Source organism: Paenibacillus sp. FSL R10-2796, from assembly GCF_037965315.1.
Taxonomy (GTDB): Bacteria; Bacillota; Bacilli; order Paenibacillales; family Paenibacillaceae; genus Paenibacillus_AQ; species Paenibacillus_AQ odorifer.
Genome location: NZ_CP150178.1, coordinates 6,857,047 through 6,914,717, shown reverse-complemented (window position 1 = coordinate 6,914,717; position 57,671 = coordinate 6,857,047). Strand labels below are relative to the sequence as shown.

Sequence of the window (57,671 nt, the reverse complement as noted above, 5' to 3'; positions counted from 1 at the left end):
TGCTTCAAAGTCAAGGCATTGTTAAGCCTACGCCAGTGCAACAGGAAGCAATTCCGCCATTGGTGCAGGGCTTGGACGTAATAGCTAGAGCGAAGACAGGTACAGGGAAGACTTTGGCCTTTTTGCTGCCAATTATGGACAAGATCCATACGGAGCGGGCTTACCCTCAGGCGCTGATTATGGCTCCAACACGTGAGCTGGCTTTGCAGATTACAGAAGAGGCACGCAAGCTGGCGCGTCATACGGATATCAAAATATTGGCGGTTTACGGTGGTCAAGATGTAGAGAAGCAACTGCGCAAGTTGGAAGGCGGCAGACATCTTATCATCGGTACACCGGGCAGACTTTTGGATCATATGCGCCGGGAGACGCTGGATCTTAGCGGCGTAAAAATGCTCGTTCTGGATGAAGCCGATCAAATGCTGCACATGGGCTTCTTGGAGGATGTTGAGACCATCATTACGGCTGTGCCTTATCGTCGTCAGACTATGTTGTTCTCCGCGACAATGCCTGATCCGATTAAACGTCTCGCTGCTAATTACATGAAAGAGCCACTGGATATCATCATTAAGAGTGGTTCGCCGATTCCGCTGGATAATATCAAACAGCAAGTAGTGGAATGCTCGGACCGTAATAAAGAAGAAGCGCTCAAATCCCTCATTGAACGGGATCGTCCTTACTTGGCTATTATTTTCTGCCGGACGAAACGACGGGTATTCAATTTGAACGAAGCGCTGCAAGCAGCCGGTTATGAATGTGACGAGCTGCACGGTGATTTGTCCCAAGGTAAACGTGAAGGCGTGATGAAAAGATTCCGTGATGCGAAGCTGCAGCTGCTTGTAGCGACAGACGTAGCAGCTCGGGGTCTGGATGTTGAAGGTATTACTCACATCTTTAACTATGATATGCCGCTTGATGTGGATAGCTATATTCACCGGATCGGCCGGACTGGCCGTGCTGGAGGCAAAGGGCTTGCAATAACTTTCGTATCTCCACGTGATCAAGAGGGTCTGGATTTGATCGAGCATGGCATCTCGCAGCGGCTGGATCGCCGCCGTTACGAGAAGGATGAATTCGGCGTTGGCGAATTCATCCCTGTGCAAGGCGGCGGACGCCACGGCGGTCGCCAAAGCGGCGGCGCTGAAGCAGCGCGCACGGGCCGCGGGCCGAAGACCGGCGGCTCTGGCCGCGGCGGAGCTCCGCGCGGCGAAGGCGGAGCGCGGCAAGGTGGCCGTGGCCGCGGTAAAGAAGCAGGCGGCTGGGGCGCGCCTGCAGAAGGTCGCCGCGGTCGTTCCGATGCGGCGGCGGGCAAGCGTGGCGGCAGCGGCTATGACGCTGCTGCTCCTAAGGGCGGCGGCAAGGCTGCCGGCGTAGTGCGAGTAGGCGGCGGCTATGGCGCCTTCGCCTCCCGAGGCGAAGCGTCTGCCAGCGGTAACGCGGCAACGCCTAGCGCCGGTTCGCGCGGTGCGAACCGGAAGGGTGGACCAAGCACTGGCTACAGTGAGAACGTAGCTAGAGGTGCGGACGGCGGTGCCTACACTGGAGGCACTCCACGTGGCGGCTTAGGCAGCGGCTACGGTGCAGGCCCGTCTAGAGGCGGCAAAGGTGGTAAAGGCAGCAAAGGTGGATACGCCGGTGCCAAGGGTGGCGCTGCTGGCAAAGGCGGCCGCAACAGCGGCGGCGGATCTTCACGCGGTGGCCGTAGCAATGGATCCGGTGGCTTTAAAAGCGGCGGTCGCGGCACTTCCAGATAAAGTTAGTAGAGTTTTATAGATGAAACTTGTTACCATAGGGTAGTTAGCGCTGAAGCTAATGACCTATGGTAACCTTTATTTTATAGCGTGGAACATATTGATTTTTATATTAAAAATAGGTTCTTAGTGAAACATTTATGAAGGAAAGCCTGTCTAATAGATAAATAGAATGTTCGGCTTCGAGGAGGAAGAACTTACAGATGTCAAAAAAATTTAAAATTATAATCTTGTTAATTGTCGTTATTGCTGTCGGTTGGGGAATAGGAAAGTACACGTCTCCTTCTGCTTCGGAGAGTAACGGTTCAAATATAAATGTGGGGGATAATCTTCAAGGTGAGCCTGGGGAGACGGGGGAAAGTGATGGAGGGGGGATTACAGACCCGGCAGTAGCTGATCCATCGGATACACCAGATCCATCAGAACCCTCTAGTCCGCCTGAATCAGGCGGTGATAATGCAGGTAGTGTTCCAGATCCTATATCTGCAGAGCCTGATAGTATTACAGTGATGGTAAATAAGCAGTATGGTTTGCCTGATAATTATAAACCAACGGATCTTGTCTATCCTGATGTCCGGTTTACCTTCAAAGAGAAAATCGAAAAGCGTATGATGCGCAGCGAAGCCGCTAAAGCCTTGGAGAAGATGTTCGCAGGTGCAGAGGAAGACGGAATTTATTTAGCAGGCGTTTCTGCCTACCGCTCACAGGCAACCCAGACGACTTTGTATAACCGTTATGTGGAGAGAGACGGGGAAGAAAAAGCCCGTACTTACAGTGCAGTCCCTGGCTATAGCGAGCATCAGACCGGGCTGGCTATTGATGTCTCGGGAAGTGATGGCAAGTGTGCCGCTGAGAGCTGTTTTGGTGGGACGAAGGAAGCCGAGTGGTTGGCCAAGCATGTAGGGGAATATGGTTTTATCATCAGATATCCTGAAGGTAAGCAAGACATTACCGGATATAAGTACGAGCCTTGGCATATCCGTTATGTAGGTAAGGACATTGCTGCCTATATCAATGAGAAGGATATTACGTTGGAAGAATATTATGACGCAATTCCGGTATCGAAATAACACAGACGCAGAGAGCAGTCCTATGAAATTTGTAGGGCTGCTTTTTCTATGGCTATAAAAAGAGTTCAGAAGTTGCATTCCCTTACAGTTCGGGTAAGATACGTAGTGTAGTCTAAGTAAAAGGAAAGAAGGGGAATAAAGATGTCGATCTACAATTTTGCCGGCGTTACACCTTCGGGTAAAGAAGTGCCGTTTGCGGAGTATGAAGGTAAGGTGCTGCTGATTGCTAATACGGCTAGTAAGTGCGGACTTACGCCACAGTATGGAGATCTTCAGAAACTATACGAACAGTATAGCGATCAAGGACTTGTAGTATTAGGATTCCCCTGCAACCAGTTTGCGGGCCAAGAGCCAGGTACGAGTGAAGAGGCTGAGGAATTCTGTCAGATTAATTATGGAGTTACCTTTCCGGTATTCGCCAAAGTTGATGTTAATGGACCGGATGCCAGCCCGCTTTTCAATTATTTGAAGGAGCAGCAGCCTGGTGCTGGGGACAGCAGCGACATTAGCTGGAATTTCACGAAATTTCTAATTGATCGCAGCGGCAATGTAGTGGCTCGTGTGGAGCCCAAAGAATCGCCGGAAACGATGAAACAACATATTGAGTCACTACTGTAGATCCATTATGGGGTCAGTTGCAGAGTGATCCTCCAAGTATCCCCTCGACTCGGTTTCGACCGATGCTCGCGGGGATTTTCTTTTTTTAAAGGATTAATGGAGATTGTCTTGAATTTTTATTGTGATAAATTATACTTGACGCTTTAAAAAGACGATGTATCCTTTGAAGAGAATATAGCAACTGTGCGAACATGCATAAAAAAGCGGAGTACAGCAGGATAATAACGGCAGGAGGGTTTTATACAAGCATGAAGTTAATTACAGAGGTAGCAGCACAAGCAGGAATCGACGAGCAGCATCTGGAACTATACGGCAAATATAAAAGCAAACTCTCACCTTCCTTATGGGAGGATATGAAAAACAAGCCAGATGGCAAGCTGGTTCTGGTCACTGCGGTGAATCCGACCCCTGCTGGCGAGGGTAAGACCTTAACAACCATCGGGTTGGCGCAGGCAATGAATGCAGCAGGAGTGAAGACCGTGGCTGCTTTACGTGAGCCCTCGCTTGGACCTTGCTTAGGGATGAAGGGCGGTGCAACAGGCGGCGGGAAGTCGCAGATTGTTCCGGCTGATGAGATTAATTTGCACTTTACCGGTGACATTCATGCGGTAACTTCTGCGCATAATTTATTGTCCGCAATGATTGACAATCATATCTTCCAAGGCAATGAGCTGAGACTGGATCCGCAGCGTATCGTTTGGAAACGTGTCATGGATATGAACGACCGCAGCCTGCGCAGTATTGTGACTGGGCTCGGGGACGGAAATGGAGCGGTACGGGAAAGTGGCTTTCAGATTACAACGGCTTCTGAGATTATGGCTGTGTTATGCTTATGCGATAACCTTATTGATCTCAAGAAGCGTTTAAACCGTATTCTGATTGGATATGACCAAGAGGGACAACCGGTAACAGCCGAGCAAATCGGGGCCGTTGAAGCGATGACAGCGCTGCTTAAGGAAGCAGTTAAGCCAAACTTGGTACAGACTCTGGAAGGTACGCCTGTTATTGTACACGGGGGGCCGTTTGCGAATATCGCTCATGGCTGCAGCAGTGTTATTGGCACTCGTTATGCCCTTAAGCTGGGAGATGTTGTGGTCACCGAAGCAGGCTTCGGAGCGGATCTTGGTGCAGAGAAATTCATGGATATCAAATGCCAACAGGCCGGGTTAAACCCTTCTGCTGCTGTTCTTGTCGTAACTGTTAAGTCCTTAAAATATAACGGTGGTGTGCCTAAAGGTGAGCTTCTAACCGAGAATCGGACGGCGCTTCGCGCGGGATTGGTGAACTTAGAACGTCATGTAGAGAATCTCGGTAAATTTGGAGTCCCTGTTTTAGTTGCCATAAATCATTTTGAAGGGGACAGTGAGGGCGAGATTAATGATGTATTGGAGGCCTGCCGCAATTTAAACGTGCCAGCTGCGATCTCAAAAGTATGGGCGGAAGGTAGTGCAGGTGGACAGGAATTGGCTTCTGAACTGAACAAGCTCTTGGACAATAGTGGCCCGAGCCAGTTTGCTCCTCTGTATGAGAAGGATCTCGACATTTCATCCAAAATCAACAAAATTGTCCGTGAGATCTACCGCGGGGCAGAAGTGAACTTTTCTCCGGCGGCTAAGCGGAGTCTGGCGGTTATCGAGCGGCTTGGGCTAAATGATCTTCAAGTATGTTTGGCGAAGACGCCTTATTCCTTCTCCGACCAGCCTAGACTCCTCGGAGCACCGGAAGGCTTTACGATTGGTGTCCGAGATATTACCCTTTCGCTTGGTGCAGGTTTTGCGGTAGTTATTACAGGCAACATCGTTACGATGCCAGGTCTGCCAGCTAAGCCAGCCGCTGAGGGACTATGGATGGATGAGGACGGAGAGATTCACGGTTTGGTGTAAAAGTGTTTTAATAAAAGGCTTCTCCTTGTTGGTATTAGAGGGGAGGCCTTTTTTTATGCTTCCTTTGGATTCCTGCAAATACGGATCATAATGTACCTCCCACGTGGCAAAGCTAACGGAGTCGCATTCGGCAGCAGTGGCGGAAAAAAACTTAAAATTGTGAACAATATGAGGATATAGGTAAAAAAGACTTGTAATGTGATAAATATCACAATATAATCAGTTTATAAAGTGAAATAAATCACAACTAACCCATTGTTGATCAGATTCCATCATTGATCGGTCATGCAAGTCAAATATATAACCCGATTGTCCATTTGAAGGAGGAAGAAATAATGAAAGTAGCTGTCATTGGATGTACCCATGCCGGAACCGCCGCAATTGTGAATACTGCTCAGCTTTACCCGGATGCCGAGATTACTGTATATGAGCGTAATGATAATATTTCCTTCTTATCCTGTGGGATTGCCTTGTATGTAGGTGGAGTGGTTAAAGACCCAGAGGGGCTATTCTATTCTTCACCAGAAAAGCTTGCAGAGCTTGGCGTAAAGACCAATATGCGTCATGAAGTAACTGCAGTGGATACGAAGTCCAAAACATTGCGTGTACGCAATCTGGAGACAGGTCACGAGTTCGCTGACACCTACGATAAGCTGATTATGACTACAGGTTCATGGCCGATTGTGCCGAAGCTTGAAGGATTTGAACTCGAGGGGATTTTACTTTCCAAGAACTATGATCATTCCAACACTATTATAGAAAAAGCTAAACAAGCGAATAAAATCACCGTCGTCGGTGCTGGATATATCGGCGTTGAACTGGTGGAAGCTTTTCAAATGAATGGCAAGCAAGTTACGCTAATTGATGGTGAAGATCGCATTCTGAGTAAATATCTGGACCAGGAATTTACTGCACCGATCGAACAATCTTTTCAGGATCATGGGATTAAATTGGCACTGAATGAGAAGGTTAGCTCTTTTGCAGGCAAAGACGGTAAGGTAACAAAGGTTATTACAAGCAAAGGTGAGCATGAGACAGATCTGGTCATTCTCTGCATTGGTTTCCGTCCTAATACTGAACTCTTAAAAGGTCAAGTCGATATGCTGCCTAATGGTGCCATTGTAGTCAATAACTATATGCAGACTAGCTGCCCGGATGTATATGCCGCTGGCGACAGCTGTGCGATTCATTACAACCCTACAGGCAAACACGCCTATATCCCACTGGCAACCAATGCCGTACGGATGGGAACCTTAGTTGCGCGCAACTTGGTAACAGAGACCATTCCTTATATGGGTACACAAGGAACTTCGGGCATTAAGATTTATGAAGACAATATCGCTGCAACAGGGCTTACTGAAGAAGGAGCTAAGGCTGAAGGAATGGACGTAGAAACCGCCATGATTATTGATAACTACCGTCCAGAATTTATGCCCACCTTTGAGCAGGTTCAGTTAAAAGTAGTGTTTGATCGCGCCACACGCCGTATTCTCGGGGCTCAAATTATGTCCAAGATGGATCTGACGCAATCGATTAACACAGTGTCTGTATGTATTCAAAATCATATGACAATCAACCAACTAGCCTTTATCGATTTCTTCTTCCAACCGCATTACAACAAACCTTGGAACTTCCTGAATACAGTAGGTCTTCAAGCGCTGCCGACAACAGTACCAAGCAAAGAGGCTGTAACGGTTTAAAAAGGGACGTTGTTCCTGAGTGATTTATCGAAGAATAAGACAGCCTTGTAAAGCTAGAGAAGCAGTGATCCTCCTGTTACGGGAGGATCACTGCTTTTTTTTGTTAGGTGCAGAATGATTAGCTGCATGGGTAGGTGCAATCCAATGGCTTCGGTGATGGTAGCAAGCCAAATGTGCTCGAAAGTTACGACTAGGGTCAACTGTGTCCGATCGTGCTGAGTCATCGCCTTCTGCAGAAGCTTCCGGACTCAGGAGCTCTGTATAAGGTCAACTGAGTCCGATCGTGCTGAGTCATCGCCCTCCGCAGAAGCTTTCGGACTCAGAAGCCGCTAATTAGCAAATAATCGCCGTTTGAGCGTGGTTTCGGACTCCAATGCAGCTATTACATAGAATGAGTTACAACTAGTGTGTTTTTCGTGCTAATAGCGACCATGGGGTCCGATAGCGAGCCAAATTTGCTCAAAAGCTCTGTATAAGGTCATCTGAGTCCGATCGTGCTGAGTCATCGCCCTCCGCAGAAGCTTTCGGACTCAGAAGGCGCTATTTAGCAATTAATCACCTTTTGAGCGTGGTTTCGGACTCCAATGCAGCTATTGCATAGAATGGGGGACAACTAGTGTGTTTTTCGTGCCAATAGCGACTATAGGGTCCGATAGCGAGCCAAATGTGCTCAAAAGCTACGTATAAGGTCAACTGAGTCCGATCGTGCTGAGTTATCGCCCTCCGCAGAAGCTTTCGGACTCAGAAGGCGCTAATTAGCAAATAATCGCCGTTTGAGCGTGGTTTCGGACTCCAATGCAGCTATTACATAGAACGAGGTACAACTAGTGTGTTTTTGGTGCCAATAGCGACTATGGGGTCCGATGGCAAGCCAAATGTACTCAAAAGTTACGAATAGGGTCAACTGAGTCCGATCGTGCTGAGTCACCGCCCTCCGCAGAATTTATCGGACTCAGAAGCCGCTATATAGCAAATAATCGCCGTTTGAGCGTGATTTCGGACTCCAGTGCAGCTATTACATAGAATGAGGTACAACTAGTGTGTTTTTCGTGCTAATAGCGACCATGGGGTCCGATGACAAGCCAAATGTGCTCGAAAGTTGCGATTAGGGTCAACTGAGTCCGATCATGCTGAGAAACCGCCCACCTCAGAATTTTCCGGACTCAGAAGCCGCTATTTAGCAAATAATCGCCGTTTGAGCGTGATTTCGGACTCCAGTGCAGCTATTACATAGAACGAGTTAAAACTAGTGTGTTTTTGGTGCCAATAGCGACTATGGGGTCCGATAGCAAGCCAAATGTGCTCGAAAGCTACGAATAGGGTCAACTGAGTCCGATCATGCTGAGAAACCGCCCACCTCAGAATTTTCCGGACTCAGAAGCCGCTATTTAGCAATTAATCGCCGTTTGAGCGTGATTTCGGACTCCAGTGCAGCTATTACATAGAACGAGGTACAACTAGTGTGTTTTTGGTGCTAATAGCGACTATGGGGTCCGATAGCGAGCCAATTGTGCTCGAAAGTTACGATTAGGGTCAACTGGGTCCGATCGTGCTGAGACATCGCCCCCCGCAGAAGCTTTCGGACTCAGAAGCCGCTAATTAGCAAATAATCGCCGTTTGAGCGTGGTTTCGGACTCCAGTGCAGCTATTACATAGAACGAGTTAAAACTAGTGTGTTTTTGGTGCCAATAGCGACTATGGGGTCCGATAGCAAGCCAAATGTGCTCGAAAGCTACAAATAGGGTCAACTGAGTCCGATCATGCTGAGAAACCGCCCACCTCAGAATTATCCGGACTCAGAAGCCGCTATTTAGCAATTAATCGCCGTTTGAGCGTGATTTCGGACTCCAGTGCAGCTATTACATAGAACGAGGTACAACTAGTGTGTTTTTGGTGCTAATAGCGACTATGGGGTCCGATAGCGAGTCAAATGTGCTCGAAAGTTACAAATAAGGTTATCTGAGTCCGATGTCCGGGTGTGGGCCAAATATGCTCAAAAGCTAAGATTAGAGTCATCCGAGTCCGATAGAATGCCGATAGTGAAGTATGACGATAGTGAGGTATGACTCCAGTTAGGTATAGCTCCAGTGAGATATAGCTGCATATAGGGTCAACGGTGTCCGATAGCTGCTGCGTACGCTCAAATGTAATCCAACGAAACAAGATATGCTGGCTTAGTAGGCCAGTCGCAAACTTCTATTTGTGCACAGGTCGCAGTAAATTTGACATGTCAGTGAAAACTTTCACTTAGTTTTCTCAAAGTGATAATTATCACGTTAATGTGTTTTACGACACGCTACAATGGTCATAAAGGAACAAATTTGAAGTAAATAGATGAAGGGGATAGGAACCATGGCTTATAGCAAACCGCAGCAAATTGCCGAAGTAACTGTAGAGAACGGCATAAAAAAAGCTCATAATCCGCTAAGTACCGTACTTATTCTGGGCTTTTTGGGAGGAGCGTTTATTGCGCTCGGGTTTTTATTAGATATTCGCGTCATTGCTGGCGCACCACAGGAATGGGGTTCCATTGCTAACTTTATCGGAGCCGCAGTCTTCCCCGTTGGGCTGATCATGGTACTCCTTGCAGGTGGAGAACTGCTGACAGGGAATATGATGGCCGTGCCGCTCGCTTTTATGGCTAAGAAGATTTCTTTCTGGGAAGTTGTGAAGAATCTTTTGCTCATTACGATTAGTAATCTGGCAGGGGCATTATTTGTAGCTTATTTCTTCGGTCATGTGGTGGGTTTAACTTCAGAGGGTGTGTATTTAGAAAAATTGGTGGATATGGCTGGTCATAAAATCGATGCAGAATTCTTTCCGGCATTTGTTTCGGGTATCGGCTGTAACTGGCTCGTTGCGCTGGCCGTATGGCTCTCCTATGGAGCAGATAACTTCAGCGGCAAAATCCTTGGTATTTGGTTCCCGACGATGGCCTTTGTTGCGATAGGATTCCAGCACGTTGTAGCTAACATGTTCCTAATTCCAGCAGCTATTTTTGAAGGTTATTATTCATGGGGGCAATACTTCACTAACTTTGTTCCCGTCTGGCTCGGCAATCTAACGGGTGGAGCAATATTTGTCGCAGCTGCCTATTGGATGGCATACTTGCGTAAAGCACCTACGGCTATTCAATCCGTAGATAGCATGTCCGGCAGCAGTGTCAAAAAACACGCTTAAGCTCGTCTTATAGAGCACTCCATAGAACATTCAAGGTCTGCCTTATTGGTGGCGTTAATGTTTTAGGGGTGCTTTTTGTTATGTAGACACAAAAAAATCCGCCGTGATATATCCGCGCTCGGGGGAACGAAATCGGATCACGGCGAATTTTGAAGGGGGAGTGTTTCTAGGCTCTATTACCCCGTCTTTCTAAAAGCGAATCAGTTTCTTCTTGTTTAGTTTGCTTTACGGACGACAGCCACGGCTTTAAAATAAGAATAGATATTAGAACTAGGGAGGACTGCGGACGTGAACCCCAAGGGAGACGGGATATTTCATGCGATATGTGCGTCTTATCCTCTAGATTTCATGTATACTTTATCACGATAAAACGTCAATGTGTATGCTTGCTCATAGCCCTGTTTTGGGATGATACTGGATGAATTAATGACACATATATAACAGGGGATGTACACTACTTATGAAGTTTTTACAGGCATATCCAAAAGAAGTGAAAATATTTCTAATTGCCAGCCTAATTAACGCAACAGGTAGTGCGCTGATGTGGCCGCTCGTTACGATGTATGTATTTGATGAGCTTGGACGCAGCATGTCAGATGCTGGACTGGTGATTCTTATTCAATCGGTTGGTGGGATCGTGGGTCAACTACTCGGGGGCTCACTCTATCATAAGGTAGGCGTTAACCGGCTGATTGTCGGAGCGCTCGCCATGAATGCTTTGGCACTGTTCACCTTGCCGGCAGCTAGTAACAACTGGACGTTATTTATGGTAGCAATGGGACTGGTAGGATTATTTAATTCCTTATCATTACCTGCCATTCAGGCATTTATCGGCTTTCGTTTCACGAAGCAACGTGGTGAGCTGTTTAATGTTATTTATGTCGCCAATAATATTGGTGTAGCACTGGGGACGGCATTAAGTGGTTTTTTGGCCGATATTTCCTATATGCTAAGCTTTGTAATGAATGGTGTAACTTCGGCGGTATTTGCGGGTTTCTTTTTTATATATCTGAAGAAAATCGGTGGAGAACCTGCGCATGAGGTAATGGGGCATCAGAAGAATGAACCAGAGAAACAATCCACGTGGAAGCTAATGGGGCATACTCGTATTTATCTTTATATGGGGATCGGTTCTTTGTTCCTGCTTCTCGGTAACTCTATCTGGAATACAGGGGTATCTCCGTTCATTATTTCAGAGGGCTGGCCTAAGAAAACTTATGGTTTTCTCTGGACACTGAACGGTATTTTGATTTTTGCAGCTCAGCCATTGGTAACAATGATTAAGCGCTGGTTCGCGTCTACCTCAACGGCGCAAATGACTGCAAGTGCCCTGTTTTATTTGGGTGGCTATGCGTTTCTTTTGTGGATGCCTAATTATCCTGGCTTAGTGCTCGGAATGGTGCTTGCTACACTGGGAGAAATGCTGATTTCTCCAGCGATGCCATCCTTTATCTCGGATCATGCGGGGCGCAGCGCACCATTTTATTTGGGACTAAGCGGAGGGATAGGTGCAGTCGGGAGAGTCATTGGCCCTTACTTCATGGGCAGACTGTATGATAGCGGTGGTTTGGCACCGACAGCCTGGCTGGCCTGTGCGATGGCGCTGCTGTCTGTAGGATTTTTCGTCATCCATGCTTTAGTCAATCGTAAAGGCCATTCGTTAGAGCGGTCCGTAAGATAACTATACACAGTGGATTCCAACATCTGCTGTGAATTCTATAGAGGTGCAAGGCAAGGGGTGTACATCTTATGAAACAAATCAACAAGGCAAGGTTAACTATTAGACCCTCAGAGATTAAAGACGTGCGAGAACTGATTGATCTGGACCATCTAATTTGGACAGAGGACACTAGCCCGGGACCTATGTTGTGGCGCTCACAAGAAGATTTCTTACTGAATGCTCCCCCGGGCTCTCAGCTCGTAGCGCTGCAAGATGACAAGCTATGTGGATATGTCGGGTTTGGCTGCCCTAGTAGAATGGAGAGCAACCGGCATGTGTGCGAGGTTAATATTGCTGTTCATCCGAACTATCAACGTTTAGGCATTGGCCGGCAGCTCATGGAAGCCATTAAGGAACATGCTGCGGCGCATGCTATTCGTAAGCTTCGCCTGCGTGTATTATCCTGTAATGAATCAGCGATTTCTTTTTATCGGAAATGCGGTTTTGTGGAAGAGGGACGTCTGCGGGAGGAGTTTTATCTTGGCGGCCGTTATGTGGATGAGATATTTATGAGCTGCATGCTGACAGGAGGAAATGGATATGGAGATCGTCTCGCTTAATGTCGGTCGGCCGGTGACGGTGGATTATCGGGGAAAACCTTTGGAGACCGGAATTTATAAAACGCCTGTAGAAGGATCAGTTCAGCTTCATATCAATGGATTTGTTGGAGATGGTCAGGCAGATCTTAAACATCATGGAGGTCCTGACAAGGCGGTGTGCGCCTATCCCATTGAGCACTATCCTTATTGGGAACAGCAGCTGGGAAAGAAACTGGAGTACTCGGCTTTCGGAGAAAATATCACCACAACGGGTCTGCTGGAGATAGAGGTGTGTATTGGCGATGTATATGAAATAGGCACCACTCTGCTTCAGGTTAGCCAGCCAAGATATCCTTGCTTCAAAATCTCACAAAAGCATGGACCCGCAGATCTTCCGGCTCAAGTTCTGGATACAAGGTATAGCGGATTTTACTTGCGTGTACTTCGTGAAGGAATGATTTCAACCGGCGATGCAATTGTCAAAAAAGAAAACGGAGACAGCCATGCTTCCGTGGCGCATGTACTGCATTTAATGCAGGTTGGGCTGCAAGAGGAGGCTGCTCTGGCAGAGCTTGTGGAGCTGGAAGCCCTCTCAGCCGTAGTACGGAACAAGTTTCGAAAACAGCTGGGTATGCCAGAGATCTAATCTTGGTCTGCTCAATAAAATAAACCTGGGGGCGTATGCCAGCCAGGTTTATTTCTGCTTGCGTGTTTGTTTAACTTTGCTTTGCTTAAGTAACTTAGCCGAGCAGCTGCCACTCACTACGTAATAAACCATATACGGCGTGATTCACGTAGCCATCGGGCAGCTTTTCTGCCTGTCTGATCACACCTTCGAGCACAAAACCAAGCCGTTCAGGAATTGCCCGGCTAGTTACGTTGGCGGTTGCGCAGCGAATTTCTACCCGCTGCAGCTCCATTTCCAGCAGGGCGTAGTCTACTAGAACTCGGCAGGCACTGGTCATATAACCTTTGCCTTCATATCCATCACCAAGCCAATAACCAATCCCTACGGAACGGTTATGCCAGTCAATCTGGTGATACCCAATGACGCCAGCGAGCTCGCCGCGGACCCAAAGTCCAGCAGTGAAGGCGCCATTGTCGGTGCCTTGTTTTATAGCATTTTTAATGAAATTAAGGGTGTGATCCTGTTCCGTAACGGCATCAACCCAAGGAAGCCATTGCCTAAGTCGTTCCCGCGAGCGCTCCACTAACGCGAATATGTGCCTAGCATGCTCAGGCATGAGTGGCTTTAAGATAAGCTCTTCGTCGATGACATAATTAAACAAGCAGTTGCCTCCTTTTCGGCACAAGGCCTTATGTATGATTATGGATTTTTTCTTATGATTATCATGCTACTCTATCGCCCGCAGAGAAGTCAAAAGGTCTAAAGATGCTAAAAATTGATCCAGGCCATGTGCCCCCTTTTATTGAACAATCTACAGTTAACGGGTATATTAGTAGGAAACATGTTTATACAAGAAGTAGTGTAACACTACAGAACGAAAGGTTGATAGCTGTGGAGAACCGTACTACCCCCTCCAATTTTATTAAAAATGTTATTACCGAAGACCTCCGTACGGGTAAAGTAAAAGAAGTTGTCACACGCTTTCCGCCGGAGCCGAACGGTTACTTACATATCGGACATGCCAAGGCGATTTGGATTAACTTTACACTGGCGGACGAGTTCGGTGGCAAGACTAACCTAAGATTTGACGACACGAATCCTGCCAAAGAAGATACGGAATATGTGAACTCCATTCAGGAAGATGTAAAGTGGCTGGGCTATGAATGGGAAGAGCTGCGTTTTGCATCGGATTATTTTGAAGAAATGTACAAACGTGCCGAATTATTAATTACTAAAGGCAAAGCTTATGTAGATGACCTCAGCGCGGATGAAATTCGCCAATTGCGGGGAACGCTGACAGAGCCAGGACAGAACAGTCCACATCGTGAGCGCAGTATCGAAGAGAATTTGGATCTGTTCCGCCGTATGCGGGCAGGGGAATTCAAAGATGGTGAGAAGGTTCTTCGTGCCAAGATCGATATGGCATCACCAAATATTAATCTGCGTGATCCTGTCATCTATCGGATTACTCATGCGCATCACCATAATACAGGGGATAAATGGTGCATCTACCCGATGTACACGTTCGCTCATCCACTTGAGGACGCTATTGAAGGAGTAACTCACTCCCTTTGTTCGCTTGAGTTTGAAGATCAACGCCCATTTTATGATTGGGTCGTAGCGGAATGTGAGATGCCTTCTGTTCCGCATCAATATGAATTCGGCCGTCTGAATCTCGCTCAAACCATGACTAGTAAACGTAAGCTGAAGCTGCTGGTAGACGAAAAACATGTGGATGGCTGGGACGATCCGCGGATGCCAACGATCTCCGGCCTGCGCCGCAGAGGATATACGCCGGAAGCGATTCGTAAATTCGTGTACGAAGCAGGGATCTCCAAGAGTCAGGGTCTAGTGGACCTGCAAATGCTGGAGCACTTTATCCGGGAAGACCTTAAGTTAACTGTGCCTCGCACCATGGCTATACTTCGTCCGCTTAAGGTTGTTATCACCAATTATCCGGAAGGCCAAACAGAATGGCTTGAAGCGGAGAATAATACAGAGAATGAAGAAATGGGTGTACGCCAAATTCCGTTCTCTCGTGAGATTTATGTTGAGCGCGACGACTTTATGGAGAATCCGCCCAATAAATATTTCCGCTTGTTCCCCGGCAATGAAGTACGCCTGAAGCATGCTTATTTCATCAAATGTAATGAAGTCATTAAAGATGAGAATGGCGAGGTTGTTGAACTGCATTGTACGTATGATCCGGAAACAAAGAGTGGCAGTGGATTTACAGGCCGTAAGGTAAAAGGTACTCTGCACTGGGTAGAAGCTAGTCAAGCTGTGCCTGCAGAATTCCGTTTATACGAGCCACTGATTTCTGCTGAAGAAGTAGATGAAGCTGCAGAAGTTGAAGGTCTGGATTCCACGGTAGAGAAAGCGGAGCCTAGCTTCTTGGATCAGCTTAATCCTAAATCCATTGAAATCTTACAAGGTTTTGTGGAACCCGCGCTTAAGGACAGTGTGGCTCAGGATAAATTCCAGTTCTTCCGTCATGGCTATTTTAATGTAGATAGCAAATATTCGGCGCCTGGGCATCTCGTATTCAATCTTATCGTTTCACTGAAGAGTTCATTTCAGCCTCCAAAACAAGGCTAACACTTGATTCGTTCAGGTTCTTTATAATAAAACAGGCTCAAACGTCCCGTTTAGGTACGTTTGAGCCTGTTTTTTATATTTTCGCTTATAATATTTCGATGTGAGAGAGTTCTTCCTCATCCTCTGTAGGGGGCCGGTAGCCTCCACGGTTTACAAAGAGCCACATGAAAGTAAAGCCTAGCGTTCCAAACAGTGTCAAGAAGACACCCGCTTGATACATGCTCTGTGCCCCTAGATTTTGATACATCCACCCTCCGAGAACTCCTCCAACAATACCGGCTATACCGCTCCAAGTCAGTGTGTAGAGCGCTTGTCCTGAAGCACGGTAAGGTCTTGGAATAAGAAGCATGGTCAGTTGAGTGCCTACATAGAAGAAACCACCAAATGTTATGCAGTGTAAAATTTGAATGAGCACTACTTGGAGGGCTGTAGTCGCGTCCGCCATGAACCACCATCGTAGTACGAATAAAGCGCTAACCAGCGCAAGCCAGCCGAGCAGAACAGATATTTTACGTTTAAGGAATCGGTCGCAGAGAACAAATACACCCACTTCCAAAATAGAGGAGAGGAATACTGCGAGACCAATCATTCCCTTGGAGCCGCCTAGGTCCGTAATATACAAAGACATGAATGTAGTGTTCATGGTGTTCGGTATGGAAACTAGGATACCAAACAATATGAAACACAAGAAAAAGGGATTATAAATTAGTTTGCTGAAGCCTCTATACGGCATAGGAGCCATGCCAATGGTATGGTTAAGTTTCGGTAATGCAAGAATGGATAACATTGATGCACATAGTAAGCCTGCAAACAGATAGGACAAGATAGATACACCAGCCCAATCAAGGACCAATCCGGCGGCAATTGCAATTAGTGCCCACCCCAATGAACCCCAAAGCCGAAAAGAACGGAAGCGATAGTTAGTTCCGTCAATATAGCTGAGAATCATCGTATTGCTCTGAGCAAATAACGGTCCTTGGAAGAAATAGAACAAAAGAATGGAGATGTAGATCATCTCATATGTATTTGCCCGAAACATAAGCTGGGATAACACTAACGTTCCGATTAACATAAGCAAAACGATTCTCCGGATATTCTGGTATCGGTCAGTCCAGATTGCCCAGAATGGATTTGCAAAGATGGATACTAGCGCACCCATAGAAAATACGGCACCGATCTCTAATTTGTTCATCCCTACATCCAGCAGGTATAGTTGAAAGAAGCTGGAGAAGAGGACCATGGTTCCGTATACAAAAAAATTGAACCATTTTAAAGACGTGAAAGAAGATGGATAGTTAACGCCTTTCCGCAAATGCGTCACTCCTTTCCCACTAGATGTCTTGCATGGATATACTGACCAATATTAGGCCCTTCTATCACTGTAACACGTGTTGAAAAGGGATACAAACTTCCTTTTTTACTTTTTTACATTTTTTTAACGTTTATTTAAATTTGATCCGCTAAGTGACAAAAAACGCATATAACAAGTTTACGGGTGGCAGAAATGTTAGGAGTTTGCTCTTCCTTACTAGGAATATGCCTGAGGATTACCCTATCTACGTTTGTATAAAAGAGAATCAATGGGTTTAACTTCAGTTTACAATTCAGGGCTAGGATGGGGTTAAGCGAAACAGAGAAGATACATTCTTCTCGCAGATTCACCAAGAAAAGGGGAGTTTTTGCATGAAAAAATCCGAAGCTAAGGGGAAAACGGCGCTGAAGCCATTCCTCACATTATTAAAAGAAACCAAGCCTTCATACGGCTTATTGGCAATAGCCATTGCACTAAGCATGATCTCGACATTGGTTAGTCTGGTGATCCCAATGTTTACCAAAAATCTGGTGGATGGCTTTTCTTTGGCTTCTGTCAGCAAGCTGCAAATTGCAGGCATAGCGGGTGCTTTTATCGCGCAGACGATCGCCGGGGGAATCTCTATCTATCTCCTGAATTATGTAGGCCAGAAGATGGTTGCAGGTCTTCGTGACCGGTTATGGCGTAAATTTTTAGTGTTGCCAGTAGCTTATTACAATGATAATCGGACAGGAGAAAGCGTCAGCCGGATGACGAATGATACAGGGATCATCAAAACGCTGATCTCTGAACATCTGGCCAGCTTATTTACCGGAGTGATTTCCATTGTGGGCTCCATTGCTGTGCTGTTATTTTTAAACTGGAAGATGACCCTTGTTCTGTTCACCGTTCTTCCACTATCTGCGTTGATTTTGGTGCCACTTGGACGGCAGATGTACAAAATCTCCAAAGGCATGCAGGACGAAACAGCTTCTTTTACCGCCACACTTAGTGGTGTATTGTCAGAGATCCGTCTGGTGAAATCCTCGGGTGCAGAGAAAAAAGAGTACGAAGCAGGCAAAACCGGAATTATGAACCTGCTCTCCTTTGGTATTCGTGAAGGCAAAATCAGCGCTATGATCAGCCCACTGGTCTCTTTTGTCTTTATGATGTTACTTGTGGTCATTATCGGTTATGGCGGAATGCAGGTATCTTCCGGGGCTTTGACAGCTGGAGAGCTGGTAGCCTTTATCCTGTATCTTATTCAGATTATTATGCCGCTTACTCAATTGACCACGTTCTTTACACAGATTCAGAAAGCTAAAGGGGCATCAGAGCGCATTATTGAAACCCTGGCAGCAGAAGAGGAGGTATATGAGGGCCAGGAAGAGGCGAACGGTGCAGAGGGTCCTATCTCGGTAGAAGATCTAAGCTTTGGATATAAAAATGGTGAGAATGTGCTAACCGATGTAAGCTTCCGGATGCTTCCGGGTCAGGTGACGGCTATTGTTGGACCGAGCGGGGGAGGCAAGACTACATTATTTTCACTGCTCGAACGATTCTATGAGCCTCAGAAAGGTATGGTTAAGCTAGGCGATAAACCAGTGTCAACCTTCTCATTACGCTCATGGCGGAAACTGATCGGGTACGTCTCACAGGAAAGCCCATTGTTGGCAGGTACGATTGCTGAGAATTTAACCTATGGATTGGATCGAGACGTTAGCATGGAGGAGATGCGCGCAGCAGCAGCAATGGCTTATGCAGATGGCTTTATCGATGAGCTTCCTGAAGGATATAATACGGATGTCGGTGAGAGAGGTGTGAAGCTCTCGGGTGGACAGCGGCAACGGATTGCTATTGCTAGAGCGCTGCTGCGGAATCCAAAGATTCTTATGCTTGATGAGGCGACCTCCAGTCTGGATAGCCAATCAGAGGCCGTAGTGCAGAAGGCACTGTCCAATTTGATGAAGGGCCGGACTACGATTGTAATTGCGCACCGTTTGGCTACTGTTGTAAATGCTGAGCAGATTATTTTTATGGAAAAGGGCCAGATTACCGGGATGGGAAGACATGAAGAACTGCTGGAAAACCATGAGCTATATCGTGAATTTGCCACCCAGCAGCTGCAGATGAATAACCTTGAGATTCAAGACAATGAAGAGGAGGCTCCAGTGATACATGACAAAAATACTAGTAGCGGACGACGATCCGCACATCCGCGAATTGGTAGAAGTATTTCTGAGAGCTGAGGGGATGGATGACATCTATGGAGCTTCTGATGGATTGGAGGCTCTTCAGATTCTGGAGAGCCATAACATAGACTTAGCCATTATTGATGTGATGATGCCCAATTTGGATGGCTGGGAGCTGTGCCGGAAGATGCGCCAAACCTATGATTTTCCGATATTGATGCTGACGGCTAAGGGAGAGACCTCACAAATTGTGAAGGGCTTTGAGCTGGGAAGTGATGACTATCTCGTCAAACCCTTTGAGCCAGTGGTGCTTATTGCGCGAGTAAAGGCGCTGCTCAAACGCTACCAAATCTCTGCTGCACAAAGTGTGGGGATTGGCCGGCTGCGAATGAATCGTAAAACCTACGAGGTATCCTCAGAGTATGGAGAAGTCACCTTGCCGCTTAAGGAATTTGAACTGTTATTTAAGCTGGGCAGCTATCCGGGGCAGACATTGACTAGAGACAGGCTAATCGAAGAGATATGGGGTTATGATTTTGAAGGGAATGAGCGGACGCTCGATGTGCATATCAACCGTTTACGCGAACGGTTCGCTCCTGATAAATACGGGTTTGTTATTCGTACCATCCGCGGATTAGGCTATCGGCTGGAGGCAGAGGCATGAACCGGTTTAAGGAGCTTCTTAAGCGGATTGGGATGACTTTTATTTACTTCGGTGGTGTTGGGATTAGCTGGAGTGCAGCTTATTTCTTGATGAACTGGATATATGGCAGGGTTGGACGCCCCTCTTCGGAGTATTTGACCCAGTTAATCGGCGTGATGGTCGGAATTGTGATTTTGTTTTTGATGGCATTGGTAACCTCCAAGTTATTCCGGGGCTGGGAACGTGTTTTTTATAAATCGATTATCGAAGGTTTAGGGCGGATTGCTAAGGGCGATTTCAATGTGGTACTGGATAATACTAAGGACTACGGTGATTTCGGTGAGATTGTAGAGAGTATCAACGTAATGGCCAGCGAACTGAGCCAGATGGAGACCATGCGTCAGGATTTTATCTCTAATGTATCGCATGAAATTCAATCTCCGCTAACCTCTATTCGGGGGTTTGCTCTTGCACTGCAGGATGAAACTCTGAGTGTGAAGAGCAGGAGGCACTACCTTAATATTATAGTGGCTGAGAGTACCCGTGTATCTGGGCTTAGTGATAATTTATTGAAGCTGTCCGCGCTTGAATCGGGCAATTTTCCGTTTGAAAATCAGATTTACCGCCTGGATAAGCAGCTTAGAGATACGATTCTGGCTTCTGAACCACAGTGGTTGGAGAAAAAAATAGAGGTAGAGGCTGAACTGGAAGAAGTGAATGTATCTGCTGTAAAAGATTTAATGAGTCAGGTTTGGACTAATCTGCTGCATAACAGTATCAAGTTTACTCCGCAGAACGGTTGCATCCATATTAGCCTTCGCATGGTCGATGAGCAGGTAGAGGTGGAGATTCAAGATAGCGGGATTGGCATCTCGGAGGAAGATCTGCCTCGGATCTTCGAGCGTTTCTATAAGGCAGATAAAGCTAGAACCGCAAGTGGTGGCGGTAGTGGACTAGGTCTGTCATTGGTTAAAAAAATCGTTGAGCTGCATGAAGGTAAGGTAACTGCAAATAGTCGCCCGGGGGATGGGACAGCGTTCAAGGTGAGCTTGCCAGTACGAATGAAATAAACTTGCTGTATGTGAAAAACAGCTGAAGCCGGTATTCTGGGTGGATTCGAAGACAATACCTTCCGTCCTGAGAAAAAGGCTACAAGAGCCGAGGCGGCGGCGACTATTTCTAAGCTGCTCGAAGCTCTATCTCTCTAATAGTGATTGAATAGCTCATCGCTAAGCTTTAAGCACAACGCCGCTTTCCCAGATTGTTCAGTGGGAAAGCGGCGTTTTTGTATTTATGCAATCAAAAGAGGAACTATAATACCGGGATGAACGTTTATCCACCAATTTGAGACATGCGCCGAGCTGTCGGCGTGTGGCTCTGTGCTTTTTTCTCCAGAGCTAAGGCCATTTCATGATTATGGGGTTTGTTGCCCAGCGCTTTCCGGAATAAGGCCTGCACAGCAGCAGGATCGCTTATTAAAGGACGGACATTGTATTCATCTGCCCAATACAGGCAAGCTTTGATGTGCCCATCTGCGGTAAGTCTCAGGCGGTTGCAATTATCGCAGAAGTGCTCGCTCACCGGATGAATCAGGCCGAATGTACCAAGGGCTCCGACAACCCGCCGATTCTGGGAAGGGCCATTCCCGGAGGGCATTTCTGCCGCTTCCGTTTCCCAACCAGCCTCAGTACAAGCTTCTACAACCCTTTCCAGAGGCAGATAAGTTTGGCGCCAAGCATCAGTAGCACTGCCAATCGGCATGTATTCTATAAAGCGTACATTTAGAGGACTCTCCAGCGTAAGGGAGATGAAGTCTTTGATTTCGTCGTCATTAATTCCTTTCATCAATACAACGTTAAGCTTTATCGGTTGAAGTCCGGCGGCTTGTGCGGCCTCGATCCCCTTTAATACCTTGGCGACTTCGCCGCCACGAGTAATCATAGAAAATCGATCCTGCCGTAAGGAGTCTAGGCTGATGTTTACCCGTGACAGACCGGCTTCTTTTAGCTGTGCTGCTTTGGCTGGAAGCATTAAACCATTTGTAGTCAGCGAAATATCTTCTATACCTGGGATCGCAGATATCATAGCAACAAGCTTTTCCAGATCTTTGCGGACAAGAGGTTCTCCACCAGTTAGTCGTACTTTACGTAATCCAAGAGGGGCTAGCGACTTAACGACTGCGGTAATTTCCTCGTAACTCAGAATCTCGTCCTGCGGTTGGAATTGCATCCCTTCCGCTGGCATACAATAGATGCAACGCAGGTTGCAGCGGTCGGTAACCGAAATGCGGATGTAATCGTGTAAACGTCCAAAAGGGTCCGTCAGCGGCTCCATGGCGTTGCTCCCTTCCTTTAAATCTGGCTGATAAATTGCTCTTATACTTTCTCGTATACACGCATAACGTCCCTAATAGGACAGAACGCAAAGTTGTTTATACTTGTTTAGAATTTTAAAGATCGCTTGGATTCACGTCAATGAGCAAAGTTCTGGACGACAGGGTTTCATTACATAAAACTGGACAAACTAGATAAGAAGATAACGCATATTGAACAACGGAAAGTGTGACAAAAGTACGACAAATAAAGTTTTTAGACATAGAATGCTCACGGAAAGCGCTTTTAATATCCGATATAATCTAGGTGCGGATTAGTTTTAACGTTCACTTTTGCGAAAACAGATAGGATACCGGAAACCGCACGTCGGTAATGTGACGGAGAGTGACCGGGAAACCATTGAGGAGGATTTGCAAAATGAGTACACATACTGTTCCATCGCTCACCGTTCCGGAGGCTTTTAGCCGTTGGTTGGAAAGTCGGGGATTAATATATCAGCTTTTAGTGGATTTTTTGGGTAGAAAACCATCACTCTCTCTAGTGGCTCAATGGAGCCGCAATCGCCAGATGAGTGTAGCGGCTGAGATGACGGAAGGCGGTCGGGAGCTGAAGCGCTATTTGAGTCAGGAACCGAACAAGCTGCCAATGATATGCGAGAAAGAGAGCAAAGAATATAAACGGCTTATGCAAGAACAGTCCGTTAGTTCTTTTAAATTGCGCGAAGCAGCGATTTTAGGACGCTCGGAGGATTTCTGTAACGTGCTTGCGGATGTGTACACCTCCGCTGGAATTGTATTCAATAAGTGTAATGGTGAAGCCGATGATCATATTGCTATTGAGCTCGAATTTATGGCAGTCATGCATGAGCGTATGCTTTACAATAGCTTTTCAATAAGAAGTGCTATGGAGCTGCTTGATATTCAGGAGTCCTTTTTGGAAAAGCATCTACTGCAATGGACACCGCAGTTCTGTCAGAAACTGAATGCAGCAACGGATAGTCCGCTATATCTAGGCCTCTCACATATGCTTGAGGAATTTCTGCCACTTGATCTGCAAATGCTTCGTTCCTGGAGAGCTTCATTGGAGAGCAGTGCAGCTACAAGCATTTAATATTAGAAAGCCCGGCCTAATTGATAGGTCGGGCTTTTGCGTGCTGGTCAAGTAGATATGAAGCTTTAATAGAAGCTCTGTAGAAGCACAAATAGAAGTACCGTGGGAAGCATCCTAGTGATGATCTAATTAAACTCCGATAGAAGTAGAGGCTGAAGCACCAACTGAAGTAGTAATTGAAGTACCAACCGAAGCGCCTTATTGTTGCCTAACTCAAGCGCCGATAGAATAATTGGGCAATTTCTCCCTGAAATTCTAGAGTTTCTGGTCATTAGACTAATAATTAGGGAAAACCTCCCTAAAATATAGCTGATTCGGCGGTAATTAAAGAAATCCCCCTTATTATCAGGGAGGAATTCCCTAATTTCGTTCATTTAGAGCGAATATTGGCTTTTTTCAGGGATTTTTTCCCTAATTAGTTTGATATCCACTCCGCACATCGCCCAAACACAGAACGCAGTAAACACAAATGTACGCCGTCCAAACGACCCACGCAGATCACCCGCTGTATACCGCACATCGCAAACGTTCACGGTACTTCGTCCACCGTTCATAGCCCACTGCATTTCGCATATCATACAGCACCCACAGTACATCGCCCTCCACCACCCACAGTACATCAGCTATCACTCATCACGTATTTTTCACCGCTCAACTCTCCCTACTCACCACCCAACCTAATGGCGTTGAACAATTGGCACAGCACACAGTCTATTGGCTAAGGCAAGAATCCGCTGTGCAGCCTTTTACTAAAAAAAAGAAGCTGCCTCATAAGTAGAATTCACTACTTTGGAGACAGCCTCTCGTTTGAGCCTATTTACTTGTTCACATCATAGTTCTAATCAATTACCTTTTTGCTGCGGAATTTCATCAGGAATTCATACACGACTGGCACTACTACAAGTGTCAGCAGCGTGGAACTGACCAAACCACCGATTACGGTCACGCCGAGGCCCTTGGAGATAATTCCAGCACTGTTTTCAAGTCCAGTAACCAATGGCAGCAATGCACCAATCGTTGCAAGTGCAGTCATCAGGATTGGACGTAAACGTGTGCCACCTGCTTCAAGCAAGGCTTGACGCGTAGTGAGGCCTTCTTTTTCCTTATGAATAACGCGGTCGATAAGGACAATCGCATTCGTTACTACGATACCAATCAACATCAGCGCACCCATGAGCGAGGACACGTTTAAGGTTTCCCCAGCGATCAGAAGGGCAACGAGTACCCCGATCACTGTGAAAGGAAGTGAGAACAGGATAGCGAATGGTGCTAATCCACCGCCAAATGTAACCACAAGCACGAAGTATACGATGGCAATAGCAGCCGCCATAGCAATTCCTAATTGACCAAACGTATCATTAATCTGCTCGGTTACACCGCCGAAGGTAACAGTTACACCATCAGGCAATTCCATAGCGTCTATTTTTTCTTTCACGCTGTTCGAAGCGCTATTCACGTCACTCGAAATAATTTCGGCAGTAACATCTACCTTCATTTTACCGTCCATACGAGTAATCGAGTCAGGGGAGGAGCCATTTTCAATTTTAGCGACTTGCCCGATTGGCACGGAGATGCCTAGTGGGGAAGTCAAAGTAGCCTCTTCCATTTCTTTAATGCTCTTATACGTTTCTTTATCTGTTTCGATATAGACTTTGTAGTTCTTGCCGTCCAATTCTACTTCTGTGAGCACTGGACGTGTGCCTGCTGGACTCAGCTTCATCGCAATTTGTCCGGCTGTAAGTCCAAGGGAGCTAAGCTTCTGTTGATCCGCTACAATCGTATATTGATCGTAAGCTTCCTTGAGACTTGTTTCTGCGTCTTTGAAATTAGTGGTGTCAGCCTGTACGATTGAGGCAATCTCATCCGCGACCGGCTTCAGCTGATCCAGTTCATCTCCGAATACATTCACGGTCAGAGTGCTTCCACCCATGCCTCCACTCATCAGAGCGGACATGTCACCCCATACACCATCTGGCACTTCTGCGGTCAAACCTTCAATAAGCTTCTCTTTAACAGCTTCAAAATCAGGAGTGTCACTATCATAAACGATAAAAAATAGTCCTGAATTGCTGGATCCACCCATACCCATCGGGCTTCCGCCGCCAATGGAATATTGCATTTTGTCTATATGCTTCTGCGCTAAAATGTATTTTTCAGCTTTCAGACCTTGCTCTTGAACTTCCTCAATCCGTTGTCCAGCCTTTGGTGAATAAGTAAGCATTACGGTTTTATCCTCTTGGGATGGCATAAAGCTTACACCAATAGGTTTGATTAAGAACAAGCTGCCTGCAAGGAGAAGAACGGCAACTCCAAACGTAACGAGCTTATGAGAAAGGCACCAGTTCAGAATCTTTTGATAACCAGCAGAAAGTTTGTCTGGTTTCTCGCTGTGAGTTTTTTTACCTTTCAATCCATTACGGAACAACGAGTGAGCCATTGCAGGAACTAGGGTAATCGCAACTACTAATGAAGCGAGCAGGGCGAAGACCATGGTTAGAGCGAAAGGCAAGAACAGCTCACCAACCATACCACTAACCAAAGCAAGTGGTAAGAACACCGCGATGGTTACAATTGTAGAGGACATGATAGGCACGAACATTTCACGTGTGGCCGCACTGATTAATTCTCTGCCCTTCAGTTTCTCACCAGATAAGGAGAGCCGTCGATATATGTTCTCTATGACTACAATCGAGTCATCGACTACCCGCCCAATCGCGACCGTCATCGCTCCCAGTGTCATCATATTAAGCGTAATGTCCATCTGCCGCAGACACAGTACTGCGATCAGCAGGGATAATGGAATAGAGATGATAGAAATAATCGTCGAACGAATATTCCGCAGGAACACCAAAATGATAATTACTGCGAATAAGGCACCAAATACCGCTTTGGACAACATCGTATTTACGGAGTCCTCAATGGGCTTACCTTGGTCAAGTAGAACAGTAAGGTCAATGCCTTTATATTGTGCTTTTAATTCTTCAGTTTTGTCTTTAACACCATTTACAACATCAACAGTGTTGGCATCATTGGCTTTGACAATCTGAATACCGATCGATTCTTTACCATTTGTACGGGAGATGGATTCGGAATTGCCCACAACCTCAATCGTGGCCAGCTCTCCGAGCTTCACGGTTGGAAGTCCCATACTTGCAGCTCCGCCAGTAGCAGCATTTCCAGCACCAGCAGCTCCGTTAGCAGCACCAGCATCAACGCCGGCAGCTCCAGTAGCTCCAGCACCAGCAGCGTTAGCGCCAGTTGGCATTACCGGAATGGTCACATTTTTAAGATCCTCAACGGTAGTGATGTTGCCATCCACGACAACTGCCTTTTGAGCCTTGTCCATCTCGAATAGTCCGAGTGGAACACGGAGGGAAGAGCCTTGAATGATACCTTTAACGGTATCTTCGGTCAGTCCATATTGATTGAGCTTATCTTGATTGAATTTGAGTGATACTTCTTTGACGTATTGACCAGAGATTTGGATAGAAGCGACACCCTCAACATCCTCCAGGGCCGGGCGAATATCGTTCTCAGCAATACGGGTCAGTTCCTCAAGATCCTGGGTATCCCCGTTAGAAAGACTGAGGGAGACAACAGGCATTGAGCTAAGACTAAAGCGGGAAATGGAAGGCTTCTGCACATTGTCTGGCAATGAGACTTCATTTAGTGATTCGCGCACTGCTGCTGTAGCATTATCCAGATTTGTTCCATAATCGAATTCAATTTGGATACTGGAGGCATTCTCCAAAGAAGTGGAGGTGATCGTCTTTACACCATCCACATTGCGGAGCTTTTGCTCCAACGGTTTGCTGACATCATTAACGACGCCTTCTGGTGCGGCCCCCGGATAAATGGTTGTTACGCTAAGATAGGGTATACTAATATTAGGCAAGGTTTCTTGCTTCATCGTCAGTCCGCTATATAAACCGGCAAACACAATAATTATCGTCAGAAGCCAAATGGCAAATTTGTTCCTGAGCGAGAAATTAATTAAGCTTTTCATAAGTTTCGTTTCTGCTCCTCTCGGCCCTCTTCTTTACGAAATAGGGCGCCATTATAAAAAATCATAATACTCACTATCCATGACTTTCTCTCTACCGAACTCTTCTTAGAGTCAATTAACGAAATACACATGAATTGTGCGGAATTGAGGCAATTAGCTTCCTCAGCTCTTCCAATTCTGCTGTGAGCTCAGAGCAGGATTGGAGGTTGGACAGCATCCCCTGAATGATTGCTTTTCGCGGGTGAGGGATAAGCACTTCACCTTCCAGAATGTTGAGCGATTCCAGCAGATCGGCTGCTTCTTCGGATGTTATACTATCTAGTTTACTGATCGCAGTCTTCATTTCTTTAATGAGCTGTAATGGATTTTTTCGTTTGTTCTCCTCATTCTCCGCCATCCAGTTTGCTAAAGTAGCAGAGTTGATTAGCGGAGCCTGTTTACTAGTAAGCAAGCCAGACACGATCATATCCATTAAATTCATTAGATGATCTGCCATATCGGCAATAGGTACCTGCGTATCCTTACGAAAAATAACCGCAATATAAGATTTGATGAGACCATGTCCGATCATACATAAATCTCCGGTATAGGGAACGACGTCTTTTCCGTAGAGCAACTCCATTTTTACCTGGAACCATCTTAAGAAGGAAGCGTTGTTTCTACGCAGCCAGTCCGGGACTTCAGTATCAAATCCTTTGCCCGCAACCTCCTGAATTTGACGCTGCAAGAACTCGCGTAATTCGTACACATGACTTAGCAGAATTTCTATCTGATTCCTAAGCTTCTCACGTGGTGTTCGTCGGGTTTCCTGTTCTTCACGTAACAAGGGATCCCGAATCATCCGATAACAATAAAGGAAGATACTGCGCTCCAGCTCTTCTTTTGATTTAAATACCAGATATAAACTGCCCTTCGAAATCCCGCATAATTCAGCTATCTCTTGCATGGATGTGGACGAGGAGCCTTTTACAGCGAATAGCTGCATAGCAATCTTAATAATCTGCTCCTGCTTATCAACAGTTTTATCATTCATTAAAGGATTAACCTCCTTTCTGACTACCCGGTTCTATAATTGACTAATTGGTCAGAATAATTATATTCTATACAACCAGGCATTACAAATATCGGAACAGAAGGGTTACAGTTTTGTCGTAAATAGACTTTAAACAGTAATTTGCTAGGAAGAAATGTGTTCTTCATGTAATATATAAAATGTGTCAATTTCGTGTTGCTTGTATGAATAAGAAGGTAGGTAGAGTATGAGAAGAGGACTTCAATCTATAATTATCATTGGGGCATTCATAGCATTTTATTATTTTGGTTTCGGCATTTTTGGGAGTACTGCGGGAACGATTATTAGTATCTTCTCCACTCTGACAGTCATTTCGATTAGCTTGGCTATTTTTATGGAGAACCGTAATCCTTCTACAACAATGTCATGGATCTTATTGCTTGCGTTGATCCCGGTGCTGGGACTGGTCTTCTATTTTCTATTTGGGCAAAATGTGTTCAAACGCCGTAAATATGATAAAAAGGCACAAAGAGACCTTATGGCCTACGAAAGAATTGAGAATGACGCTTTACGTACGCACCAAGATTGGTCAGTCTTTGATCCCTCGCGCCAAAAACTGCTGCTGTTATCCAAAACTTTAGCACGTACTCCTATTTCCTTTGCATCAGAAACACGTATCCTCACTAATGGTGAAGAGACGTTTGGTACGTTATTGTTGGAGCTCCGTCAAGCTAAACATCACATTCATATGGAGTATTACATCTTCCGGGCGGACCACATTGGAACACGCATTAAACAAATTCTGATCGATAAAGCTCGCGCCGGTGTTGCAGTCAGATTTATGTATGATGCCGTTGGCAGTTTTCAGCTTTCCAAAGCTTTTTTGAAGGAAATGAGTGATGCCGGGGTTCAGGTGGCTTCGTACGGAAATTCAACATCCTTTTTTTCCAGTCGTGTGAATTACCGGAATCACCGTAAGATTGTTGTGATCGACGGTGATGTCGGATTCATGGGGGGTCTCAATGTAGGCGATGAATATTTAAGCCGCAGTAAGACTTATGGGTTTTGGCGTGACACACATATGTTGGTTAGAGGCGAAGCGGTACGGACGATGCAAATTATTTTTCTGCAAGATTGGATGCACACTACGGGTGAAAAAATACTGGAGCAAGACTATCTCACTCCGCAGCTTCGCTTTATGACAGGTGATGGTGCCGTACAGATTATTGCTAGTGGGCCGGATAACGAACGTCGTGCGCTCAAAAACATTTTCTTCTCCATGATCACTTCTGCCGAGAAATCGGTGTGGATTGCCAGTCCATATTTTATTCCTGATGAGGACATCTTAACTGCACTGCGTGTAGCTGCTGTTTCTGGTTTAGATGTGCGATTGTTATTCCCGGCTAAGCCGGATAAATGGATTCCGTTTCTGGCTTCACACTCTTATTTTCCGGCGTTGCTGGAAGCTGGCGTGAAGATTTATGAATATGAAAAGGGATTTATCCACTCGAAACTGCTTATCGTTGATGGTGAAATAGCGACCATTGGCACGGCCAATATGGATATGCGCAGCTTCCACCTTAACTTTGAAGTGAATGCACTACTGATTCAGACGGAGAGCGTTGCTCGTATTGTTGCTGATTTTGAACGGGATTTATTATCTACCAGCTTGATTGAGCATGAAGAATTTATGAATAAGCGTATGGTGATCCGTATACTGGAATCTGCTGCTCGGCTTATGTCACCGTTGCTATAACCCAAAAACCACCGCAGAGGGTGTTATGCCTCATCTGCGGTGGTTTTTGCTTTAAAAAGTAGTTAAACCCAAGGTGGTCTGCAACCGGAACAGAATGTACTTGAACCAAGTCACTTCGCCCTGATAAGCCTCAAGAGGCAGAGTATACTCATGGTCCTCGTTATTCCACAGTCGATTGAAGTAGGTTTCCATCTCGGCATAAAGAGGCTGGTCTTGTTTTACAGATACCCACAGATTATTCTCCAGGTTGTAGTCATCCAGATTGCGTGTCGTGAAATTGGTGGAACCGCCAAGAATGATGGAACTTCCAGTCTGTTTGGCAATGAAGAGCAACTTTGGATGATATTGCTCTTTGGTCGTATTGTACCAGCGAATAGAGATCTTTCCGTTCGTGCGCTTGTTCAAGTTCATGGCAACTGGACGGTTAGGAATGCCGATTTTATCACGGCCGAAGGCGTTCTGATTGGGGTCCAGTATCAATTTTACCGTAGCCCCTCGTTCGGTAGCCTCTACCAATTCATCGAGAATGGCATCATCGGCAAGGTAGAACATACCCATCCAAATGGTGTCGCCCTTCTGTGCAGATTGGAGGGCTTGCCGTGCATATTTATATACCTTTCCTTCCGTTAAATAGCGGACCTCCATAGATTCTTCAGAGTGCTGATCCTTCTCCTTGGTGAAGTCTGGCTCATAAGTGAGTAGTGGCCCTGCTTCCGAAAGATTGGCCGCGGCCTGTTCCGTCTGGAGAATATCAGCAATAATTGGGCCTTGTACTTCCAGAGCGATATTGGAATGATAGGCGCTGGCATCATGGATATTTCCTGAGGAGACTAGAGCGGTATTCTCACTAACAACCACCTTACGGTGGTTAGCCTTCACATTAAGTAGCTTCAAATAAGAACGTGCGGTAATATCCGGTCCTCCGCTGGCCATAAGATTGGGAATCCGGCCTTCGCCCGACTGTCCGAACCATTGAATAAAGGTACGCCAGACAGCGGAATAAGCAGGTGTAGAATCGCGTAGAGCATTTACATCGGTCAAAATCACTTTAATCCCCGCAGCCTTCAATTCTTCCAGAAGATGATTGGGTGCAGAGTTGTAATTGGTATTAACCTCATCTGTAATGAAGACGATCTCCATCTCAGGATAAGTTGTTTTTTGTAAAATAAGCTTGTCCGTCAACATTCGGCTGACCGGAGGAAATGACTGATCTTTATGGGTATAATCATTGAAAAGAAAGAGGTCAATCACCAAAAATTCTTTGGACTCCTCGATAATTTGTAGAATCCTCGAAAGAATCTGACTCTCTTGAGTGCCCGTGGCTGTACCGTCCGAATAGGTCAGGTCGTGCCAGAAGGATACATGATTCGTTTTGTATATAGGGCTTTCATAGGAAATGCCGCTGGGTAGAGATTTGTGTGTCTGATAAATCATTACGCCGGTTAACCAGAGGATTAGAATGACGAAAGCCCATAACACCCGTGTACGGCGGCGTGTACCGGAACGTTTCTTCGTAGTTAAACCGGGAGTGTAGTTTATTTCTTTAGGTTTATGGGGGTAAATGGGTTGCTGACGATCTGAATTCATGGAAGTTCCTCCTGAAATTATTGCAGAGCACTTCCTTGTGATTGTTATGCTCCGGTGTATTACCAACCTATTAACACCTAGTGGAGCGAAATGAAGCAGCCCAAATATCCTTAACAGTAATGAAATAACATTCGGCTAGCTATAATGAGTTTGAGCGATTAGTACGATGTTTATGAAATTAATGATTACGAAACCGGAGAATTGTAATCGCTAACCTCATATTGTAAATTCATCTGTAGGGATATGTTATAATAAATCGAGTTTGGAAATAGGAGGAACGCAGCATGAATCATACGCCAGAAGAGGCCGTGCCATATGATGCGACTAGGCAGTCTGGCGCAGATCATGGCAGGGACCTACCGGCTGCAGAGGCTTCTGACAAAAGATCTTTATTACCTACATCGAAGACAGGCGAACGCAAAATTGAACATGTACGCCTTTGCCTAAATGAGGAAGTAGGTGGCGTCGGTGTGACTACAGGGTTTGAACATTACAGATTTCAGCATAATGCTCTGCCAGAGCTGAATTTCGACGATATATCATTGCAGACTACGTTTTTGGATCGTAAGCTGCGTACGCCGCTGCTCATCAGCTCGATGACAGGTGGCAGTGCAGCTACAGGAGCGATTAATGCCCGGTTAGCCGCAGCTGCGCAGCGTCGGGGTTGGGCGCTGGGTGTAGGTTCGGTTCGGGCGGCAGTGGAGCGTTCTGAGCTTACGGCAACCTTTTATGTGCGGGATCAAGCGCCTGATATTCCGGTTATCGCCAATATTGGTGCTGTACAGCTGTCCTATGGTTTTGGGATTGAGGAATGTCGCCGGGCTGTGGATATCGCAGGTGCTGATTTTCTTGTACTACATCTGAATGGCCTGCAAGAGGTCTTTCAACCGGAAGGGAACACTGGTTTTGCCTCTTTGCTATCGCAGATAGAGAAGGTATGCCGGGCACTTGAAGTCCCTGTAGGTGTGAAAGAAGTAGGCTGGGGCATTGATGGAGTTGCAGCTGCACGTCTTTATAATGCAGGAGCGGCTTTTATTGATGTTGCGGGTGCAGGCGGGACATCCTGGAGTCAGGTGGAGAAGTTCCGCAGTGTAGATCCTATACGGCGGGCAGCGGCGGAGGCTTTCGCGGATTGGGGTACTCCAACAGCTGATTGTATCACAGAGGTGCGTGCAGTTTCTCCGCAGGGCGCTTTGATTGGCAGCGGCGGACTGAAACATGGCGTGGATGCAGCGAAAGCATTGGCACTTGGAGCTGATCTGGCAGGCTTTGGCCGCAATCTGTTAGGGCCGGCTGTCGATTCTGAAGAGGCGCTGGATGCTGCATTAGCACAGGTAGAACTGGAGCTGAAAATAGCAATGTTTGGTATTGGCGCTCCAGATTTAGCAACTTTACGTGGAACTTCCCGTTTAATACGTAAATAGGATGGTAAATATTGAAGCGAGGAAGTGAGTAAGATTATGATTAAACTGATCCATATGGATGAGTCGGCCTTTCAATTTTTCTTAGGTCAAGCTACCCGGGATTATGCGGAAGATAAGATCAGCGCCGGTGCTTGGGATCCAGAGATCGCGATGAAGCTGTCTGAGGAAGCTATAACACGCTCTTTGCCAAAAGGGCTGCACACAGATGGTGCTTATCTATATTCCATAGTAGAAATAAGCAGTGATGAACAGGTGGGTTATATCTGGTTTAACGTAAGTGAAGGTCGTGGTGGCCGCGAGGCTTTCATTTATGATTTTTATGTTTTTGAACCGTTCCAGAGTAAGGGTTATGGCAAGCAGGCTATGATCGCACTCGATGAAGAAGCCCGGGAGATGAATGTTACCAAAATCGGGTTGCACGTCTTCGGCCAGAACAATCGCGCTTTTGAGCTATACAAAAAAATGGGGTATATCGTAACTGACATCACGATGTCTAAAGATCTGTAGTCCATAAGTGTGAGGACCTCGAAAGAGGTCTTTTTTTTGTTGTTCTACTGAATTATTATGTAAATAATTGTGATAAATATATTTGATTTAGGATGATTAGGAAAATATGATTAAAAAATAACTTCCTGAAAATGGATTAAGTCATAAAGAGAGAAAAGGGGGGATTAAGGTGAGGCCAAGGACTGTATCGTGGGTGGTTGTTTCCGCAGTAGTATTACTATTACTGGTTAGCTGCAACAGTGGCGATTTACCAGGAAAGAAGAAATCTGAGTCTGAGCAAGTTCAGGCAAGTCCGGTTGCACCGCTAGCCTCTTCAGCTGTAGTTGAAGAACAATCGAAAGTAGCGTTGCCTTCATTGACAGTGGAAAAAAGGCTAGAAGATTTTGATTACATGTGGAAGATTATTGAGGAGAACTATCCTTTCCTAGAGGTGAATAAACGTCTCAATGGAGAGGATTGGCTTGCTAAAAAAGAGGAATACCGCAATAAAATAGCAGCCGTGAAATCGGATGATGAGTTTTTGAGACGAATGAGATTTGTCCTTAGCAGATTAAACAATGGGCATACGAATTTTATATCCAAGGAGGAATATCCTTGGTATCTACATACCTATGTTCAAGCAGGTTTTGGTTATGAACCTTGGATCGACGTGGTTCAACAGCCTAACGTATTGGCCCGTTACAACCAGAAACCTTTAACGGAGCAGCAAAACTCTAATGATATCAATAACGATATGCATAATGGTGGAGATGGAGTAGGAGATGTAACAAAAAAGACTTCTGGGAATGTAAAAAAAGTCATTATAGAGCCCGATCGAATCGCTTATCTCGGTATGCAAAGCTTTGACGGGAGTCTCATGGAGATGGACAGCTCCGAGATCCATGATTTTTTAATAGAGGTAAAGGACTATAAGACATTAATATTAGATATCCGCGGAAATGGGGGAGGAAACAGTAATTATTGGAGAATTCATATTGTTCCTCTGTTGATTAATAAACCTATCGAATATAATACATACTTCCTTTATACAAGAGGCAAATATGCGGAGACTTTTATGCAGGCACGTCAGATCACAGCCGGGCAACAACCTATTTCCGGCATCAAAGATGAGCAACTGCCTAATCTGCCATCTGAGGCTTTAAAGATGTTCAAGACATATAGAAAAATAAATGATGTAGTAACTCCTAATAAATCTGTTGGATTTGAAGGGAAAATCTATTTGCTGGTTGATAGCTCTGTGTATTCATCAGCGGAAGGTCTTGCAGCCTTTGCAAAAGGCACCGGGTTTGCAACGGTTGTAGGCGGCAGGACAGGTGGGGATGGACTAGGGATAGATCCGCTTGTTGTTGCATTGCCAAATAGCGGTTATGTATTCAGGTTTTCCTTTGAAATGGGTCTGAATTCTGATGGAAGTTGTAATGAAGAGGTAAAGACTGTGCCTGATGTGGAGGTTGATCCAGATAAATCTAAGCCATTACTGGACCAGCCGGCGATAAAAAAGGTATTAGAGCTTGCGCGTTCGGACACATCTGCTTGACATCCGGTGTTGCTGGCGAATATGTTCTAATATATAATGGTTTAGATCGTATAGCTTATTCGGATGATCAATTTAGCTGAAAATAGGAGTTGTCATATAAATGGCTTTGAAAGCTGGAATCGTCGGACTTCCTAACGTAGGAAAATCCACATTGTTTAATGCGATAACGCAAGCGGGAGCAGAATCCGCTAACTACCCTTTTTGTACCATTGACCCTAACGTTGGTGTTGTTGAAGTTCCAGATGAACGTCTTGATAAACTGACTGAGCTGGTACAGCCGAACAAGACCGTACCTACTGCTTTTGAATTTGTTGATATTGCTGGTCTCGTGCGTGGTGCGAGTAAAGGAGAAGGACTAGGAAACAAGTTCCTGGCCCATATCCGTGAAGTAGATGCTATCGTGCATGTGGTTCGTTGTTTTGAAGATGAGAACGTTACCCACGTTGATGGAAAAGTAAATCCGATCAGCGACATCCAGACCATTAATCTGGAGCTGATTCTTGCTGATATTGAGAGCATTGAGAAGCGGATTGAGCGTTCCCGTAAGAATATCAAAGGCGGCGACAAGAAATACGCTCAAGAAGTTGAACTGCTAGAACGCGTCAAAGAAGTGCTCTACGAAGATAAACCTGCACGCAGTATAGAATTGTCTGATGACGAGAAGCTTATTATCCGTGATCTTCATTTGTTAACATTGAAGCCAGTGCTGTATGCGGCGAATGTAAGTGAAGATGAAGTGGCAAGTGCTGAGGACAATCCTTATGTACAGCAAGTTCGTGATTTCGCAGCTACTGAAGGTGCAGAAGTGGTTCCGATCAGTGCTAAGGTGGAAGCAGAAATTGCTGAGCTTGAAGGCGAAGATAAAGCTATGTTCCTGGAAGAGCTGGGACTGGAAGAATCCGGCCTTAACCGGTTGATTAAAGCGGCTTATAAACTGCTTGGCTTGTATACGTATTTCACAGCAGGCGTTCAGGAAGTTCGGGCGTGGACGATTCGCCGCGGCACCAAAGCACCTGGAGCTGCCGGTGTGATTCATACAGATTTCGAACGCGGATTTATCCGTGCTGAAGTAGTGGCTTACGCGGATCTTGTGGCAGCTGGTTCCATGAACGGTGCGAAGGAACGTGGTCAACTACGTCTTGAAGGTAAAGAATATTTGGTGCAAGACGGCGACGTAATGCATTTCCGTTTTAACGTTTAAGAAGTTTTAAGTGTACGAATGATAAAGGGGTCATCTCGAGCAGTGGGAGTTTCTATTGCTGGGATGATCCTTTTTAAAAATATAAGCTTTTTATTAAGGTATTGTGCGTACGGAACTGTAGCCATTTCACAATATCTTTGGTATAATATAAAGTCGTATATCTATTTTTATGACAGTACAAATTTGATGTTATATTTGCGAATTTGAAATTGAATCAGGAGAGGTGAATTCCCTTGTTGGACCGATTGCAATCCCTGGCGGACCGCTATGAGAAGCTCAGTGAACTGCTTTGTGATCCGGATGTTGCAAACGACAGTAAGAAACTGAGGGACTATTCCAAAGAACAATCAGACCTACAGCCCGCATTTGAGGCGTATACTGAATATAAGAGTGTAATGGAAGAGCTTGAAGCTGCTAAGCAGATGCAAGGCGAAAAGCTTGATGATGAGATGAAAGAAATGGTCAAGATGGAAATTGATGACCTTTCCAAACGTCAAGTGGAGCTGGAAGAGAGAATCCGCGTATTGCTGCTGCCTAAAGACCCGAATGATGATAAGAACGTAATCGTTGAAATTCGTGGTGCAGCGGGTGGTGATGAAGCAGCATTGTTCGCTTCAGACCTTTACCGGATGTACACTCGTTATGCTGATGCACAAGGATGGCGCGTTGAGTTAATGGATGTTAACGCGAGTGATCTTGGTGGATTCAAAGAGGTAATCTTCCTTATTAACGGCCGTGGTGCATACAGTAAGCTGAAATACGAAAGTGGTGCGCATCGCGTACAACGTATCCCAGCGACCGAATCCGGAGGTCGTATTCATACCTCTACTTCTACGGTGTCTGTGATGCCGGAAGCTGAGGCTTTTGAGATCGAGATCCATGATAAAGATATTCGTGTGGATACCTTCTGTTCAAGTGGTGCAGGCGGACAGTCTGTAAATACGACCAAGTCTGCAGTACGTGTAACCCATGTACCTACAGGCATCGTTGCTACCTGTCAGGACGGTAAGTCACAGAACTCCAATAAAGAAAAAGCGCTGCAAGTGCTTCGTGCCCGTATCTCTGATATGAAACGGCAGGAAGAAGAAGCGAAGTATGCTGGTGAACGGAAGAGCAAAGTAGGTACGGGTGACCGTAGTGAGCGCATTCGGACGTATAACTTCCCGCAGAGCCGGGTTACAGACCATCGTATTGGCCTGACACTGCACCGTTTGGAGCAGGTTATGAACGGAGAAATCACTGAAATTATCTCAGCCCTTTCAATCGCTGAACAAGCTGACTTGATGGATAATATGGATAATGGAGAATAATGCTTTGAACGATGGCGTATATGTCATGTCGGAAGTCAAAAGCATCCGGGAAGCCTTTGCGGAGGCTTCTTCTTTTTTGAGCCGGAGCGGCTGCAATGAACCGCAGCGCAGTGCACAATTGCTGCTGGAGCATGTGCTTGGAGTGTCTGGCGCAGCTTATTACATGGCGCTGGCAGATCCTTTTCCAGCTGCGGTTAAGGAAGCATTTGAGGCGGGAGTTACCCGCCGGGGCGCTGGTGAGCCGGTGCAGTATATCATCGGCGAGCAAGAATTCTACGGGCGGCCTTTTGAGGTGACGCCTGACGTGCTTATTCCGCGGCCGGAGACGGAGCTGCTTGTCGAGGCGATTTTACGTTACGGCGCGGAGCTTTGGCCGGACGGCGTTGTAACGCCGGGCGAAGCGGCGCTGGATAGCGCGGGCGGCGCTGCGGCCCGCAACGGAGGCGGCGCGGGGGACGTGCGCGCCGCAAGACCGCTGGCCGCCGTCGATATCGGCGCCGGCAGCGGTGCGATCTCCGTCACGTTGGCGGCGGAAGCGCCGGCGTGGCGGGTCTGCGCCGGCGATATTTCGCCGGCGGCTCTGGCTGTGGCCGAGCGCAACGCTTTGCGCAATGGCACAGCTGTGGATTTTCGGCTCGGCGATCTGCTCGAGCCGTTCGCGGGGATGGAGACGGATATTCTCGTCTCCAACCCGCCATACATCCCCGGCGAGGATATCGCCGGGCTGCAGCGTGAGGTGCGCGACCATGAGCCGCGCACTGCGCTGGATGGCGGAGCGGACGGGCTGGACCCGTACCGCCGCATGATGGAGCAGCTGACGCTGCTCCCGGCACCGCCGCGCCTGATCGGCTTTGAGCTTGGCTTCGGTCAAGCTGAGCAAGTCGCTGCACTCCTTGCGGCAGCGGGCCATTGGACGGAGATTATCACCATTAATGATCTGGCTGGAATCCCGCGTCATGTGCTAGGCATAACGAAATAATATTGCCTGCTTTGCAGAGGGTTCCTTTGTCCGGGGTAGAGAAATTGTATTTTCAATCCGACTTCCTTTACAATAGAATTTAGCAGGATTTCTTAGGGGATCATAAAGAAAGCCCAGATATAGAGTAGGGAGGCAGAGCGTGCTTCAGAAGATTAAAAAGATTGATGGTGCTATTGTAGTCGTTCTGTTATTACTCATGGTGGTCAGCATCTTCGCCATATATAGCGTTACTCATGGAAGAGAGAAGCTGGACGGACATCATATTCGTATGATGATGTATTATGCTATTGGTTTTGTAGCTTTTATTGGAATGACCTTTTTGGATTACAGAATTTTAGTGAAATATGCGATATATATTTATTTGTTTGGGATAGGGATGCTGGTGCTCGTCAGCTTTTTGGGCGAGACTAAAAATAATGCACAAGGCTGGTTGACCCTGCCTGGAGGACTGAGTCTGCAGCCTGCTGAGCTGTTCAAGCTGATATTAATTCTTTTTCTGGCGGCCATGCTTGTCCGCAAGAATAAGAGTAAGCTTCTGTTCTGGCGGGATGTTGTGCCGCTCGGCCTTCTGACCTTGTTTCCGTTCCTTATTGTCCTTACCCAAAATGACCTTGGGAATGCCTTGTCTTACGTTGTGATTCTTGCGGGTCTGTTGTGGATTGGCAATATTAAATACACGCATGCATTAATCGGGCTGGTCATCGTGGCTAGTTCTGCGATTGCGGGAATTATGAGTTATATCCATTATCACGATGAAATTAAAACCTTTCTTACGGATATTGGACGATCTCACTGGATTGAACGTTTTGATCCTTGGCTTGTTCCAGACAAAGCGACAGCCAAAGCCCTTTATCATACTAAAAACGCCAAGCTGGCGATTGCCTCAGGTGGAATGAGCGGCGAAGGCTACATGAACGGCAGTTCCGTTCAGACGGATCGGGTGCCATATACGTATTCAGATTCTATCTTTGTGCAGATTGCTGAAGAGTTTGGGTTTGTAGGTTCTGCGTTTGTGTTGCTGCTGTACTTTATTTTGATTCACCGGATGATTCTGATTGCGCTGGAGTCTAGGGATAGAGCTGGCCCTTTCCTGATTGTCGGCGTTGTCGCGATGATGTTGTATCAGATTTTTGAGAATATCGGCGCATTTATCGGCTTGATGCCATTGACTGGTATTACGTTACCTTTCATCAGCTTCGGGGGTACATCCCTGCTTATCAACATGGCCAGCATCGGGCTGGTAATGAGTGTGCGCCTGCACGGGCAAGAAGTGGAAGAGGATTTTCCTAAACCTACTCCTTATGCAGCTGCCAAACAGGTGTAACCACGAAATAAAGTAGAACCGTCAGGTCCTTATTGTTTAATAGGGGTGCTGGCGGTTCTTTTTGATGGAGCACGGCTTCGTCGGATTGGTGTAATACGTAATACGGGCCGTTTCAGGTAAGCAAGCTGGAAGCAATTCGTATTTGTATTTGTATCGTATTCGTATTTGTATCCTGACTCGGACTCAGATGCCCTTATATTCGAATATTAACTACTTATTGGATAGTATCGGACCGCAAAGACGTTATTTGATCAAAAAGACTGGATTTACTGCAAAATGGCAAGTAATAACGACTCTGGAGTCCGCAAAAGTTCCCGTGGAGCAATAAATTCATAAATAAAGTCTACGGAGTCCGATAGGTTTGGATCATAGAGTAAAATTACGTCAGAGTGTAATTTTAATAGAAAGATATTTTATAGATTGGCTACATAAATTTGGAATTATATTCACGAATGTTCTACAATAGAAAGGAACGACTTTCCCTGAGAGAGGAGAGTTGAAACCTTAACAGAGTAAGGGGCTTGCAGATGCTTCAAAAGTTCAAAAGGATTGATAAGGTAATTGTTACTGTTCTGATTTTGCTGATGGTGATTAGTATTTTTTCAATATACAGTGTAACCAATGGAAGAATAACGCCTCCGATGAAATTGGATGGATTTCATTTACAAATGCTTAAATACTATATTTTAGGTTTTGTAGTTTTTATTGTGCTCGCTTTTGTGGACTTTAAGATATTTGTTAAACATGCACTTTATATTTATCTCTTGGGCTTAGTCTTGTTAGTGTCGGTTAGTTTTATTGGTAAAGTAGAGAACGGTGCTCAATTGGGACTTGAGATCGGTGGACTTAGGTTTCAGCCTGCCGAGCTGTTTAAATTGGTATTAATTCTTTTTTTATCATCGATCTTAATTCGAAAACAAGGGTCTACCTTAACCTTCTGGAAAGGGATTGTTCCTCTCACCATTCTTACGTTCATTCCATTTGGTATAGTCATTATGCAAAATGATTTGGGAAATGCCCTTAGCTACATCGTAATATTGATTGGGCTTCTATGGATCGGGAATATCAAATTGTCGCATGCACTCATCGGTTTGCTTATAGTGGGTGGGATCGGCCTTGCTGGGATTTTGAGCTACATAAACTATCATGATGAGGCAGTCAAATTTTTTGAAGGCATTGGTAAGGATCATTTAGTGGAGCGGTTTGACCCTTGGCTGGTACCTGATTTAGCGACAGATAAGGCAAGCTATCACACGAAAAATGCCAAAATAGCTATAGCCTCCGGGGGAATGAGTGGAGAGGGATATATGCAGGGCAGCTCTGTGCAGAATAATCGTGTCCCATATACCTATTCGGATGCGATATTCGTGCAGATTGCCGAGGAGTTTGGATTTGTGGGGTCTGCGCTGCTGCTCTTGCTCTTTTTTATTTTGCTGCATCGGATGATATTGATTGCTCTCGAGAGTAAGGAGCGTAGCGGACCATTTCTAATCATTGGAATTACGGCTATGCTGTTGTATCAAATTCTTGAGAATGTTGGAGCTTTTATCGGTCTGATGCCGTTGACAGGAATAACACTTCCGTTTATCAGTTATGGAGGCACGTCTCTTCTGATTAATATGGCCAGCATGGGGGTCGTGATGAGCGTGCATCTTTATGGGCAGGATGTAGAGGAAGATTTGCAGCTGCATAAGGAGCTGGCATTGAAGTTATAAATTTAATAGATTCATAGGTTTGCAGTCTCTTATCTCCGGGCATACTACTAGCATGAGAGTTAAGAGGAGAGGGGCTGCAACAAATGAACGATAATCATATGGATAAAAGAGATTCCTTACGTGTAACTTTTAAGTATACTGCCATTTTAATTTGTTTTTTTATGGTCCTCATGATGGCTTGGGAAGGTCAAAAAACCGATGCTGCAGTAGCTGAAGTATCTATTCCCCAAGAATCTATCCGGTTACGTATTCTAGCTAATTCTGACGGAGCGCAAGATCAGCTGGTGAAACGGCAAATTCGCGATAAAATTGTGGAGCAAATGAACCAGTGGGTATCCGCTCTTGAGGATCCACAGAGCTTGGAGCAGGCACGTGCTCTGATTAGAAATCATCTGCCGGAGCTTAACGCGTTGGTTGGATCAGAGCTGGAGAAACGGGGCATTGAATATTCCTATAAAGTGGAGCTGGGCGTAGTCCCTTTTCCAACCAAATTATACGGTGGCACCGTCTATCCTGCTGGGGAGTATGAAGCTGTTCGGGTCACACTTGGTGCGGGCAAGGGGCAAAATTGGTGGTGTGTACTGTTTCCTCCGCTTTGCTTTATCGATGCAGGCTCTGGAGATGCGGCAGCACCTGCTGCTGACAAAGGTACAAAAACAGTGTCCGCTGCTGGTGCGGATAACAGTGCTAAGGTGAAATCAGCAGCTGCAAAAACAGTGCAGGCTGATTCCTCGGCAGGAAGTGCTTCATCAGGAGAAACTGCTGCTGAGCCAGAGGTACGGTTCTTCGTCTGGGAGCTGCTGCAAAACCTTTGGAACTGGATCAGTGGATTATGGTCGTAAGACCCCAGATGTGTTACTATTTTATAAGCAGATCTATCACGGCTCCCTACAGGGGCCGTTTTTTTGCTAAGCTAAATTATATCTTCTAGAAAGCCTGTGATGAGAATGAATGAACACAATAATCCTTTATTCGCCGTTCAGCGGCGGAGTGGAAATAGAGATGAGACTGTATACTGGAAGTTGAATTCCGCTGAGGGAACGAACTCTGAGGTATTTCAGCCGAATGAAGCTGACAAGCTGGCGATAGCGGAGGCAGCAACAATGCTTCGTGAAGGCGGAACCGTGGCTTTTACAACCGAAACCGTCTACGGGCTAGGGGCGGATGCCCGAAATACGGCGGCAGTTGAGGCTGTTTTTGCGGCAAAAGGACGGCCCTCTGACAATCCGTTAATTGTGCATATTGCGGATACGGCAGCTTTGGACGAGCTTGTTGTAGAGGTGCATCCTAAGGCGGCCGCGCTGATGGCAGCTTATTGGCCTGGTCCGCTGACAGTTGTGCTTCCTGTTCGTGAAGGTGTACTGTCGCCCTGTGTGACGGCGGGTTTGGATACGGTTGGTGTGCGGATGCCGGATCATCCGGTAGCTCTAGCACTGATAAGTGCCGCAGGTTGTCCAGTTGCGGCGCCCAGTGCTAATCGTTCGGGTCGCCCGAGCCCGACATTAGCTTCGCATGTGATGGAAGATTTGGCTGGATACATTGATGGCGTCCTTGATGGTGGTGCTGCTGGAGTTGGACTAGAGTCAACAGTCGTGCAGGTACAGCCTGACGGAAAAGTTGCTGTGCTGCGCCCCGGCGGGATTACTTCGGAACAATTGGCTGCAGTGGTGGGAGCAGAAGCTGTAAGCTCAGAGCCCGGTAATGCTGAGACAACTGCTGCCGCTACCGCAACCGCTACTGTCTTGGCTGATTCGGGGACGACAAACTCTGTTATTGATTTCAGTACTGCTGAGCCAATCACAGCTAAGGCAACTACCGCGCAATCTTCAGCGGATTGCCTGAATGTTAACAATCATGAGCCTTTCGAAAGGGCTTCCGCATCTATTGAGCAGCATGGTGCGGATGCTGCTGGCGATATTTCGGCGCCGCGCGCGCCGGGCATGAAGTACACGCACTACGCGCCGCGCGGCTGGCTTGCTGTAGTGCGCGGCTCTTCCCCGCAGCGCGTGGCGGACGAAGCCGCAAGTCAACTTCAGGCGGCGCAGCTAAACGGCGAGGTCACGGGCTTGCTCATCTTCGAGGAGCATAAGGCCCTTTATCCCGCCGACCCTGCCGCCTGTGTTCTTTCCCTCGGCTCGTTATCCTCGCCGGAGGAAGGGGCTCGCTCCCTATATGCCGCCTTGCGGCGCTTCGATGAAGCGGGAGCGACTTACATCTTAGCCGAGGCTTGCCCGTATACCGGCCTCGGCGCTGCAATCATGAACCGGCTTATGAAAGCCGCCGGCGGATCTGTCATCGACGCCGGATAACCACGGCATTGCTTTTTCGTATATGACTCCCATATGAAGTCATGAATACCCCCTTGTCCGCATATCGTTGTTGTACAAGATATTTCGGACTTGGGGGGTTAAGCATGGGCTTAGGAGATGTATATACCGAATGGGGGCAGATTGTTACCATTACTATAATGGCGGTTGCATTAGGGATGGATGCCTTTTCGCTCGGTGTAGGGATCGGGATGAAAGGTATTCGTCTGCTGCATGTTCTGCAAATGAGTCTGCTCATTGCTGTTTTTCATATGCTGATGCCTCTCCTGGGTTTATTGACAGGAAGTTATGTCGGACACCTGTTAGGTCAAGTAACGACTTATGCTGCTGGAGGTCTTCTAGTTCTTTTGGGCGGGCATATGGTGTACAACTCCTTTCGTCCGGATACAGGAAGCTCGCGAGCTATGGATCATCGAACCTTGTGGGGGATGATACTGCTTTCGCTCAGTGTCAGTATTGACTCTTTCTCCGTGGGGGTATCACTGGGGATGTTTGTGAATGGAGTACTTTTGACCATCTTAGCCTTCGGTGCTTGCGGGGGACTAATGTCGATTCTAGGGTTGCTAATTGGACGGCATGTCAGTCGTGGTCTCGGGGATTATGGAGAAGCGCTAGGCGGTGCAATACTTCTGGGGTTTGGCTTGCTATTCATCTTTTGATACAATAACGGCATTAGAATATTTAATTTCATGGGGGTGCAAAACATGCTGCATATTTTATTCGTCTGCACCGGGAATACATGCCGAAGTCCTATGGCTGAGGGGCTTTTACGAAAGCTTGCGAAGGAACGTGGAATCGACCTGGAAGTGCGGTCTGCAGGTGTATCCGCCATTTCCGGTACTTCTATATCAAGACATGCTGCAGCTATACTGCAGGAAGAAGGAATTCATGATTCAATGGAGTCGTCACAATTGACAGGTCAAGCTGTCGCTTGGGCCGACCTTGTGCTGACCTTGACGGGTGGGCATAAGCAGCATTTGCTGCAGTATTTTCCGGATGCTGTAACGAAAACCTATACATTGAAGGAATACGTGCATGATGAAGATGCGGTGACGGAAGATATCAAGGAATTGGACAGCCTTTACGCAGATGCGGAGTTGAGCTTAGCCCTTGGTGGTGAACCGAATGCAACGGATCTGCAGCGGATGATTGAGATTCGCCAGCGTATTCCGAGCTTCGATATTTCTGATCCATTTGGTGGCACGCGTGAGGACTATGAGCTAACTGCTGCTGAGATTCGCACTGCGCTATTCAGTTTGCTGGATAAGCTGGAAACCTTCCGCCATTTGTAAATGGTTGATTTTCAGTTCACTTTGCTTTAAGATGAAGTTACAAATAATCGGTTCCGATGTAACTGGCGACAAATGTGGATCAAACCACGATGGAGCATCGGAATAAACGGCCGGTCGCCTGGGCAAAAGAGCAAATCCGCAGCTACCTGCGGACTGCTCTTTTTTGTTTAAAATAAGCTTGTTTGAAGTTTGAGGAGGTAGAGTGATGGACGAAGTAGTGGAGCTATCATTAACTGAAGCCACCGTCACTGTGTTAAGGGAGTTGGCGGAGGCTGGTAACCTTGGGTCAGGCAAAATTGTTGTCGTCGGAGTGAGCACAAGTGAGGTTGCTGGTGTCCGGATTGGAACTGGTGGTGCACTTGAAGTTGCAGAACAACTGCTTGAAGGTGTTCGTTTAGTAGCAGCGGAAAAAGGATTTCATCCGGTGTATCAGTGCTGCGAGCATTTAAATCGTGCACTTGTCATGGAACGCTCTCTGCTAGAGTCACTTGGTCTGAAGGAAGTATCAGCTGTACCTATACGAGGTGCTGGAGGTTCGATGGCTACGGCTGCTTATCACGCTATGAAAGATCCTGTTTTGGCGGAAACGATAGAAGCTCATGCTGGTTTAGATATTGGCGAGACACTGATAGGAATGCATTTACGGCGGGTAGCCGTTCCTTTCCGTCCGACTCTACGATACATTGGAGCAGCCAGAGTGAATGCGGCATGGACCAGACCCCCACTAATTGGCGGGGAACGTGCGGTATATCGTGCTCCAGAACAAAGTGGTTCACAGTTTTGTGATTAACGAACTTTAGTTTTTATATTTTTTGCAGAAACGTAGACCTAAGTCTCTTTATGGCGGGCAAATCGTTTCTACTTAAATACAACATATCTACACACACTAGGGAGGAAATAAGAACATGGAACAATTGCGTAAGAGTGACCCGGCAGTACTGGAAGCGATGGAACTGGAACTGAAACGTCAGCGTGCCAACATTGAGCTTATTGCCTCAGAGAATATCGTTAGCGAAGCCGTAATGGAAGCTATGGGCTCCGTGCTTACGAACAAATATGCAGAAGGTTATCCAGGCAAACGTTATTATGGTGGCTGTGAAGATGTAGATATCGTTGAGAACCTTGCTCGTGATCGTGCAAAAGAATTGTTTGGCGCGGATCATGTCAACGTACAACCACATTCCGGCGCTCAAGCAAATATGGCAGTTTATCTGGCTGCACTTAAGCCTGGCGACACCGTTCTTGGAATGAATTTGGCGCACGGTGGTCATTTGACACATGGTAGCCCAGTTAATGCTTCTGGATTGCTTTATAACTTCGTTGCTTATGGAGTACAAGAAGATACTTTCCTAATTGATTATGATGAAGTACGTAAAGCAGCCTTCAAGCACCGTCCAAAAATGATTGTGGCTGGTGCTAGTGCCTATCCGCGTATTATTGATTTCGAAAAACTTGGCGCTATCGCCAATGATGTGGGTGCGCTATTTATGGTAGATATGGCCCATATCGCAGGATTGGTTGCTGCTGGTCTTCATCCGAGCCCGGTTCCTCATGCTCATTTCGTTACAACTACTACGCATAAGACTTTGCGCGGTCCCCGCGGAGGTATGATTATGTGCAGACAGCCATGGGCAGCTGCTATTGATAAAGCGGTATTCCCTGGTTCCCAAGGTGGACCTCTGATGCATGTAATTGCTTCAAAAGCAGTCGCATTTGGTGAAGCATTGCAGCCATCCTTTAAGACTTATGCTCAAAATGTAGTGAAGAACGCTAATGTTCTTGCAGAAACGTTGATCAGCGAAGGGGTTAACATTGTATCCGGAGGTACAGATAACCACTTGATGCTGCTGGATACCCGTAATCTGAACATTACCGGAAAAGATGCGGAAAAAGTACTAGATTCCATCGGGATTACTGTGAATAAAAACGCAATTCCATTTGATCCTACAAGTCCTTTCGTAACAAGTGGTATTCGTATTGGTACACCTGCAGTCACATCCCGTGGTATGGACGAGCAGGCGATGGTCACTATTGGACGTATCATTGCTAATGTTCTAAAGAATCCGAAGGATGAGGCAAACTTGGCAGAATCTGCGCGTCAAGTGGCTGAGTTGACTGACCAATACCCTCTTTATCCAGAGTTGAAATACTAAATCTTTGCTTCTAATAAGAAATGATTCTGCCTCCATCCATACCCTCTTCCGGGTTTGATGGAGGCTTTTTTGTTGCATATTGTTCACAAATATCACTGTAGGTAATAGATGAAATTGAATGAAATTAATCATGAAAGTTCATGGAATTTTCAATAAAATTAGTGAAAATAATGTGAATAGTATGAAAAAGCCAAAGTTGCACAACATAATCTAGGTTTTATAAGTGATTGGTTTCCTAATTAAGCCAATCATTACCTTTAAAAACAAGGAAATACAAAGGAATATGTTCAATGTGAGTTCAAGTACCATTCTGAGGTGAAATGCAGCGGCGGGAGTGCTATAATAGACAGGATTTAGCCACTGAGAAGCAAAGCGCTTTCTAGGGCTATAGACAAGACTTACAATTACCGGAGGGACAGTAAATGGGAAAATTGGTGATTTGCGATCATCCTTTAATTCAACACAAACTAACATTTATTCGCGACGTTAGAACAAACACGAAGGATTTCAGAGAACATGTTGACGAAGTTGCCACATTGATGGCTTATGAGATTACACGTGATATTCCACTAGAGACCATTACGGTACAAACACCGGTCACTGAGACGGAAAGCAAAGTGATTTCGGGAAGAATGCTGGGGCTTATTCCTATTCTTCGTGCGGGTTTAGGTATGCTTGAAGGTGTACTGAAGCTTCTACCTGCGGCTAAAGTAGGACATGTAGGGCTTTTCCGTGATCCAGACACTCTTCAACCAGTGGAGTATTATATCAAGCTTCCAACTGATGTACAGGAACGTGAGTTGATAGTAATTGACCCGATGCTTGCTACAGGCGGATCCGCAATTGCTGCGATTACCTCACTGAAGAACCGTGGTTGTACACAGATCAAAATGATGAACTTGATTGCAGCGCCAGAAGGTGTTGCTGCAGTTCAGGAAGCTCATCCGGATGTTGATATTTATGTTGCAGCGCTTGATGATCATTTGAATGAACATGGTTACATCGTGCCAGGTCTTGGTGATGCTGGTGACCGTCTTTATGGAACCAAGTAATAAGTAATTAAGTATTAAGTATAGTAATGCGAGAATATTTGATGAGAGGGTAGGGGTTATGTCCAAAATCAAAGTAATGACTATTTTCGGAGTGCGCCCCGAGGCGATCAAGATGGCTCCTCTGGTTCTTGAACTGAAGAAGCATCCTGAGCATATCGAATCAATAGTATGTGTAACAGCACAGCATAGAGAACTGCTCGATCAAGTGTTGGAAGTGTTTAATATCACCCCTGATTACGATTTGGACGTGATGAAGGACCGTCAGACCTTGAATGAGATTACTATTCGTGTGCTTGAAGGTTTGGAACCTGTACTGAAAGAAGTTAAACCTGACCTCGTGCTGGTGCATGGGGACACCTTAACAACGTTTTTAGCTAGTTACGCTTCCTTCCTGCAGCAAATTCAGGTTGGGCACGTAGAAGCAGGACTTAGGACATGGAACAAATTGTCTCCGTATCCTGAAGAAATGAACCGTCAACTCACAGGTGTGTTAGCTGATCTGCATTTCGCTCCAACCGATTTGTCAGCTAACAATCTGAGACACGAGAACAAAAAAGAATCAAGTATTTATATCACAGGCAACACCGTAACTGATGTGTTTCAATATACCGTACAGCCGGATTACCGGCATCCTGTTTTGGATTTTGCTTCAGGAAAAAGACTTATTTTGATGACCGCTCACCGCAGAGAATCTCAAGGTGAACCGCATCGTAATATCTTCCGAGCTATTAAAAGAATCGCTGATGAATTCGAAGATGTCGCCATTGTTTACCCTGTGCATCCGAGTCCTGCCGTTAAGGAACCTGCGCATGAGATACTGGGAGGACATCCGAGAATTAAGCTGATTGATCCGCTGGATGTCGTGGACCTGCATAATTTTTATCCGCATACCCACTTGATATTGACCGATTCCGGCGGTCTGCAAGAGGAAGCTCCTTCTTATGGAGTGCCTGTTCTTGTGCTTCGTGATACAACGGAGCGTCCCGAAGGGATAGAGGCTGGAACGCTGGAACTTGTGGGCACGGACGAGGAGAAGGTGTATCAACGGACACATGCTCTTTTGACTGATAATGAGCTCTATCAGTCGATGAGTCGGGCCGCCAACCCGTATGGAGATGGCAAGGCTTCCCAACGGATTGTCAATGCGATTTTGCACCATTTTGGTGTTAATAAGGAACGTCCTGAAGAGTTTCACAGAATGTTCACAAAAAATAAATAATTTCAATTAAACTAATATCTGATCTGATTAAAATCAACATACAGTGAAACTGTACGGTTTATATGGTTTTGGAACGTTTTGCTGTGATTATTTTCATGTTTTCAAGGGTTTTTAGGCAATGTTCAATGAATTGACAAAGACTCAGGAAATTCAGTAAAATTAGTTGGGATTGTAGCCCATGAAAGAACAAAATAGCAAGGACAGCTTGTTACAGACCGCGCTTGTCATTGGAAGTGCAGGCACTTTGCTTGCCGCTTACATTCTTATTGGTTTTTTTGCGGCAAGATGGCTGAAAGACCTGATGGAGGGGCCGAAATATTGGCTCGCCATTGGCACTATAACTGGAATGATTCTGGGAATTGTGAATGTCGCCTTGTTAATTAAAAAATTTTTGGGGGAGCAGAATGGATAATATGACTCCCATGATCAATACCGTCACTAGAGTTACGCTCGTCCTTATGGCAGGACTCTTAATGGGCTGGGTGCTTCATCATGAGACCCGGGCAATTACACTGGGCATGACTCTGGGTCTGGTGGCGGGATTGGTAAACTTTCGTTATCTGGCCGTCAAGGTTCGACGGGTTACGCAGTCGATTGCGAGCAACGAAGGGAATGCCTTCAGCCTCGGTTTTGTTACACGGATTAGCTTCGCAATTTTGGTCACCATGTTCTCGGTCAAGATTGAGCATTTCTCCCTGGTAGCAACTGTTTCGGGCGTATTCATTCCTCAGCTTCTCGCCATTCCTGCGGGGATATATCTGAGTGTGAAGAATAAGCTTTAACCAGATTAAAGAGAAAGGGGGATGATACTATGCATGACATGCCGAAAATATTTGTCGGGGGAATACCGATAGATTTATCCGCCGTGTTGATGCTTCTGATCAGTTGTACAGTGGTGTTTGTTCTGGTTATGCTTTCGGTTCGTAAGCTTTCCGTTGAAAATCCATCCAAGCTTCAGAACTTCATGGAATGGGTTGTGGAATTTGTAGAGGGTGTCATAAGCAGTGCCATGGATCTGAAGAAAGGAAAACCTTACATATCTTTAGGGTTGACATTGATTCTGTTTATCTTTGTTTCCAATCTACTTGGATTGCCTTTCTCCGTTGTAACTGAGGCGCATGGACCTGTAACAGTGTTTGGCCACGTGATTGAAGCAACTAAGAACTTGGCGAATGGTGAGCATGCAGAAATTTTATGGTACAAGTCGCCAACTGCTGACATTAACGTCACTGCAGGATTGGCAATCATAGTATTTGTACTGATGAACTTTCTGGGCATTAAGCTCAACGGCAAACATTATTTCAAACACTACATCGAGCCGTTTCCAATCTTTTTGCCACTGAACATTATCGAAAACCTGGCAAAACCTGTAGCGTTGGCTATTCGTCTATTCGCTAACATTTTCGCCGGAGAAGTACTGATTACAGTCATTTTGAAGCTGGGGATTCTCAGTATTCCGTTCCTGGCTGTATGGCAGGGCTTCAGTATTTTCGTCGGGGCACTACAAGCGTTTATCTTTACGATTCTGACGATGGTTTATATCGCACAGATGACGATTCACGAAGAAGAAGCACATTAATGAACTGCTGCGAAGAGAACGGCTATCGTCTGATTTTCCTTCGTGGGAGATATCTTATATCATTAAACACAAATATGAACCGAAATTAAAGGAGGATATTTACAAATGGAATTTTTAGCAGCAGCAATAGCGGTTGGATTGGGTGCACTTGGCGCAGGTCTTGGTAACGGTATGATCGTTAGTAGAACAGTTGAGTCCATCGCTCGTCAACCAGAAGCGAAAAATGCTTTGCAAACAACAATGTTTATTGGTGTAGGTATCGTCGAAGTTATTCCGTTGGCAGCAACAGTTATCGCATTCCTGATTATGTTTACTTAATAAACCGTAGTTACGGTTTGGCGGGGACGGCCGATGCCATCCGCGCCTTACTTTTGTATACGTCCGCATGACGCGGTAACGGAAGGGAGTGACCTCAGTGGATATTGTTTGGACAAACATAGTATTTTCAATTGTCGCCTTTGGGATTTTATATTTCTTGCTTAGCAAGTATGCGTTCAGCAAACTTTTTGCAGTTATGGAGAAACGCCGTGAGCTGGTAATGCAGCAAATGGACGAAGCTGCGAAGACTAGAGAACAAGCGGTCGCGTATGTGGAAGAGCAGAAGCAAGCGCTGAACAGTGCACGCCAGGAAGCTCAACAGATTATTCAACAATCGCAAATCACAAGCAATCTACAGGTAGAACAAACTTTGGCACAAGCCAAAGCAGATGCAGCACGTGTCAAAGAAGAGGCCGTGCGCGATATCGAGAACGAAAAGAACAAAGCAGTGGAAGAGTTGCGCAGCGAAATTGGAACGGCATCTGTTCGTATTGCTTCTAAACTTCTTAAGAAAGAAGTTAGTGCTAACGGCGAGCAGGAGCAACTTGTGAACCAATACCTCAAAGAGGTAGGAGGCCAATCATGAGCCGCGATACGGTAGTTGCCAAGCGCTACGCTAGAGCATTGTACAGTGCAGCGGTAGAGAAAGGGATTACCCTTGAAGTAGAAGAAGAGCTCAAGGCAGTGGTTGGATTATTACATTCCGACCAAGAGATAAAGCGGTTTATTCTTGCACCGCGCATCTCGGAGTCCGACAAGCTGAAAGTGCTGCGCACAGCGCTTCAAGATAAGCTCTCTCCCATCGTGATGAACATTGTAGAATTGTTAGTAGAGCGAGGCAGAACCGATATTTTTGCCGATCTGCTGGATACGTATATCAAGATTGAAGGAGACGCTCTTGGCATTGGTGATGCTAAGGTATACTCTGTTTATTCTTTAAGTGAAGAAGAAAAAGCAGCTGTAGCTGCAGAATTCGGCCAACTCGTAAACCGTAAAATCCGGATTACGAATGTGGTGGACCCAAGCCTGTTGGGAGGACTGAAAGTTTATATCGGCGATACGCTGTATGACGGCAGTCTGTCTAACAAATTGGAGCGTCTCGAGAAATCCTTTAATGATAAGCATAGAAGATAGGGGTGAGGATATTGGGCATCAGACCTGAAGAGATCAGCACTTTGATCAAAAGTCAAATTGAGGAATATAAAGCCGATATCGAAGTTGCCGAAGTCGGCACCGTCATTCAAGTCGGCGACGGTATCGCCCGTGTCTACGGTCTGGAAAACGCAATGGCTGGCGAATTGCTAGAGTTCTCCAACGGAGTAGTGGGCATGGCGCTCAATCTGGAAGAAAGCAACGTCGGTGTTGTTATTCTGGGTGAGTACAAGGAAATTCGTGAAGGCGATCAAGTAAAACGTACAGGACAAATTATGCAAGTTCCTGTTGGTGAAGCTCTGCTCGGTCGTGTAGTTAACGCACTTGGTATGCCGCTTGACGGCAAAGGCCCAATTGCTACAACTGAATTCCGTCCTGTAGAAAATAATGCACCAGGGGTTATCGATCGTAAATCGGTACATGAGCCGATGCAAACAGGTCTTAAAGCCATTGATGCGATGGTACCAATCGGTCGTGGACAACGCGAACTTATCATTGGTGACCGTCAAACAGGTAAGACTGCAATCGCAATTGACGCGATTATCAACCAAAAAGGCAACGGCATGAAATGTATTTATGTTGCCATTGGTCAAAAGCAATCCACAGTAGCACAGGTTGTAGAAACTCTTCGCCGTCATGGCGCTTTGGAATATACAATCGTTGTAACTGCATCGGCTTCCGAGCCGTCCCCATTGTTGTACATTGCTCCATACGCAGGTTGCGCAATGGGCGAATACTTCATGTACAAGGGCGAGCACGTACTGATCATTTACGATGACCTTTCGAAACAAGCTTCGGCTTATCGCGAATTGTCCTTGCTGCTTCGTCGTCCACCGGGTCGTGAAGCATTCCCGGGTGACGTATTCTACTTGCACTCCCGTCTTTTGGAGCGTGCAGCTAAGCTTAGTGATGAGCTTGGTGGTGGTTCATTAACCGCACTTCCATTTATCGAAACACAGGCATCTGACGTATCAGCTTACATTCCTACGAACGTAATCTCGATTACAGATGGTCAAATCTTCCTTGAATCCGATCTGTTCTACTCTGGTCAACGTCCGGCGATCAACGTCGGTATCTCCGTTTCCCGTGTAGGGGGCTCCGCTCAAATCAAAGCGATGAAGAAGGTAGCCGGCTCGCTCCGTCTGGATCTTGCCCAATATCGCGAACTTCAAGCCTTCTCACAGTTCGGCTCAGATCTTGATAAATCTACACTTGCCCGTCTGAATCGCGGGGCACGTATGATGGAAGTTCTGAAACAAGGTGTGAATCAGCCGTTGTCTGTTGAGCATCAAGTGCTTAGCTTGTACACAGCTGTAAAAGGATATTTGGATGATATTCCAGTTAAAGACGTAAAACGTTTTGAAAAGGAATTCCTTGCTTATATGGATAGCAGTGCTGCTGATGTAGCTCAATCCATCAGGGATACAAAAGATTTGACAGCTGATAACGAAGCCGCTCTTAAAGCAGCGATTGATACCTTTAAAAGAGGTTTCGCTACTAGCTAATATAGATAGACTTTAACGGATTTTACTAAGTGAGCTTTGGCTCTGCCGAAGCTCAGGCTGTGCTTATGAAGTAGCTTTGACTTCGTCAAAGTTAAGAGAATGCTTACGAAGTTAGCTTTGACTCCGTCAAAGCTCTAAGGTGGTGAAATCATGGCAAGAAGCATGCGTGATATTAAACGTCAAATTAAGAGTGTTCAAAACACAAGACAGATCACAAAAGCGATGGAAATGGTAGCCGCATCCAAGCTGAGAAAAGCTCAGGAGAAGGCAATTGCCGCCCGTCCTTATGCTGAGAAGCTAAAAGAGGTTGTATCGAGCATTGCTGCTGGCACCGAAGGTGTTCAACACCCTATGCTGGTTAGCCGCCCTGTGAAGAAGACTGGTTATCTAATCGTTACCTCTGATAGAGGGCTTGCAGGTGGTTACAACGCTAATATTTTGCGTAAGGTGACGATGCTCATCGCGGAGAAGCATAAGTCCAAAGATGAGTACGCATTATTTGTTATTGGTCGTAAGGGCCGTGACTTTCTACGTCGCCGTGAATATCCGATTGTACAGGAAGTCACTGAGCTATCGGATGCGCCGAAGTTTGCTGACATCAAGTCTATCGCGAATTCGGCAGTACAGCAGTTTGTAGATGGTACGTATGATGAGTTGTATGTTTGTTACAATCAATTCGTCAATGCTATCACCCAGATCCCAACCGTTGAGCGACTGTTGCCTATGGATGGAGTAGGGAATCAAGAGCATCATGAAGCTTCTGCAAACTACGAATATGAACCTTCACCGGAAGGCGTGCTAGAAGTATTGCTTCCAAAGTACGCTGAAACTTTGATTTATAGCGCTATTCTGGATGGCAAGGCCAGTGAGCTGGGTGCGAAAATGACAGCTATGGGCAGTGCAACGAAGAACGCGTCGAAAATGATCGGAGAACTTACCCTTACGTACAACCGTGCCCGTCAGGCGGCAATTACGCAGGAAATTACCGAGATCGTGGCCGGAGCGAACGCGCAGTCTTAAAATACAAGAAAAGTTAAACTAAGTGCTTAACTTGTCTTGTGTTTTACGAGAAACAGTGTCGCTTGCTTAGGGTGCATAGCTCCTTAAGAACGGCACTGTAAGTTCTTCTTAAAATATAAGAAAGTATGGTTTTACACTATACAAAATGCTTATATTTCTACGAGAAACGGTTGTCATCTTTATATGACGACAACGTCGTTTCTTCTTGATGTAACAGCTTTCGAGGAGGGAAAAGAAGATGAACAAAGGACGCGTTGTAAGCATTATGGGTCCGGTTGTCGATATTGAATTTGAACGCGGCCAGTTGCCCGAGATTTTCAACGCTATCAAAATTGAAACCGTCTTGGACAATGGTCGTCAGCTTAACCTAACACTTGAGGTTTCCAATCACTTGGGAGACAATCTGGTACGTTGTATCGCGATGTCTTCTACTGATGGTCTGGTTCGTGGACTGGATGCGATCGATCAAGGAGGTCCAATTTCGGTTCCTGTAGGGGAAGCGACATTAGGCCGTGTATTTAACGTACTTGGCAATCCAATTGATAACGCTGGTGAAGTTCTTGCTGAGAAAAAGAACCCGATTCACCGTCTCGCACCAACATTTGACGAATTGTCAACACAAGCGGAAATCTTGGAAACAGGTATTAAAGTTATCGACTTGCTCGCACCTTATGCTAAGGGTGGTAAAGTCGGCCTCTTCGGCGGTGCCGGCGTTGGTAAAACAGTAACAATCCAAGAATTGATTAATAACATTGCCCAAGAGCACGGTGGTATTTCCGTATTCGCAGGTGTCGGTGAACGTACTCGTGAAGGTAATGACCTTTATCACGAAATGACGGATTCCGGCGTTATTAAGAAGACAGCAATGGTCTTCGGACAAATGAACGAGCCTCCAGGTGCACGTCTTCGTGTAGCTTTGACCGGTTTGACCATGGCGGAATATTTCCGTGATGTGGAAGGCCGCGATACGCTGCTCTTTATCGATAATATATTCCGCTTTACCCAAGCGGGTTCCGAAGTATCCGCTCTTCTCGGCCGTATGCCATCCGCGGTTGGTTATCAGCCGACTCTGGCTACTGAAATGGGCCAGCTGCAAGAACGTATCACATCGACTAAAAAAGGTTCCGTTACATCGATTCAAGCAATCTACGTACCGGCGGATGACTACACTGACCCTGCTCCGGCTACAGCGTTTGCTCACTTGGATGCAACAACTAACCTTGAGCGCAAAATTTCCGAGAAGGGGATTTTCCCAGCGGTTGACCCACTGGCTTCCAGCTCGCGTTTGCTAGCTCCAGAAATTGTTGGTGAAGAACATTACAACGTGGCACAAGGTGTTAAACAATTGCTGCAACGTTATACCGAGCTTCAAGACATCATTGCCATCTTGGGTATGGATGAATTGAGTGAGGATGATAAGGTTATCGTAGCTCGTGCTCGTAAAGTTGAACGCTTCCTGTCGCAGCCATTCCACGTGGCTGAACAGTTCACTGGCTTTAAGGGTAAATATGTACCAATCAAAGAAACTGTACGCAGCTTTAAGGAAATCCTGGATGGTAAGCATGATGATCTTCCAGAAGCAGCTTTCTTATTTGTAGGTACGATTGAAGAAGCAGTAGAAAAAGCGAAATCGATGTAACCTGAGCTTAGCTAATGCTTTCGATGCAAGCTTTACTTCGTAAAGCTTAGTGCATGCTTTCGAAGCGAGCTTTACAATGTAAAGCTTTAAGGAGGAATGGAAGTGAATACCTTTTTGTTGGAAATTGTCACGCCGGAGCATCTCGTTTACTCCAAGCAAGTGAATAGCTTGATTGTAAGAGGGGTCGAAGGCGAGTTGGGTATTTTGCCGGGACACATTCCGCTTGTGACTCCACTTCAGGTTGCTCCGTTATCCGTCAAATCGGACGGTGTTACGATCTCCATCGCTGTTCATGGCGGGTTCGTTGAAGTGCATAAGGACAAAGTAACCGTGCTGGCTGAAAGTGCCGAGCTGCCAACAGATATCGATGTTGAGCGCGCCGAAGCGGCTAGAGAACGGGCTCAACGCCGTCTCCAGACTCGGAGCAAACAAGATGATATCGATCACCGCCGTGCGGAATTGGCGCTGCAACGCGCTGTTACACGGATTAAAGTGTCCACTGGAAAAGGACAACAGTAGGATAAAAGCAGTCAAGCCTTAGGGTTTGACTGCTTTTTATTATAGTAATCTATTGAAAAAAGGTTAAAATTTCTTCATTATTTTGGATAATGGCGTTGAATTGTTTAAAAATTTGTAAAAGTACTGGATTCTTTTGCCCTTCACAAGTATGATATAAGAGTCGATTTCCGAGTAATACGAACACGGAGGGTTAGCATGGAGGATATATTGTCGGGTGGGTTGTCTAGCGCAGTTGGAACCAGCAGTATGGTCTCAATGATTGTATCTTTGCTCAGTGTTGTA

48 protein-coding genes and 1 riboswitch (2 of these 49 only partly in view) are annotated in these 57,671 nt (G+C 46.1%); of the genes, 42 read left to right on the top strand and 6 right to left on the bottom strand.

Annotation, left to right across the window (positions count from 1 at the left end; translation table 11 throughout):
• From NST58_RS30875 to NST58_RS30835, 9 genes are all read left to right on the top strand, one after another.
• Positions 1-1,754: the 3' portion of a DEAD/DEAH box helicase gene (locus tag NST58_RS30875; RefSeq protein ID WP_339245320.1), read on the top strand. It extends 46 nt beyond the left edge of the window; 1,754 of the gene's 1,800 nt are visible here — the last part of the coding sequence; its start codon lies beyond the left edge, outside the window; the stop codon is at positions 1,752-1,754.
• A 200-nt stretch (positions 1,755-1,954) separates the two neighbouring features.
• Entirely contained in the window at positions 1,955-2,821 is an 867-nt protein-coding gene (locus tag NST58_RS30870; protein WP_076179201.1) for a M15 family metallopeptidase, read from the top strand.
• 141 nt (positions 2,822-2,962) lie between these two features.
• Positions 2,963-3,439 carry a glutathione peroxidase gene (locus tag NST58_RS30865; protein ID WP_036681956.1) on the top strand — a complete coding sequence of 159 codons (477 nt, stop codon included), beginning with the start codon at positions 2,963-2,965 and terminating at the stop codon, positions 3,437-3,439.
• A gap of 248 nt (positions 3,440-3,687) precedes the next feature.
• Entirely contained in the window at positions 3,688-5,322 is a 1,635-nt protein-coding gene (locus NST58_RS30860; protein ID WP_339188800.1) for a formate--tetrahydrofolate ligase, read from the top strand.
• A 335-nt stretch (positions 5,323-5,657) separates the two neighbouring features.
• Complete coding sequence (locus tag NST58_RS30855; RefSeq protein ID WP_339245317.1) at positions 5,658-7,022, top strand: FAD-dependent oxidoreductase; 1,365 nt, start codon at positions 5,658-5,660, stop codon at positions 7,020-7,022.
• Positions 7,023-9,374: 2,352 nt separating this feature from the next.
• Positions 9,375-10,202 (top strand): formate/nitrite transporter family protein, encoded by an 828-nt coding sequence (locus NST58_RS30850; protein ID WP_036681949.1) that lies wholly within the window; start codon positions 9,375-9,377, stop codon positions 10,200-10,202.
• Between the two features lie 460 nt (positions 10,203-10,662).
• The gene (locus NST58_RS30845; protein WP_076192335.1) at positions 10,663-11,883 is read left to right on the top strand and encodes an MFS transporter; all 1,221 of its coding nucleotides are present in this window, start codon (positions 10,663-10,665) and stop codon (positions 11,881-11,883) included.
• 68 nt (positions 11,884-11,951) lie between these two features.
• Positions 11,952-12,482, top strand: a complete 531-nt coding sequence (locus NST58_RS30840) for a GNAT family N-acetyltransferase (RefSeq protein WP_038573668.1) — start codon at positions 11,952-11,954, stop codon at positions 12,480-12,482.
• Entirely contained in the window at positions 12,463-13,107 is a 645-nt protein-coding gene (locus NST58_RS30835) for an MOSC domain-containing protein (protein WP_081387844.1), read from the top strand. The genes NST58_RS30840 and NST58_RS30835 overlap by 20 nt, the downstream gene beginning before the upstream one ends.
• A gap of 94 nt (positions 13,108-13,201) precedes the next feature.
• On the opposite strand, the gene NST58_RS30830 is transcribed toward NST58_RS30835, so the two are convergent.
• Complete coding sequence (locus NST58_RS30830; protein ID WP_036681941.1) at positions 13,202-13,750, bottom strand: GNAT family protein; 549 nt, start codon at positions 13,748-13,750, stop codon at positions 13,202-13,204.
• A 230-nt stretch (positions 13,751-13,980) separates the two neighbouring features.
• Here NST58_RS30830 and NST58_RS30825 point away from each other — a divergent pair, with 230 nt between their 5' ends.
• A complete protein-coding gene (locus NST58_RS30825) occupies positions 13,981-15,687 on the top strand; it encodes a glutamine--tRNA ligase/YqeY domain fusion protein (protein ID WP_038574952.1) in 1,707 nt (568 codons plus the stop codon).
• Positions 15,688-15,772: 85 nt separating this feature from the next.
• On the opposite strand, the gene NST58_RS30820 is transcribed toward NST58_RS30825, so the two are convergent.
• Positions 15,773-17,008: an MFS transporter gene (locus NST58_RS30820; protein WP_305953522.1), complete on the bottom strand. Its 1,236-nt coding sequence runs from the start codon at positions 17,006-17,008 to the stop codon at positions 15,773-15,775.
• Positions 17,009-17,370: 362 nt separating this feature from the next.
• Between NST58_RS30820 and NST58_RS30815 the strand changes: the two genes are divergently transcribed.
• From NST58_RS30815 to NST58_RS30805, 3 genes are read left to right on the top strand one after another with little or no spacing between them, the layout of a single operon-like run.
• Positions 17,371-19,227: an ABC transporter ATP-binding protein gene (locus tag NST58_RS30815; protein WP_339245314.1), complete on the top strand. Its 1,857-nt coding sequence runs from the start codon at positions 17,371-17,373 to the stop codon at positions 19,225-19,227.
• Positions 19,157-19,834 (top strand): response regulator transcription factor, encoded by a 678-nt coding sequence (locus NST58_RS30810; RefSeq protein ID WP_036681932.1) that lies wholly within the window; start codon positions 19,157-19,159, stop codon positions 19,832-19,834. Before NST58_RS30815 ends, NST58_RS30810 begins: the two co-directional genes overlap by 71 nt.
• A complete protein-coding gene (locus tag NST58_RS30805) occupies positions 19,831-20,883 on the top strand; it encodes a HAMP domain-containing sensor histidine kinase (RefSeq protein ID WP_076192343.1) in 1,053 nt (350 codons plus the stop codon). The genes NST58_RS30810 and NST58_RS30805 overlap by 4 nt, the downstream gene beginning before the upstream one ends.
• Positions 20,884-21,145: 262 nt before the next feature.
• Here NST58_RS30805 and moaA read toward each other — a convergent pair whose 3' ends face one another.
• A complete protein-coding gene (gene moaA / locus NST58_RS30800) occupies positions 21,146-22,147 on the bottom strand; it encodes a GTP 3',8-cyclase MoaA (RefSeq protein WP_076192346.1) in 1,002 nt (333 codons plus the stop codon).
• Positions 22,148-22,563: 416 nt separating this feature from the next.
• Between moaA and NST58_RS30795 the strand changes: the two genes are divergently transcribed.
• On the top strand, positions 22,564-23,256 hold the full coding sequence (locus NST58_RS30795; RefSeq protein WP_076123947.1) for a molecular chaperone TorD family protein: 693 nt from the start codon (positions 22,564-22,566) through the stop codon (positions 23,254-23,256).
• 838 nt (positions 23,257-24,094) lie between these two features.
• Here the strand turns inward: NST58_RS30795 and NST58_RS30790 are convergent.
• Positions 24,095-27,262, bottom strand: coding sequence for an efflux RND transporter permease subunit (locus NST58_RS30790; RefSeq protein ID WP_076192349.1), 3,168 nt, complete (start codon positions 27,260-27,262; stop codon positions 24,095-24,097).
• A 115-nt stretch (positions 27,263-27,377) separates the two neighbouring features.
• A complete protein-coding gene (locus NST58_RS30785; protein WP_076123944.1) occupies positions 27,378-28,295 on the bottom strand; it encodes a TetR/AcrR family transcriptional regulator in 918 nt (305 codons plus the stop codon).
• Between the two features lie 226 nt (positions 28,296-28,521).
• On the opposite strand from NST58_RS30785, the gene cls reads away from it, so the two are divergent.
• Positions 28,522-30,030: a cardiolipin synthase gene (gene cls, locus NST58_RS30780; protein ID WP_076123942.1), complete on the top strand. Its 1,509-nt coding sequence runs from the start codon at positions 28,522-28,524 to the stop codon at positions 30,028-30,030.
• A gap of 51 nt (positions 30,031-30,081) precedes the next feature.
• On the opposite strand, the gene NST58_RS30775 is transcribed toward cls, so the two are convergent.
• Positions 30,082-31,617 (bottom strand): phospholipase D family protein, encoded by a 1,536-nt coding sequence (locus NST58_RS30775; RefSeq protein WP_143762745.1) that lies wholly within the window; start codon positions 31,615-31,617, stop codon positions 30,082-30,084.
• A 284-nt stretch (positions 31,618-31,901) separates the two neighbouring features.
• On the opposite strand from NST58_RS30775, the gene fni reads away from it, so the two are divergent.
• From fni to NST58_RS30640, 27 genes are all read left to right on the top strand, one after another.
• Positions 31,902-33,041 (top strand): type 2 isopentenyl-diphosphate Delta-isomerase, encoded by a 1,140-nt coding sequence (gene fni / locus NST58_RS30770; protein ID WP_339245307.1) that lies wholly within the window; start codon positions 31,902-31,904, stop codon positions 33,039-33,041.
• Positions 33,042-33,077: 36 nt separating this feature from the next.
• Positions 33,078-33,548, top strand: coding sequence for a GNAT family N-acetyltransferase (locus NST58_RS30765; protein WP_232061473.1), 471 nt, complete (start codon positions 33,078-33,080; stop codon positions 33,546-33,548).
• Positions 33,549-33,717: 169 nt separating this feature from the next.
• The gene (locus NST58_RS30760; RefSeq protein WP_143762346.1) at positions 33,718-35,085 is read left to right on the top strand and encodes a S41 family peptidase; all 1,368 of its coding nucleotides are present in this window, start codon (positions 33,718-33,720) and stop codon (positions 35,083-35,085) included.
• Between the two features lie 100 nt (positions 35,086-35,185).
• Positions 35,186-36,286 (top strand): redox-regulated ATPase YchF, encoded by a 1,101-nt coding sequence (gene ychF / locus NST58_RS30755; protein ID WP_036681604.1) that lies wholly within the window; start codon positions 35,186-35,188, stop codon positions 36,284-36,286.
• A gap of 233 nt (positions 36,287-36,519) precedes the next feature.
• A complete protein-coding gene (prfA, locus tag NST58_RS30750) occupies positions 36,520-37,596 on the top strand; it encodes a peptide chain release factor 1 (RefSeq protein WP_036681601.1) in 1,077 nt (358 codons plus the stop codon).
• A gap of 25 nt (positions 37,597-37,621) precedes the next feature.
• The gene (gene prmC, locus NST58_RS30745; protein ID WP_339248812.1) at positions 37,622-38,575 is read left to right on the top strand and encodes a peptide chain release factor N(5)-glutamine methyltransferase; all 954 of its coding nucleotides are present in this window, start codon (positions 37,622-37,624) and stop codon (positions 38,573-38,575) included.
• A gap of 139 nt (positions 38,576-38,714) precedes the next feature.
• Positions 38,715-39,899, top strand: coding sequence for an FtsW/RodA/SpoVE family cell cycle protein (locus tag NST58_RS30740; RefSeq protein ID WP_076123938.1), 1,185 nt, complete (start codon positions 38,715-38,717; stop codon positions 39,897-39,899).
• Between the two features lie 527 nt (positions 39,900-40,426).
• Positions 40,427-41,614, top strand: coding sequence for an FtsW/RodA/SpoVE family cell cycle protein (locus NST58_RS30735; RefSeq protein WP_076192355.1), 1,188 nt, complete (start codon positions 40,427-40,429; stop codon positions 41,612-41,614).
• 83 nt (positions 41,615-41,697) lie between these two features.
• A complete protein-coding gene (gene spoIIR / locus NST58_RS30730) occupies positions 41,698-42,456 on the top strand; it encodes a stage II sporulation protein R (protein WP_081382511.1) in 759 nt (252 codons plus the stop codon).
• Between the two features lie 105 nt (positions 42,457-42,561).
• On the top strand, positions 42,562-43,923 hold the full coding sequence (locus NST58_RS30725) for an L-threonylcarbamoyladenylate synthase (RefSeq protein WP_339248811.1): 1,362 nt from the start codon (positions 42,562-42,564) through the stop codon (positions 43,921-43,923).
• Between the two features lie 104 nt (positions 43,924-44,027).
• Entirely contained in the window at positions 44,028-44,600 is a 573-nt protein-coding gene (locus tag NST58_RS30720) for a manganese efflux pump MntP family protein (RefSeq protein WP_038573646.1), read from the top strand.
• Positions 44,601-44,645: 45 nt separating this feature from the next.
• Positions 44,646-45,233 carry a low molecular weight protein arginine phosphatase gene (locus tag NST58_RS30715; RefSeq protein WP_036681588.1) on the top strand — a complete coding sequence of 196 codons (588 nt, stop codon included), beginning with the start codon at positions 44,646-44,648 and terminating at the stop codon, positions 45,231-45,233.
• Positions 45,234-45,281: 48 nt separating this feature from the next.
• Positions 45,282-45,364: riboswitch (ZMP/ZTP riboswitch) on the top strand.
• A 74-nt stretch (positions 45,365-45,438) separates the two neighbouring features.
• Positions 45,439-46,023: a TIGR01440 family protein gene (locus NST58_RS30710; protein ID WP_076099682.1), complete on the top strand. Its 585-nt coding sequence runs from the start codon at positions 45,439-45,441 to the stop codon at positions 46,021-46,023.
• Between the two features lie 115 nt (positions 46,024-46,138).
• A complete protein-coding gene (gene glyA, locus NST58_RS30705; RefSeq protein ID WP_038573642.1) occupies positions 46,139-47,386 on the top strand; it encodes a serine hydroxymethyltransferase in 1,248 nt (415 codons plus the stop codon).
• A 422-nt stretch (positions 47,387-47,808) separates the two neighbouring features.
• Positions 47,809-48,438 (top strand): uracil phosphoribosyltransferase, encoded by a 630-nt coding sequence (upp, locus tag NST58_RS30700; protein WP_036681583.1) that lies wholly within the window; start codon positions 47,809-47,811, stop codon positions 48,436-48,438.
• A 58-nt stretch (positions 48,439-48,496) separates the two neighbouring features.
• Entirely contained in the window at positions 48,497-49,657 is a 1,161-nt protein-coding gene (wecB, locus tag NST58_RS30695; protein ID WP_076123932.1) for a UDP-N-acetylglucosamine 2-epimerase (non-hydrolyzing), read from the top strand.
• A 178-nt stretch (positions 49,658-49,835) separates the two neighbouring features.
• Positions 49,836-50,069 carry an AtpZ/AtpI family protein gene (locus tag NST58_RS30690; protein ID WP_036681579.1) on the top strand — a complete coding sequence of 78 codons (234 nt, stop codon included), beginning with the start codon at positions 49,836-49,838 and terminating at the stop codon, positions 50,067-50,069.
• Positions 50,062-50,439, top strand: a complete 378-nt coding sequence (locus NST58_RS30685) for an ATP synthase subunit I (protein WP_036681578.1) — start codon at positions 50,062-50,064, stop codon at positions 50,437-50,439. The genes NST58_RS30690 and NST58_RS30685 overlap by 8 nt, the downstream gene beginning before the upstream one ends.
• A 29-nt stretch (positions 50,440-50,468) precedes the next feature.
• Positions 50,469-51,236, top strand: a complete 768-nt coding sequence (atpB, locus tag NST58_RS30680) for a F0F1 ATP synthase subunit A (protein ID WP_036681575.1) — start codon at positions 50,469-50,471, stop codon at positions 51,234-51,236.
• A gap of 105 nt (positions 51,237-51,341) precedes the next feature.
• The gene (gene atpE, locus NST58_RS30675; protein WP_036681574.1) at positions 51,342-51,554 is read left to right on the top strand and encodes a F0F1 ATP synthase subunit C; all 213 of its coding nucleotides are present in this window, start codon (positions 51,342-51,344) and stop codon (positions 51,552-51,554) included.
• 97 nt (positions 51,555-51,651) lie between these two features.
• Positions 51,652-52,140: a F0F1 ATP synthase subunit B gene (gene atpF, locus NST58_RS30670; RefSeq protein ID WP_076123930.1), complete on the top strand. Its 489-nt coding sequence runs from the start codon at positions 51,652-51,654 to the stop codon at positions 52,138-52,140.
• On the top strand, positions 52,137-52,688 hold the full coding sequence (locus tag NST58_RS30665) for a F0F1 ATP synthase subunit delta (protein ID WP_076123928.1): 552 nt from the start codon (positions 52,137-52,139) through the stop codon (positions 52,686-52,688). Before atpF ends, NST58_RS30665 begins: the two co-directional genes overlap by 4 nt.
• A gap of 11 nt (positions 52,689-52,699) precedes the next feature.
• Positions 52,700-54,211 carry a F0F1 ATP synthase subunit alpha gene (atpA, locus tag NST58_RS30660; RefSeq protein WP_036681566.1) on the top strand — a complete coding sequence of 504 codons (1,512 nt, stop codon included), beginning with the start codon at positions 52,700-52,702 and terminating at the stop codon, positions 54,209-54,211.
• A 150-nt stretch (positions 54,212-54,361) separates the two neighbouring features.
• Positions 54,362-55,231: an ATP synthase F1 subunit gamma gene (gene atpG, locus NST58_RS30655; RefSeq protein ID WP_036681564.1), complete on the top strand. Its 870-nt coding sequence runs from the start codon at positions 54,362-54,364 to the stop codon at positions 55,229-55,231.
• Positions 55,232-55,469: 238 nt separating this feature from the next.
• Entirely contained in the window at positions 55,470-56,870 is a 1,401-nt protein-coding gene (gene atpD / locus NST58_RS30650; protein WP_036681562.1) for a F0F1 ATP synthase subunit beta, read from the top strand.
• 102 nt (positions 56,871-56,972) lie between these two features.
• Entirely contained in the window at positions 56,973-57,389 is a 417-nt protein-coding gene (locus NST58_RS30645; RefSeq protein WP_036681559.1) for a F0F1 ATP synthase subunit epsilon, read from the top strand.
• A gap of 195 nt (positions 57,390-57,584) precedes the next feature.
• Positions 57,585-57,671, top strand: partial view of a DUF1146 family protein gene (locus NST58_RS30640; RefSeq protein ID WP_036681556.1) — the beginning only. 171 nt of this gene lie beyond the right edge of the window; the window shows 87 of its 258 coding nt (coding positions 1-87); it begins with the start codon at positions 57,585-57,587; its stop codon lies beyond the right edge, outside the window.

Bases quoted from the DNA above. Each gene is read 5' to 3' on its own strand.
- NST58_RS30860 (WP_339188800.1), top strand. From the start codon at position 3,688: ATGAAGTTAATTACAGAGGTAGCAGCACAAGCAGGAATCGACGAGCAG.
- NST58_RS30690 (WP_036681579.1), top strand. From the start codon at position 49,836: ATGAAAGAACAAAATAGCAAGGACAGCTTGTTACAGACCGCGCTTGTC.
- NST58_RS30735 (WP_076192355.1), top strand. From the start codon at position 40,427: ATGCTTCAAAAGTTCAAAAGGATTGATAAGGTAATTGTTACTGTTCTG.
- spoIIR (WP_081382511.1), top strand. From the start codon at position 41,698: ATGAACGATAATCATATGGATAAAAGAGATTCCTTACGTGTAACTTTT.
- NST58_RS30805 (WP_076192343.1), top strand. From the start codon at position 19,831: ATGAACCGGTTTAAGGAGCTTCTTAAGCGGATTGGGATGACTTTTATT.
- moaA (WP_076192346.1), bottom strand. From the start codon at position 22,147: ATGGAGCCGCTGACGGACCCTTTTGGACGTTTACACGATTACATCCGC.
- NST58_RS30840 (WP_038573668.1), top strand. From the start codon at position 11,952: ATGAAACAAATCAACAAGGCAAGGTTAACTATTAGACCCTCAGAGATT.
- NST58_RS30720 (WP_038573646.1), top strand. From the start codon at position 44,028: ATGGGCTTAGGAGATGTATATACCGAATGGGGGCAGATTGTTACCATT.
- NST58_RS30850 (WP_036681949.1), top strand. From the start codon at position 9,375: ATGGCTTATAGCAAACCGCAGCAAATTGCCGAAGTAACTGTAGAGAAC.
- NST58_RS30835 (WP_081387844.1), top strand. From the start codon at position 12,463: ATGGAGATCGTCTCGCTTAATGTCGGTCGGCCGGTGACGGTGGATTAT.
- NST58_RS30765 (WP_232061473.1), top strand. From the start codon at position 33,078: ATGATTAAACTGATCCATATGGATGAGTCGGCCTTTCAATTTTTCTTA.
- ychF (WP_036681604.1), top strand. From the start codon at position 35,186: ATGGCTTTGAAAGCTGGAATCGTCGGACTTCCTAACGTAGGAAAATCC.
- NST58_RS30815 (WP_339245314.1), top strand. From the start codon at position 17,371: ATGAAAAAATCCGAAGCTAAGGGGAAAACGGCGCTGAAGCCATTCCTC.
- NST58_RS30845 (WP_076192335.1), top strand. From the start codon at position 10,663: ATGAAGTTTTTACAGGCATATCCAAAAGAAGTGAAAATATTTCTAATT.
- NST58_RS30665 (WP_076123928.1), top strand. From the start codon at position 52,137: ATGAGCCGCGATACGGTAGTTGCCAAGCGCTACGCTAGAGCATTGTAC.
- glyA (WP_038573642.1), top strand. From the start codon at position 46,139: ATGGAACAATTGCGTAAGAGTGACCCGGCAGTACTGGAAGCGATGGAA.
- NST58_RS30810 (WP_036681932.1), top strand. From the start codon at position 19,157: ATGACAAAAATACTAGTAGCGGACGACGATCCGCACATCCGCGAATTG.
- atpE (WP_036681574.1), top strand. From the start codon at position 51,342: ATGGAATTTTTAGCAGCAGCAATAGCGGTTGGATTGGGTGCACTTGGC.
- NST58_RS30795 (WP_076123947.1), top strand. From the start codon at position 22,564: ATGAGTACACATACTGTTCCATCGCTCACCGTTCCGGAGGCTTTTAGC.
- fni (WP_339245307.1), top strand. From the start codon at position 31,902: ATGAATCATACGCCAGAAGAGGCCGTGCCATATGATGCGACTAGGCAG.
- prmC (WP_339248812.1), top strand. From the start codon at position 37,622: ATGTCGGAAGTCAAAAGCATCCGGGAAGCCTTTGCGGAGGCTTCTTCT.
- NST58_RS30725 (WP_339248811.1), top strand. From the start codon at position 42,562: ATGAATGAACACAATAATCCTTTATTCGCCGTTCAGCGGCGGAGTGGA.
- NST58_RS30855 (WP_339245317.1), top strand. From the start codon at position 5,658: ATGAAAGTAGCTGTCATTGGATGTACCCATGCCGGAACCGCCGCAATT.
- NST58_RS30775 (WP_143762745.1), bottom strand. From the start codon at position 31,617: ATGAATTCAGATCGTCAGCAACCCATTTACCCCCATAAACCTAAAGAA.
- NST58_RS30785 (WP_076123944.1), bottom strand. From the start codon at position 28,295: ATGAATGATAAAACTGTTGATAAGCAGGAGCAGATTATTAAGATTGCT.
- NST58_RS30865 (WP_036681956.1), top strand. From the start codon at position 2,963: ATGTCGATCTACAATTTTGCCGGCGTTACACCTTCGGGTAAAGAAGTG.
- wecB (WP_076123932.1), top strand. From the start codon at position 48,497: ATGTCCAAAATCAAAGTAATGACTATTTTCGGAGTGCGCCCCGAGGCG.
- NST58_RS30710 (WP_076099682.1), top strand. From the start codon at position 45,439: ATGGACGAAGTAGTGGAGCTATCATTAACTGAAGCCACCGTCACTGTG.
- cls (WP_076123942.1), top strand. From the start codon at position 28,522: ATGAGAAGAGGACTTCAATCTATAATTATCATTGGGGCATTCATAGCA.
- NST58_RS30790 (WP_076192349.1), bottom strand. From the start codon at position 27,262: ATGAAAAGCTTAATTAATTTCTCGCTCAGGAACAAATTTGCCATTTGG.
- atpG (WP_036681564.1), top strand. From the start codon at position 54,362: ATGGCAAGAAGCATGCGTGATATTAAACGTCAAATTAAGAGTGTTCAA.
- NST58_RS30870 (WP_076179201.1), top strand. From the start codon at position 1,955: ATGTCAAAAAAATTTAAAATTATAATCTTGTTAATTGTCGTTATTGCT.
- NST58_RS30685 (WP_036681578.1), top strand. From the start codon at position 50,062: ATGGATAATATGACTCCCATGATCAATACCGTCACTAGAGTTACGCTC.
- NST58_RS30715 (WP_036681588.1), top strand. From the start codon at position 44,646: ATGCTGCATATTTTATTCGTCTGCACCGGGAATACATGCCGAAGTCCT.
- atpD (WP_036681562.1), top strand. From the start codon at position 55,470: ATGAACAAAGGACGCGTTGTAAGCATTATGGGTCCGGTTGTCGATATT.
- atpB (WP_036681575.1), top strand. From the start codon at position 50,469: ATGCATGACATGCCGAAAATATTTGTCGGGGGAATACCGATAGATTTA.
- upp (WP_036681583.1), top strand. From the start codon at position 47,809: ATGGGAAAATTGGTGATTTGCGATCATCCTTTAATTCAACACAAACTA.